Annotated in this window: 49 protein-coding genes and 1 pseudogene (1 of these 50 running past the window's edge); 30 read left to right on the forward strand and 20 right to left on the reverse strand. The window is 40.1% G+C overall.

Annotated elements, in window-relative coordinates:
- The first annotated feature begins 308 nt into the window (after positions 1-308).
- Positions 309-560 (forward strand): UPF0175 family protein, encoded by a 252-nt coding sequence (locus ASL19_RS03225; RefSeq protein ID WP_006275802.1) that lies wholly within the window; start codon positions 309-311, stop codon positions 558-560.
- A 107-nt stretch (positions 561-667) separates the two neighbouring features.
- On the opposite strand, the gene ASL19_RS03230 is transcribed toward ASL19_RS03225, so the two are convergent.
- Entirely contained in the window at positions 668-1,594 is a 927-nt protein-coding gene (locus ASL19_RS03230) for a shikimate dehydrogenase (protein WP_057177268.1), read from the reverse strand.
- Between the two features lie 139 nt (positions 1,595-1,733).
- Entirely contained in the window at positions 1,734-2,183 is a 450-nt protein-coding gene (locus ASL19_RS03235) for an Hsp20/alpha crystallin family protein (protein WP_006275800.1), read from the reverse strand.
- 443 nt (positions 2,184-2,626) lie between these two features.
- On the opposite strand from ASL19_RS03235, the gene typA reads away from it, so the two are divergent.
- Positions 2,627-4,420 (forward strand): translational GTPase TypA, encoded by a 1,794-nt coding sequence (typA, locus tag ASL19_RS03240; protein WP_057177269.1) that lies wholly within the window; start codon positions 2,627-2,629, stop codon positions 4,418-4,420.
- A gap of 19 nt (positions 4,421-4,439) precedes the next feature.
- Here the strand turns inward: typA and ASL19_RS03245 are convergent, their stop codons facing one another.
- The gene (locus ASL19_RS03245) at positions 4,440-5,906 is read right to left on the reverse strand and encodes a site-2 protease family protein (RefSeq protein WP_057177270.1); all 1,467 of its coding nucleotides are present in this window, start codon (positions 5,904-5,906) and stop codon (positions 4,440-4,442) included.
- Between the two features lie 146 nt (positions 5,907-6,052).
- Between ASL19_RS03245 and ASL19_RS03250 the strand changes: the two genes are divergently transcribed.
- Both ASL19_RS03250 and ASL19_RS03255 read left to right on the forward strand, forming a co-directional pair.
- Entirely contained in the window at positions 6,053-6,787 is a 735-nt protein-coding gene (locus tag ASL19_RS03250; protein ID WP_057177271.1) for a hypothetical protein, read from the forward strand.
- A gap of 17 nt (positions 6,788-6,804) precedes the next feature.
- A complete protein-coding gene (locus ASL19_RS03255) occupies positions 6,805-8,547 on the forward strand; it encodes a CHASE domain-containing protein (RefSeq protein WP_057177272.1) in 1,743 nt (580 codons plus the stop codon).
- A gap of 5 nt (positions 8,548-8,552) precedes the next feature.
- Here the strand turns inward: ASL19_RS03255 and ASL19_RS03260 are convergent, their stop codons facing one another.
- From ASL19_RS03260 to ASL19_RS03275, 4 genes are all read right to left on the reverse strand, one after another.
- Positions 8,553-8,933, reverse strand: coding sequence for a gamma-glutamylcyclotransferase (locus ASL19_RS03260; protein ID WP_057177273.1), 381 nt, complete (start codon positions 8,931-8,933; stop codon positions 8,553-8,555).
- Position 8,934: 1 nt separating this feature from the next.
- Positions 8,935-9,744, reverse strand: a complete 810-nt coding sequence (locus tag ASL19_RS03265) for an ABC transporter permease (protein ID WP_057177274.1) — start codon at positions 9,742-9,744, stop codon at positions 8,935-8,937.
- Positions 9,741-10,529: an ABC transporter ATP-binding protein gene (locus ASL19_RS03270; RefSeq protein WP_057177275.1), complete on the reverse strand. Its 789-nt coding sequence runs from the start codon at positions 10,527-10,529 to the stop codon at positions 9,741-9,743. The genes ASL19_RS03265 and ASL19_RS03270 overlap by 4 nt, the downstream gene beginning before the upstream one ends.
- Positions 10,530-10,590: 61 nt before the next feature.
- Positions 10,591-11,604 carry an ABC transporter substrate-binding protein gene (locus ASL19_RS03275; protein ID WP_057177276.1) on the reverse strand — a complete coding sequence of 338 codons (1,014 nt, stop codon included), beginning with the start codon at positions 11,602-11,604 and terminating at the stop codon, positions 10,591-10,593.
- Between the two features lie 396 nt (positions 11,605-12,000).
- Here ASL19_RS03275 and ASL19_RS03280 point away from each other — a divergent pair, with 396 nt between their 5' ends.
- The 3 genes from ASL19_RS03280 to ASL19_RS03290 are packed head-to-tail and all read left to right on the forward strand — an operon-like array spanning position 12,001 to position 14,757.
- Positions 12,001-12,189, forward strand: coding sequence for a hypothetical protein (locus ASL19_RS03280; protein ID WP_057177277.1), 189 nt, complete (start codon positions 12,001-12,003; stop codon positions 12,187-12,189).
- An 11-nt stretch (positions 12,190-12,200) separates the two neighbouring features.
- Entirely contained in the window at positions 12,201-14,270 is a 2,070-nt protein-coding gene (locus ASL19_RS03285) for an AAA family ATPase (RefSeq protein WP_057177278.1), read from the forward strand.
- 13 nt (positions 14,271-14,283) lie between these two features.
- Positions 14,284-14,757, forward strand: coding sequence for a DNA phosphorothioation-associated protein 4 (locus ASL19_RS03290; protein ID WP_057177279.1), 474 nt, complete (start codon positions 14,284-14,286; stop codon positions 14,755-14,757).
- 144 nt (positions 14,758-14,901) lie between these two features.
- On the opposite strand, the gene ASL19_RS03295 is transcribed toward ASL19_RS03290, so the two are convergent.
- Complete coding sequence (locus ASL19_RS03295; RefSeq protein WP_057177280.1) at positions 14,902-16,455, reverse strand: DGQHR domain-containing protein; 1,554 nt, start codon at positions 16,453-16,455, stop codon at positions 14,902-14,904.
- 234 nt (positions 16,456-16,689) lie between these two features.
- Here ASL19_RS03295 and dndC point away from each other — a divergent pair, with 234 nt between their 5' ends.
- The 8 genes from dndC to ASL19_RS03330 are packed head-to-tail and all read left to right on the forward strand — an operon-like array spanning position 16,690 to position 24,262.
- Complete coding sequence (gene dndC / locus ASL19_RS03300; RefSeq protein WP_057177281.1) at positions 16,690-18,345, forward strand: DNA phosphorothioation system sulfurtransferase DndC; 1,656 nt, start codon at positions 16,690-16,692, stop codon at positions 18,343-18,345.
- Positions 18,346-18,393: 48 nt separating this feature from the next.
- The gene (gene dndD, locus ASL19_RS03305; RefSeq protein WP_057177282.1) at positions 18,394-20,448 is read left to right on the forward strand and encodes a DNA sulfur modification protein DndD; all 2,055 of its coding nucleotides are present in this window, start codon (positions 18,394-18,396) and stop codon (positions 20,446-20,448) included.
- Positions 20,449-20,484: 36 nt separating this feature from the next.
- Positions 20,485-20,880, forward strand: coding sequence for a DNA sulfur modification protein DndE (gene dndE, locus ASL19_RS03310; protein WP_057177283.1), 396 nt, complete (start codon positions 20,485-20,487; stop codon positions 20,878-20,880).
- Positions 20,881-20,913: 33 nt separating this feature from the next.
- Positions 20,914-22,431, forward strand: coding sequence for an AmpG family muropeptide MFS transporter (locus tag ASL19_RS03315; RefSeq protein WP_200959803.1), 1,518 nt, complete (start codon positions 20,914-20,916; stop codon positions 22,429-22,431).
- On the forward strand, positions 22,413-22,811 hold the full coding sequence (locus ASL19_RS03320) for a hypothetical protein (RefSeq protein WP_057177284.1): 399 nt from the start codon (positions 22,413-22,415) through the stop codon (positions 22,809-22,811). Before ASL19_RS03315 ends, ASL19_RS03320 begins: the two co-directional genes overlap by 19 nt.
- Positions 22,812-22,834: 23 nt before the next feature.
- Positions 22,835-23,011, forward strand: a complete 177-nt coding sequence (locus ASL19_RS18125) for a hypothetical protein (protein ID WP_167317731.1) — start codon at positions 22,835-22,837, stop codon at positions 23,009-23,011.
- 14 nt (positions 23,012-23,025) lie between these two features.
- On the forward strand, positions 23,026-23,478 hold the full coding sequence (locus ASL19_RS03325; RefSeq protein WP_057177321.1) for an N-acetyltransferase: 453 nt from the start codon (positions 23,026-23,028) through the stop codon (positions 23,476-23,478).
- Between the two features lie 25 nt (positions 23,479-23,503).
- On the forward strand, positions 23,504-24,262 hold the full coding sequence (locus ASL19_RS03330) for a HEAT repeat domain-containing protein (protein WP_006275779.1): 759 nt from the start codon (positions 23,504-23,506) through the stop codon (positions 24,260-24,262).
- A gap of 35 nt (positions 24,263-24,297) precedes the next feature.
- Here ASL19_RS03330 and ndhD1 read toward each other — a convergent pair whose 3' ends face one another.
- Together ndhD1 and metH are read right to left on the reverse strand one after the other, a co-directional pair.
- Positions 24,298-25,866, reverse strand: coding sequence for a photosynthetic/respiratory NAD(P)H-quinone oxidoreductase subunit D1 (gene ndhD1, locus ASL19_RS03335; protein ID WP_177169515.1), 1,569 nt, complete (start codon positions 25,864-25,866; stop codon positions 24,298-24,300).
- 274 nt (positions 25,867-26,140) lie between these two features.
- Positions 26,141-29,668, reverse strand: coding sequence for a methionine synthase (metH, locus tag ASL19_RS03340; protein WP_057177286.1), 3,528 nt, complete (start codon positions 29,666-29,668; stop codon positions 26,141-26,143).
- A 185-nt stretch (positions 29,669-29,853) separates the two neighbouring features.
- On the opposite strand from metH, the gene ASL19_RS03345 reads away from it, so the two are divergent.
- Complete coding sequence (locus ASL19_RS03345) at positions 29,854-30,711, forward strand: N-acetylmuramoyl-L-alanine amidase (protein WP_057177322.1); 858 nt, start codon at positions 29,854-29,856, stop codon at positions 30,709-30,711.
- On the opposite strand, the gene ASL19_RS03350 is transcribed toward ASL19_RS03345, so the two are convergent.
- From ASL19_RS03350 to ASL19_RS03360, 3 genes and pseudogenes are all read right to left on the reverse strand, one after another.
- Positions 30,700-32,019 carry a glutamate-5-semialdehyde dehydrogenase gene (locus ASL19_RS03350; RefSeq protein ID WP_057177287.1) on the reverse strand — a complete coding sequence of 440 codons (1,320 nt, stop codon included), beginning with the start codon at positions 32,017-32,019 and terminating at the stop codon, positions 30,700-30,702. The two genes, ASL19_RS03345 and ASL19_RS03350, sit on opposite strands and share 12 nt — an antisense overlap.
- A 174-nt stretch (positions 32,020-32,193) precedes the next feature.
- Positions 32,194-32,524: pseudogene (locus ASL19_RS03355) on the reverse strand (transposase); the annotation flags it as partial.
- Positions 32,525-32,681: 157 nt separating this feature from the next.
- Positions 32,682-33,116, reverse strand: coding sequence for a ubiquinol-cytochrome c reductase iron-sulfur subunit (locus ASL19_RS03360; RefSeq protein ID WP_057177289.1), 435 nt, complete (start codon positions 33,114-33,116; stop codon positions 32,682-32,684).
- A 239-nt stretch (positions 33,117-33,355) separates the two neighbouring features.
- Here ASL19_RS03360 and ASL19_RS03365 point away from each other — a divergent pair, with 239 nt between their 5' ends.
- The 9 genes from ASL19_RS03365 to ASL19_RS03405 all read left to right on the forward strand — a co-directional run bounded on the left by ASL19_RS03365 (position 33,356) and on the right by ASL19_RS03405 (position 44,798).
- On the forward strand, positions 33,356-34,879 hold the full coding sequence (locus ASL19_RS03365; protein WP_057177323.1) for a ferredoxin--nitrite reductase: 1,524 nt from the start codon (positions 33,356-33,358) through the stop codon (positions 34,877-34,879).
- 59 nt (positions 34,880-34,938) lie between these two features.
- Positions 34,939-36,231, forward strand: a complete 1,293-nt coding sequence (locus ASL19_RS03370; RefSeq protein WP_057177290.1) for a CmpA/NrtA family ABC transporter substrate-binding protein — start codon at positions 34,939-34,941, stop codon at positions 36,229-36,231.
- An 87-nt stretch (positions 36,232-36,318) separates the two neighbouring features.
- On the forward strand, positions 36,319-37,170 hold the full coding sequence (ntrB, locus tag ASL19_RS03375) for a nitrate ABC transporter permease (protein ID WP_057177291.1): 852 nt from the start codon (positions 36,319-36,321) through the stop codon (positions 37,168-37,170).
- A gap of 25 nt (positions 37,171-37,195) precedes the next feature.
- Positions 37,196-39,169, forward strand: a complete 1,974-nt coding sequence (locus ASL19_RS03380) for a nitrate ABC transporter ATP-binding protein (protein ID WP_057177292.1) — start codon at positions 37,196-37,198, stop codon at positions 39,167-39,169.
- Between the two features lie 140 nt (positions 39,170-39,309).
- A complete protein-coding gene (locus ASL19_RS03385) occupies positions 39,310-40,167 on the forward strand; it encodes a nitrate ABC transporter ATP-binding protein (RefSeq protein WP_006275769.1) in 858 nt (285 codons plus the stop codon).
- A gap of 13 nt (positions 40,168-40,180) precedes the next feature.
- Entirely contained in the window at positions 40,181-42,334 is a 2,154-nt protein-coding gene (locus ASL19_RS03390) for a molybdopterin oxidoreductase family protein (RefSeq protein WP_057177293.1), read from the forward strand.
- 65 nt (positions 42,335-42,399) lie between these two features.
- Positions 42,400-42,849 carry a phosphate-starvation-inducible PsiE family protein gene (locus ASL19_RS03395; RefSeq protein WP_006275766.1) on the forward strand — a complete coding sequence of 150 codons (450 nt, stop codon included), beginning with the start codon at positions 42,400-42,402 and terminating at the stop codon, positions 42,847-42,849.
- A 72-nt stretch (positions 42,850-42,921) separates the two neighbouring features.
- A complete protein-coding gene (locus ASL19_RS03400; protein ID WP_057177294.1) occupies positions 42,922-43,404 on the forward strand; it encodes a nitrate reductase associated protein in 483 nt (160 codons plus the stop codon).
- Positions 43,405-43,439: 35 nt separating this feature from the next.
- A complete protein-coding gene (locus tag ASL19_RS03405; RefSeq protein WP_057177295.1) occupies positions 43,440-44,798 on the forward strand; it encodes a PrsW family glutamic-type intramembrane protease in 1,359 nt (452 codons plus the stop codon).
- A gap of 3 nt (positions 44,799-44,801) precedes the next feature.
- Here the strand turns inward: ASL19_RS03405 and ASL19_RS03410 are convergent, their stop codons facing one another.
- From ASL19_RS03410 to purC, 4 genes are all read right to left on the reverse strand, one after another.
- Entirely contained in the window at positions 44,802-45,428 is a 627-nt protein-coding gene (locus ASL19_RS03410; RefSeq protein WP_057177296.1) for a hypothetical protein, read from the reverse strand.
- A 93-nt stretch (positions 45,429-45,521) separates the two neighbouring features.
- Positions 45,522-47,060, reverse strand: coding sequence for a CHAT domain-containing protein (locus ASL19_RS03415; RefSeq protein ID WP_057177297.1), 1,539 nt, complete (start codon positions 47,058-47,060; stop codon positions 45,522-45,524).
- A gap of 43 nt (positions 47,061-47,103) precedes the next feature.
- A complete protein-coding gene (locus ASL19_RS03420) occupies positions 47,104-49,248 on the reverse strand; it encodes a BamA/TamA family outer membrane protein (RefSeq protein ID WP_057177298.1) in 2,145 nt (714 codons plus the stop codon).
- 63 nt (positions 49,249-49,311) lie between these two features.
- Entirely contained in the window at positions 49,312-50,046 is a 735-nt protein-coding gene (purC, locus tag ASL19_RS03425; RefSeq protein WP_057177299.1) for a phosphoribosylaminoimidazolesuccinocarboxamide synthase, read from the reverse strand.
- A 222-nt stretch (positions 50,047-50,268) separates the two neighbouring features.
- Between purC and ASL19_RS03430 the strand changes: the two genes are divergently transcribed.
- Positions 50,269-50,541: a hypothetical protein gene (locus ASL19_RS03430; RefSeq protein ID WP_040007973.1), complete on the forward strand. Its 273-nt coding sequence runs from the start codon at positions 50,269-50,271 to the stop codon at positions 50,539-50,541.
- On the opposite strand, the gene ASL19_RS03435 is transcribed toward ASL19_RS03430, so the two are convergent.
- Positions 50,538-51,650, reverse strand: coding sequence for a glycosyltransferase family 1 protein (locus ASL19_RS03435; RefSeq protein ID WP_072149077.1), 1,113 nt, complete (start codon positions 51,648-51,650; stop codon positions 50,538-50,540). The two genes, ASL19_RS03430 and ASL19_RS03435, sit on opposite strands and share 4 nt — an antisense overlap.
- Positions 51,651-51,783: 133 nt before the next feature.
- Entirely contained in the window at positions 51,784-52,938 is a 1,155-nt protein-coding gene (locus ASL19_RS03440) for an NAD-dependent epimerase/dehydratase family protein (RefSeq protein WP_006275756.1), read from the reverse strand.
- Positions 52,939-53,143: 205 nt separating this feature from the next.
- Between ASL19_RS03440 and ASL19_RS03445 the strand changes: the two genes are divergently transcribed.
- The 4 genes from ASL19_RS03445 to ASL19_RS03460 all read left to right on the forward strand — a co-directional run bounded on the left by ASL19_RS03445 (position 53,144) and on the right by ASL19_RS03460 (position 56,342).
- On the forward strand, positions 53,144-53,491 hold the full coding sequence (locus ASL19_RS03445) for a hypothetical protein (protein WP_040007933.1): 348 nt from the start codon (positions 53,144-53,146) through the stop codon (positions 53,489-53,491).
- Positions 53,492-53,595: 104 nt separating this feature from the next.
- Positions 53,596-55,107: an AAA family ATPase gene (locus ASL19_RS03450; protein WP_057177301.1), complete on the forward strand. Its 1,512-nt coding sequence runs from the start codon at positions 53,596-53,598 to the stop codon at positions 55,105-55,107.
- Positions 55,108-55,263: 156 nt separating this feature from the next.
- Positions 55,264-55,614: a DUF1257 domain-containing protein gene (locus tag ASL19_RS03455; protein ID WP_006275753.1), complete on the forward strand. Its 351-nt coding sequence runs from the start codon at positions 55,264-55,266 to the stop codon at positions 55,612-55,614.
- A 104-nt stretch (positions 55,615-55,718) separates the two neighbouring features.
- A complete protein-coding gene (locus ASL19_RS03460) occupies positions 55,719-56,342 on the forward strand; it encodes a hypothetical protein (protein WP_006275752.1) in 624 nt (207 codons plus the stop codon).
- A 4-nt stretch (positions 56,343-56,346) separates the two neighbouring features.
- On the opposite strand, the gene trpE is transcribed toward ASL19_RS03460, so the two are convergent.
- Positions 56,347-57,671 carry the 3' portion of an anthranilate synthase component I gene (gene trpE, locus ASL19_RS03465; RefSeq protein WP_057177302.1) on the reverse strand. Its footprint extends 193 nt past the window's final position, so only the last 1,325 of its 1,518 coding nucleotides appear in the window; the start codon falls outside the window, past its right edge — the gene reads right to left on this strand; the stop codon is at positions 56,347-56,349.

The following is a 57,671-nucleotide window of genomic DNA, read 5'->3' on the forward strand; positions in this document are numbered from 1 at the left end:
TAACTTGCCTCACCATATCTATACCTCCCATTGACTTTGGTACTGACTCAATCGGTTTAACTTACTATAACATGGCTTCTGTAGAAATGTGTTTCGTACCCCCACTTAAAATTAATTGAGTTGATTAAATCTAATATCTTTACTCATGCTTGAGAGCGATCGCCTCCTGAATTATGCCAAAAAAACCATCTATCTAAATATCACGCTTGACTTACTCAACAAAGTTAGATAAGTTAGGGTCATAATCATGTGCTGAGCCTTGATGGTCTTCATGATCCCAGTTCGTATAAACCAGACTCGCCCACCTAATGATTCAAATTCAACTCAACCTACCCGAGGGTGCCTTCTCTGCTCTCCGCAGCACCCCAGAGGAGTTCGCTCAAGAATTGCTTATCGCTGGCGTAGTTAAGTGGTATGAAATTGGCATGATCTCCCAATCCAAAGCTGTCGAAATTGCTGGCATCAGTCGTCAGTCTTTTCTACAGGCCCTTGAGCGATTTGGAGTTTCCCCATTTCAGACTACCTTAGAAGAACTCACGGAGGAAATTAACCGTGGTTAAGCGTTGGGTAGTCAATAGTCCGACTATCCTTGCTCATGTGATCGCTCTGGCAAAAGAGTAGTAATAAGCTGTCGTGCAGCTAGAACGTATAAAATGAGCGTTAAAATTTAACTTGCAGTTTGGACCCCGAGTGTGAGAACCTGCTGCATTTTGACAATGGGGATCTCCACATTGACATTTTCTTGTTGTAGCCAAAGTTTTAAAGCTGCTGCACCTTGTTGCACCAGCATTTCCAATCCATCCAGTGCGATCGCACCCTGTGCTTGTGCTAATTGTAAAAATCGGGTTGGTTTGGGAGTGTAGATTAGGTCATAGGCGATCGCATGGCTAGGTAATTTATGCAGTTGGTCTTCAGTCACAGGTGACTCATCTATATTTGGGTACATACCAATGGGTGTGGTATTGACTAATAAGTTACTTTGAGGGATAAGCTGTGGTAATTGCTCCCAAGTATGGGTCTTTAGTTTATTAGTAAATTCATGAGCCAAGGGAGAATCTATCCAACTTTGCTCAAGTTGTTTTAATTTTTCTATATTTCTACCTACTAGGTGAATTTCTGCCATTCCCAGTTGAATACAACCAGCAACCACTGCTCTTGCTGCACCACCGTTGCCTATAACTACCGCTTTCTTTTCATGCCAGTTTTGATTGTATGTAGTTTGTAGTGGTGCTATAAATCCTGCCACATCCGTATTTGTTCCTATCCACCTCTCCCCTACACGAATTACCGTATTAACTGCACCTATAGCTTGAGCAACAGGAGATATTTCATGTAATAAAGGTATAATTGCCTGTTTATGGGGAATTGTGACATTAAAACCAACCACACCAATGGAAGCAAAACCAGCGATCGCTTGTTGTAAATTATCCGGTGCAATGGGAAAAGGCAAATACACGTAGTCTAATCCTAAGTGGTGCAAAGCTGCATTGTGCATCAAGGGTGATAGGGAATGCTCCACAGGATAGCCAATCACTCCCATGATTTTAGTTTTTCCGGTAATTCTCGGACAATGATCATATTCTTGGTTATTCATACAATTAGGAAGCTGACATTTTTAAAAACTTGGGGTAATTATACTAGTTTAGAAGACAAGTAGGAAAAATACAAAGTAAGATCCCCCCAGCTTCCATCAGAACCTGGGAGGATTTTAACCAAGAACTAGGAATTGAGAACTAGGAATTGCTGCCCAAATTAACTTTCACCACTTTGCTTTTTTCTTCTACCAATTTGGGCAAGGTCAGGTGCAAAATACCATCTTTGTAATCAGCAGTAACATTGGTATTTTGAACAGGTACGGGAAGGGAAATAACTCGGTGGAACTGACCATAATAAAACTCTGTCTTGGTTTTGTTTTTTCCTTCAACAGTAGTTTGAGACTTCCTTTCTCCGGTAATAGAAACTGAATCCTCTGTAACTTGAATATCTAGGTCTTTAGCCTCCATGCCAGGAATCTCTAGCTTGAGAACAATTGTGTCCTCAGTTTCAGTCATTTCCGCTGCTGGCACCCTAGCCACAGTATTTAAATCCTTTAAGCTAGTAGGTACAAAATCACCCAACAATTGGTTCAAATTACGTTCTAGGGTTTCTATTTCTTTCCAAGGACTGTAACGAATTAGTGCCATAACCGATTCCTCTGTCAATTTATTAGTAGTTTGTTTAGTGATTGCAAGAGTTTTATCAACCCTTTGACTATTATGTTATTCCTAGTTAAAAAAGATGTAAATTCGGCTCTCTCACTTATTTAATGATGATTACCGTACTTATAGTTTCCTAATATAAACGTATTCAAGTAAAAATGATTTTTGATACTGAACGGGATCACTATCAACTAGTATATGTTGGATAGTCAGCATTTATTATTGCTCTTCAAAACCCTCCTATTAGTGCTTATGCAAAAAAGCATTGATATTTCCAATAAATTTCCGATCGCAAAAACAATATTCGTGACAATTGAGTTAGAATTATTAAAGGTTTGTTACAGAGCTGGCAAAAGACCCCCATTTCTGATATGCAAGCCCTATCTAGTTCTCAAATATAAAAACTCAAAAACTCACAAAGGCTCTCTATGACGCTCCCAATTCGTAACGTCGCCATTATCGCCCACGTTGACCACGGCAAAACTACCCTGGTTGATGCTCTCCTGAAACAGTCCGGCATTTTCCGCGAAGGCGAAGACGTTCCGGATTGTGTCATGGACTCCAATGATCTAGAGAGAGAGCGAGGCATTACTATTCTTTCCAAGAACACTGCGGTTAAGTATAAAGATACCCTAATCAATATTGTGGATACTCCCGGTCACGCTGACTTTGGTGGAGAGGTGGAACGGGTTCTGGGCATGGTTGATGGCTGTATACTAATTGTTGATGCCAATGAAGGACCAATGCCTCAAACCAGGTTTGTGTTGAAAAAGGCTTTGGAAAAGGGCTTACGTCCCATTGTGGTAATTAACAAAATCGACCGCGCTAAGGCTGATCCCCATGTGGCTGTTGATAAGGTTTTAGACCTGTTCCTGGAATTGGGTGCAGATGATGATCAGTGTGATTTTCCCTATCTATTCGCATCGGGAATGGCTGGTTATGCTAAAGAAACCCTGGAAGCAGAATCCGTAGACATGAAACCCTTGTTTGAGGGAATCTTACGCCACGTTCCTGCACCGGTGGGTGACCCCCTCAAACCACTTCAACTACAAGTTACCACCCTGGACTATTCGGAATATCTGGGACGGATTGTAATTGGTAGAATCCATAATGGTACTATTCGCGCTGGACAACAGGCAGCTTTAGTAACAGAAACTGGCAATATTGTCAAGTCCAAAATTTCTAAACTGATGGGATTTGAAGGCTTAAAGCGAGTAGAACTAGAAGAAGCTTCTGCTGGCTATATTGTGGCAGTAGCTGGTTTCGCAGATGCTTATATTGGAGAAACTATTACAGACCCCAATGAACCCCAGGCATTACCACTCATTAAAGTGGATGAACCAACCTTACAGATGACCTTCTGGGTAAATGATTCACCCTTTGCTGGACAGGAAGGTAAACTGGTAACATCTCGTCAAGTGCGCGATCGCCTGTTCCGGGAACTAGAAACCAACGTAGCTTTAAGGGTGGAAGAAACTGATTCTCCCGATAAGTTCCATGTATCTGGTCGAGGTGAACTGCATTTGGGGATCTTAATCGAAACCATGCGTCGAGAAGGATATGAGTTCCAGGTTTCCCAACCTCAAGTAATCTACCGAGAAGTTAACGGTCAACCTCGTGAACCCTACGAACTGTTAGTATTAGACGTTCCCGCTGATGCTGTTGGTAGCTGTATAGAACGTCTGGGCCAACGTCGAGGAGAAATGCAAGATATGCAACCAGGAGCAGGCGATCGCACCCAATTAGAATTTGTGATTCCTGCTCGTGGTTTAATTGGGTTCCGGGGGGAATTTATGCGCATGACCCGTGGTGAAGGTATTATGAACCACAGTTTCCTGGACTATCGCCCCCTTTCTGGAGAAATTGAAGCCCGCAACAAAGGTGTGTTAATTGCCTTTGAAGAAGGTGTTTCCACATTTTACGCCATGAAAAACGCGGAAGACCGTGGTGTATTCTTTATTCATCCTGGAACCAAAGTCTACAAGGGTATGATTGTAGGTGAGCATAATCGTCCTCAAGACTTAGAACTGAATGTTTGTAAAACTAAGCAGTTAACTAACCACCGGGCATCGGGTGGGGATGAACTTGTGCAGTTACAAACACCAGTAGAAATGAGTTTAGAAAGGGCGTTAGAGTACATTGCTTCAGATGAGCTAGTAGAAGTAACACCCCAGTCCATACGTTTACGTAAGATGGTGAAGAAACTGGCAAAACAAAGGTAAAATAATTGTGCCTCCCTACCTAAATCTGTAAAATACGGGCAAAGAAGTCAGGAATGGGGAGGACAATTATTAATAATAAAGCTATTGCCATCAACCCTAAAAAATCTCTTTTGTTGTCTAATTCTGTAATATCATTTAGAGCTGGTTCATCAACTAGAGGAATAAACAATAACATAATTGCCCAGAATAAAAACTCTTGTCTAATAAAAGAAAGAATCAATAGAAAAAACCGAGAAAGTTGCCCGATTAACATGGCAGTTCTTTGACCAAACATGGCATGAACAATATGACCACCATCCAATTGACCCACAGGCATTAAATTTAAAGCTGTGACTATTAAACCTAAAAGTCCCGCCACGGCTATAGGGTGTAAATCTAAGGCTGATGTGGCTGTTAATTGGCTACCCAATGCCAATTTAGACAACAAGGCCAATAATATTGAATAGCGAGGATTTAGAGCATCAGGATTTAAAATTTCTGTTTGTTGACTAATAGTCACGATTTCTGAATTGGCTAAACCCCACAATAGTAAGGGTAAAGTTGCCAAAAAACCAGCCAATGGACCTGCTATACCCACGTCAAATAGAGCTTTTCGGTTGGGGATGGGACTTTTAATTTGAATAAATGCTCCAAATGTCCCCAAGAAAAAAGGTACGGGAATAAAATAGGGGAGGGTGGAATTGATTCTATACAATTTAGCAGTAAAGTAGTGACCCAATTCATGAATACCTAAAATGGTCATTAACCCCAAAGCGTAGGGTAAACCATGAATCATCAAAGACCAGTCAGCTTGTAATCTTCCTGCTTGAATTCCGGCAATTTGTACACCTATCCCAGTGGTGGTCATTAGGGTGAGTATTAATAGTGTTAATGCTGTGAACCCTTGACGTAAATTGTCTTTTTCTCTCTCTTGTCTATTCCCCTGTTTATTAGGAATTAGAACAAAGAATGGTTTGCCATCTGCTCCTTCCTGAAAAATGACCAAAAAGCGATCCGCAAATTCTCTTTCAATATTGGTCTTAATCTGCTGATAGGTTTCCTGGGGATTACCTCGTAACTGTCCACGACATATTACTGCTTGAGGTCTATACTCAATACTATGAATATAATATAAGGACCAAGGAAAACAATTTCTCAGATTTGTCTCTTCTCCTATTTCAATTGGTCTCACTGGTGACTGCTGTGGTTCGCTATTACTTATTGATGTTGATTCCCTATTCTCAGTTTCTCTATTTCTTTGTCCTCTGTTTCCAGAAATAAACAAAATCCAACATAAGAACACACTTAAAAATACACACGCAACAATGAATACTAATGGCGGTGATTGGGTTGAACCATAGATAATTGTCCAAAGTTCCCAAATAATTGCTGGGGCCATTAATATCAACCATAATAACCAGACAGGAACGCGGGTTATATGGGAAAGGACGTTTCTCACTATAACATAGGTAAACAGTCCTAATAACACTAGAAACCAAGATGTCATATTTTTTCAGATTTTTTCAGAGTTTGGGAAGTTGGGGATTTATCAGAAATATTGGATCCCAAATGATCTATATTTGAAATTGATTAATGAACACGATTAATCCAGTATAATTATTCTTAATTATTTTTAAAATCGTTATTCAACTTATGTCTTTAGCACCTCCAACATCTAGTAATACAATAAAACCTCCACAAATTATACTATCTCAAGACCTGGAGGAGGAAGCAACAGTATCACCGGATACAAAATTTACCAATCCCCAAAAGTCGACGAAAATTTTAGCCTTTCCCCCAAATCGGGAAACTTTGGGTGGAACCTCCTATTTGATTGTCAGGAATGGGGGTAATATCCTCATTGACTGTCCCGCTTGGGAACAAATAGCTGCGAACCAGACTTACCTGCGTGCGGTACGTTGGTTGTTTATTAGTCATCGCGGTGCTATTGCTAAGGTTGCCCAAATTCAACAAGCTCTTGACTGTGAAATTCTCATCCAAGAGCAGGAAGCTTACTTATTACCAGGTTTAACTCTCACCACCTTTAGTCAAGAACTATCTCTTGACGACACCACACAATTAATCTGGACTCCAGGTCATTCCCCAGGATCCTCTTGTCTATACTATCGCGAATTTGGAGGAATTTTATTTTCCGGAAGACATTTAGTCCCTAATCCCCAAGCTCAACTAGCACCATTTCGTACTGCAACAACTTTCCATTGGCCTAGACAACTCAAAAGTCTTACCAAATTATGCGATCGCTTTTCTCCTGACACACTACAATACATATGTCCAGGTGCTCATATTGGCTTTCTCCGGGGAAGATCTATTCTGGACCAAGGATATGAGCTATTGATGAATGGATACCTTAATGCGCATCAAATATAGCTTGTATTCTATAATCGATGGTTAATAATAGATTACTAATTATTGTGTCAGTTGTAGGTGTGACCTTATCGGGATTAGCCACACTTATGATCAGTCATTGGGAAAAATCCAATCAGCAATTACGGTTCCAGCGACAAACTGAAAATCTAACCACAGCCTTACAACGTAGTTTAAATCGCTACATTGATATTATAGGATTTTTAGGAGACTATTACACCACAGATTATATACAAAAAGACAAAAAGCCAATTGATCGTTCATCCTTCAATAAATTTACCCATCGTTCAATCCAAATCTATTCTGGGATACAAGCTTTAGAATGGGCACCTCTGATTAGCCACAAAGAGCGTTTTTCCTATGAAAAACAAATACAACTTGAAGGATACACAAATTTTCGCATTAGGGAATTAAACCGGCAAAATCAACTGGTAGTAGCTCAAAAACGTCCCTATTATTTTCCCGTAACTTATGTAGCGCCCTTCCAAGGTAATGAGTCTGCTTTCGGGTATGATCTTAATTCCCATCCTACTCGTAAAATAGCTATTAGTCAAGCTATTAAAACCAAACAGATAACCACTACTGGGAGAATTCGTTTGGTACAAGAAAGACGGGATCAATTTGGATTTTTAGTTTTTTTACCAGTGGATGATCCACAGTCTAAAGAGAAGATGACATTGCCAATTAGGGGAGTTTTAATAGGTGTGTTTCGGTTGTCAGACGTAGTTGAAGAGTCCCTGAAAAACTTGCGATATAGTATTAACTTTCTCATCCAAGATCAGGATGCAAACTCAGGAGAAAGATTTCTGGGTCAGTATGATGCTACCCGTAAAGCAGTTGTCACCCAATCTATACCAGTCAGCAGAAATATCTATCACTATTTTTTATGTTCCGATCCTCAAGTGTGTCAGAAAACTCTCAAAATGGGGCAACGAAAATGGAGGATTGAATTTTATCCATCACCAGATTATCCTGTAGAACAACCCTACACCACTTTTGCCACTCTTATTATAGGATGTTTAATAACCAGTAGCCTGGTATTTTTCTTATATATTTTAAATCGAGATTTAGAAAAAACTATAACTTTAAGTGAATTGAGATTTCGTTTTTTTTCCATGGCTTCCCATGAATTAAGAACTCCCTTGAGCACCATTTTATTATCTAGTGAAAGCCTGCAAATTAACTATGATCACCTGACAGAAACACAAAAACAATTTAATATTCAGCGTATTAACCTAACTGCTCGACAAATGAGCAGGCAAGTTAATGATTTATTACTTTTAAACAGATCCGAATTTCAAGAGTTAGAATTTCAACCTGAGATATTTAATTTAAAAGATTTTTGTCAGAAAATCATAGCAGAAATCCAGTTAACTACCGATCACCCTATTGAGTTAGAATTTTCTCCTAAATTAACCCAAGTATTCTTAGATAAAAAATTGCTTCGTTCTATTCTAATTAATCTTCTAGATAATGCCATTAAATATTCCCCAAGTGCAATTCCAGTACAACTGAGAATTACCCGAGAGGAAAAAAAAATTATTTGGCAAATTCAAGACTCTGGTATTGGCATTTCTCCCGATGATAAACCTCATATCTATAACCCATTTTATCGAGGTAGTAATGTGGGAGAAATTGGGGGTACTGGATTGGGTCTAGCTATTGTCAGAGCTTGTATACAAAGACATAAGGGTGAATGGAAAATTGAAAGCGAACTAGGTCAAGGAACAGTGGTTATAGTGAAATTACCAATTTTTGAGTAGATCACTTATTGATGACATAACTGATCATACTTTCGCCATCCACCATAAATAGTAATTTCTTTTTGTCCTGCTACTAAAAAAGGCTCTGCTAAGACTCCCAAAACTACTTTTTTATCATGCAACTCAATTTTACCCACACACAACCCTGGTGGTTCTTGTATTAAAATATCAGCAATTCCCCCTAAAGGAACTTGCCAAATCTCCACACTAATGGATTTACCTCCTTCCACATCACGAAGCATTCCCGGATATTGATCCTTAATTGACCATAGACGATAGCAGGGTGCTGTGGAAGATTCTCGGTCAAAAACCGCACCCACGTTCAGTAAATTATTATTTAATTTTAGTCCCCTCATTAGAGTGCCATTTACAGCAAATTCAATCATATTACTTACCACTCCAGTGTATCAGACGCTTTTCCAGTCCTAAAAATAGCATGTTCAGCAGGTAACCTAAACTCCCTGTAATTAAAATTGATGCGTACATGTCCCGAACATTTAAAATCTGTTGAGCATCAATAATACGCTTTCCTAATCCTTGTTGACTACCAATAAACATCTCTGAAACAATTACAATCACAAGAGCAATACTAATTCCACTGCGCAGGCCAATAAAAGTTTGTGGTAAGCTCTCTAATAATAATACATCCTTAAAAATTTGCCAGCGATTTGCTCCCATGACCCTAGCAGCTAAAATCCGAGACTGTTTGGCATGAATTACTCCGTAAGCACTATTGAAAACAATTAATAAGAAAGCACTAAAGCTAGCAATTACCACCTTGGAAAAATCACTAATACCAAAAAAGAGAATAAATAAGGGAATCAATGCACTAGCAGGGGTAGACCTAAAGAACTCAATGAGAAACTCCACACTACGATAGATTTTTTCAGAACTTCCCAATCCCACACCTAGGGGGATGCCAAATAAGGTAGCTAGAAAAAAGGCGCTAAATGTTCGTAAAACTGTGGTAGCTAAATCAGAGAACATGGAACCACCAAACAATCCGTCAATCAAGGTTTGGACTGTTGCTAAAGGAGTTGGTAGCAAAACAGGATTAACAAATCCTGATACAGCAATAAACCACCACAATCCAAAAAACAATAGAACACCAGTTAAAGGTAAACAACGGTTCAGGATGAAATCTAGGTTTAAACCTTGGTTTGAATTTTTGTTCTTGATGGAAAATGGGAAATTCATTTTTGCATTTCCTGGCGAAAAATATCTAAACAATAACGACTGACTTCTACAAATTTATGAGAAGTTAGAGTTTCAGGTGTGCGAGGTCGAGGAGCATCAAAGGTCACCATTTCAACTACCCGGGTTGGACGTTTACTTAGTAATAAAATCTTATCAGCTAAAAATATCGCCTCCTCTAGGTTATGTACAACCATCAACATAGGAATGGTGGTGGCCATAAAAATCTCTTGCAATTTATCCCGTACAAATAACGTAGTTTCAAAGTCTAAAGCTGAAAAGGGTTCATCTAAAAATAGCACCTCCGGTTGAGCAACTAACGCTCTGAGAATTGAAACTAACTGCTGCTGTCCACCAGAAAAACTATAGGGATATCGTTTTAGATCTAAGCAAATATTGAAAGTCTCAATTAAATGCTCTACAGAATGACGACACTCCCGTTCAGAAATACCTTTAACACGAAGTGGATAGGCAATATTATCGTAAGCACTCATCCAGGGAAAAAGAGAGTCTCGGTAATTTTGAAATACATAGCCAATCCGAGTCCGCTGAATGGGTTTACCATGGATTTTGATTTCACCTTGATCCACCGGAATTAAACCACTCATCATATTGATTAAAGTAGATTTACCACACCCATTAGGACCAAAAATCGAGACTAATTGATGATTGGCTAGGTTGAGATCAAAGTTTTTGTATACAGGTTGCCCAGCAAAGGACTTACACAACCCTTTGACCGTGATAAATTCTTCCGATTTTGCTGTCTTTGTCTGTAGAAGTGAATCCATGATTATCTTCAATTATTGCTGAATAATGGCTTTAGCCAGAATGGGTTGATGGCGTGAATCCTTACGAATTTTTATATAACAGATTACTCACATCTACTTTTTTGGAAAAGACTTTTTTATCAGTCATAAAATCGAAGAATTTTTGGAAGTAGTTAATATCCTCAGCGGTAAATTCATCATACATGGTGTAGGTAATTAGTGGCACTTTTTGTACTAAGTCCCCAGAGATGGCTGTATATCCAACTAAGTATTGTCGCACTGCATCCGGTTGGTTTTTAATATCCGCAATAGCTCGACGATAAGCTTGTATATAAGATTGGGTAGACTTGGGATAGGTTTGCAAAAATTGAGTGCTTAAAACCGCCGCACCACCAAACCAGGGTGCTTTAGGATCTCCTAGGATATATTTCGACACCACACCATTTTCTAAAATTCTGGTGATACCTTTCATATCCCCAACCGTACCTGTAGGTTCTAAAGTATAAGCAGCATCTATTTGTCCTGATTCAATTGCTGCTACGTGTTGGCGTATCTCTAACTGTTGGATTTCTGGTTTTTCAACCCCTGCTGCGGCTAAAATAGCTTGAGCAATGGCTAGATTTTGCGCTCCCGGTCCTGTGGCAAACTTTTTATTTTTTAAATCGGCAACAGATTTAATAGGGCTGTTTTTACCAACCACAACTTGGTCTAGTTTATAATCCACATTACTGGGATTAGCTGCAATAATTTTAAACAGACCCGGTGAGGTAATTTCAGACAGGCCCAATACACCACTGGCCACTCCATTACCCGTACCCTGTAATCTACCAGCAATTAAAGCCTCAGCTACTTGATTGGGAGAAGCAAATTGAGCTACTTCCACGTTGAGACCTGCTTCTTTAAAGTAGCCTTTTTTATCCGCTACAAATAAGGGTAACCCAGAAGCTACAGGCCAAAACCCAATGGTGATTTTACCAGGATTCTCACTAGTATCCGGGGTGTTGGAGGTGGATTTGGAATTCCCTTGGGTACAACCATGGGTCGCAAGTGCTAAGGTAGCACCACCACCCAGATAAAGTAAGTGTCTTCTGCGCATTGCTTTTGATTTCTATGATGTGTTGATGAAGTCAATATTACAAGGTTAGGGTAAATATTTAGGGGAGATTTGGTGGAGAAATCGGGGAAAATGTCATCTTTTGCTGACTGAAATAGTTTATTTATTCCGTATTATTATTTATTCTAAACATTTGGCACTCCTCCAAGATTTCCCATAAGCCAAAGGCGAGATAAAGGATACTTTTGGTTGAGTTGAAGTCCTCATCCCTTTATTTTAATTCTAGATGACCAATCAGTTTTACACGATAAAAGACAAGACCAAATAAATAAAATTACAAGCGCGATTAATTTATCAACTTGTATAGACTAATAATATATACTACATACAATACATAATATTGTGGTATGATGGGGGGTAAAACCTGGGGGGAATGTCATGAACAGAGAACTAGAAGCTCAAGAGTCAAAAATTCAGGATGTGCAAGCACCAATTACTGCTGCATCACCGGAAGTAAAACAGATAATAGAAAAAGTGTGTAGATTAGAAAAATCGCGACTGGCCAGAAAAAGCAAGGGTGCAGTTAATGAAGACATTTTAGCAATAATTAAAGAAGCGGTAAAATAAGTAGTGTAGCAATGAAACTAACTTCGATTAAATTTTGTAATTTTCGTTCCTTTTATGGACAAACACCAGAAATTGCCATAGCAGGTGGAGAGTTTCAGAATACCACCATAATTCATGGTAATAATGGTGCGGGAAAAACCAGTTTATTAAATGGATTTACCTGGGTGCTATATGAAAAATTTACAGCTGCTTTCGCGGTGACAGAGCAGCTGGTTAATAAACGTGCGATTTCAGAAGTAGGGGAGGATCAAGCTGTAGAATGTTGGGTAGAAGTAGGTTGGGAACATGAAGGAGTTCGCTACCGGGCAAAACGTAACTGTCGGGTTTATAAAAATCCCACCACTATTGATGCTACCAAAACTAAATTAACAATTCAAATTGTGGGGGATGATGGTAAGTGGTATTTTCCCATTGAACAACCGGAGGAAATAATCAATAATATATTGCCTGTAAGTTTACATCAATACTTCTTTTTTGATGGAGAAAGAATAGAAGAAATTGTCCGCTCTGATAAAAAGGCTGAAATTGCTGAAGCCACGGAAATATTTTTAGGTGTTAAGGTAATTGATCTGGCGACAAAACATTTAAAGGAGGCTAAAAAAACTTTAGATAGTGAATTGGCAGCTATTGGAGATGCGGAAACTAAACAATTATTAAAACAGCAAAGTAAACTAGAAAAAGAAATTAGTAAAATTTCCCAAAGACAAACGGAAATAGCTGAAGATTTAGAAAGTCAACAAGTTTTTAAAAAAGATATCAGCGCCAGATTGGTAGAATTAAGTTCAGTTAGGGATTTACAAGAAAGAAGGGAAAGTTTAGAAAATCAAAAACGCAACAATTATGATGAATTAAAAAAAACGAAAGAGAGTTTGAAAAAAGCTATTTCCAAACAGGCATACACATTATTATTAAGTGAGACAACAGTTAAATTCAGACAGATTATTGTTGCTTTTAAACAGCGCGGGCAATTAAAATCTGGTATTTCCAGAGAATTTGTCAGCGAACTGATGAAAAGTGGTAGGTGTATTTGTGGCGCGGAATTAAAAGAAGGAGGCAATGGACATTTTCACGTTAAATCATTGTTGAGAAAAACTGGATCTTCTTCCGTGGAAGAAACTGCAATTAGAATGGGAGCGCAAATAGACGATCTAGAAAAACAAGCTCAATTATTTTTAGAGATGATCAATCGAGAACAACAAAGAATCTATCAGTTAAAGACATCACTTTCTGACATAGAGATGAATTTAGATAGCATTGAGGAGATTTTGAGGAAAGACCCAAATGAAGACATTAGCGGTTTACAAAAGAGACTGGATGAAATAGAAGCAAGAATTGATGATTTAAATCGGGAGCAAGGATCAAACGAAAAAGAAATTTCTCACCTCAATACAGAAATTGATCTTGTAGTCAAACAAATTGCCAAGCAAAAACAAAATGAAGGAAGACAGATTTTGGCACAGCGTCGAATTATTGCTACCCAAGATGCTATTGATATATTAACTGAAGTGAAAAATAGACAAGAAAAACAATTTAGATTGCAATTAGAAAAAAGAGTGCAAGAAATATTCTCAGAAATTTCTGTTACACCATATATTCCCAAAATTAGCGAAAAATATGAACTGACCTTAGTAGAGAACACAACCGGAATAGAAGCTGCTGTTGCAGCATCCACCGGGGAAAATCAAATTCTGAGTTTGTCATTTATCGCCAGCATTATTGATAAAGTAAGGGAATGGAGTGAAAAAAAGAAAATCATGATGGTTCCCGATAGTAGTACCTTCCCCATAGTAATGGACTCACCCTTTGGTAGTTTAGATGCTAACTCTCGTCGTCATATTGCACAAACCATTCCCAAGCTGGCAAATCAGTTAGTAGTGCTGGTGACCAAGACCCAATGGAGAGAGGAAGTTGAGTCCGAGATTATGGAGCGAATTGGTAAGGAATATGTCTTGACCTATTATTCTTCTAAAACCAACTGTGAAGAGGACTTTTTGCAAATAGGTAGGGAGAAGTATTACCTAACTCGTCAAAGTCCTAATGGTTTCGAGTACAGTGAAATTGTAGAAGTAGAAAGGAGTTAATTTTTTTCTGGTTATGGCTGAAACTAGTAGAATTAGAATTGCTGGGGATAAAGCCGATTTTGTCAAGGCTTTGGTTGCTAATGATGGGGCCCAGGGTCCCTTTCAGACCTTTGCTGATGTGATTGCTTTTGCTGCTGCTTTAGGTATTAAATATCAGAAGCGTATTCCATTTGAAGAAATCTCTAAAAGGGATCCTTCTCCCATCAGATTAGATGTTTTTGCAACATCAGGATATGATGTGTTGATCAAATTACTGGCAATTGTAGAAACGGAGAACATTCAACTTTTATCACCTAATAATGACGAAGAAGAAAAACAACGTAATCAAATTTTTGAAGAATATGCTAATGGAGGGTTAGAGATTTTAGAGACTCAAATCAGAGGATCCGTCGATTATACGGAGAGAATTCTATTGTTTTTACAGCGTGAACATCAAACAATTGATGGGGAAGATGGAGAATTTGATCTCTCTAGATTTTTATCCTAGTCTCCCCCATTTGTAATCTAAGTGGGTGATTGGAATTAAATATAAGATGAACGTAGAACGTAGGTTGGGTTGAAGTATGAAACCCAACACCCCCATGGGTTACCCTACCGCTAACCCATCCTACAAATAATTACGCCTCCCTACTTATATGGATGGAAGTCCTACCTCTTGAGCACTAACCCAGTTCCCATCAAAGTCAATAGCACGATCTTCTGTGGTTCTAGCACTTGCTATTGCTTTGCGTAGTTCTGCAATTTCCATCTGGTCTTTGATTTCTCCCAATAGATAAATTAATAATTTTACTGCCAATTCTTTTTTAGACACTTGAACCCGCTTTTTATTCGGATCATATAAAACTCCATACCATAGAGAATTAGGAAACTCCATTTGACTAAAACCACCCTGAAGATCAAATTTTTGCAACTTTTTAAAAATGTTTTCTAATAAGAGACCATTTTTAAAAACTAAAATTCCTAAAGCTTCTGCTAAGGCAACTTGTGCCACAGGACGAAATAAAATATTGCCCTCACCACCAACTTTTTCAAAACTGAATCGCCGTAAAACAGTTGTATCTTCATGATCTAAAATCTTATAACTAGGGAGGGTGGCTAAATGGTCAAATAGCTGTTGAAATTCCCTAATTCCTTCTGCTAACTGGTCAGGGTCTGGACGCATGGGAATCAATCCCTTAATTTGGGTTTGCCAATGGGGAAATTTGTATCCTAAATATTTAGTTGACATATCTTGTAAGGCTTGTAATGTGGTCAATACGGTGGAATTAGCTGCTACTGTGGCGCTGTTCCAGTTAATCCGAGGTTTCCGATTCTCTCTGTGCGCTAACAGGGGATGACTTACTGCTATTTTTCTGGCTACAATTGCAAAACCATTATCTTCATTTAATTGGATCAGTTGACCTTTAGTCAAGGGGGTAGCCATTAAATTCACATGCACAAAAATTGATCTGACTCTCTGTTTGGCTTCTGAGTAGGTTTCTCCACTATTGACTGCACAAATAAATTCAATTCCAATTTTTTCCTGGGGTAATTGTTTGAGATAGTCAATATCAATCCTATATTGGTCTACCAACTCTGACAGATCTATATAACTATCAGTGGGGATTTTATCTCGGTTATATTTTGTTATTCTTCCATTTTCTAACAGTTCTAATAAACCCTGAACTCCCATTAATCTATGTTGACCGTCTAAAGCATAGATATTTACATCTTTTTCTGCTACATTCAATAGACCAATATGACCATTTGCATCTAAAGGGGTAAAATCAGTAGTTGCTTTTTTGGCGCGTCCCTCCCCACCCCATAATTCTGATTTTGCATCATTCGCCCAGGGTTGATTGATTACAACTAGTACTGGTGGAAACTTATGATTTCTATGTATAGTTAGATATTGTAATAATGAAGCTTGACGTGACCAATCTAAAGAACGCTGTTGAATCTGCTCAATACTATCCGCGTCAATTTCAATGTTGTCTGTAACCGGATTATATTTATTTTGCAATATCGGTAGAGTAGAAGCGAACTCAACCTTTTTTGCAAACCATTCCAAAGTAACTGAGCCTAAATAAGCGGTAATATCACCCATTTTCGTTTGTTGAACTATAATTTGAGATGGAAGTTGAGGGGGTTGACCTACTGGGTACTGAGGAAAAATGCTACGGTTATCTTGAGGTATTTTTGCCATGAAGTTAATTTTTTAAAAACTTAATTGGAGATTAGGTTGTCTATTTTGCCAAAATATTACATACTAGTACGAAACTATAGTTGTCAATACTTTCTAGAAATTTCCCTTGTAAAGGTCTGATTTACATTCCCGACCTTGAATTCCCACAGAATTCATCGGTGAATTGATAAGATCATCAGCAATTGTCTTCCCAATTATCCCTCCTAATTACAACAATTATCCCCAATTACAACCATGGTGACATCAGAAAGTAAAACCCCGCCGAATCGAACTGTAGCTGAGCTGGTGGAGAATATTCTAGTTCTTACGAAAGAAATTCAGCAATTATACTGTTTGGACGACATACCCTGGGTGGTTGGTTATTCTGGAGGAAAAGACAGTACGGCAATCTTACAACTGATTTGGAATGCTATTTCTGATTTACCACCAGAAAAAAGAACTAAGACCATTCACGTCATTACCACAGACACAGGCGTAGAGAATCCTTATGTTTCCGCTTGGGTACGTGCTTCTCATGAAAATATCAAAAAAGCTGCCCAAGAACAGCAAGTTCCCATGCAAGCTCACCTTTTACAACCAGAAACAAAGGAGACATATTGGGTGGGTCTAATTGGTAAGGGATATCCTGCTCCCCGTCAAAAATTTCGCTGGTGTACTGAACGCCTAAAAATCAGCCCATCTAACCGTTTTATTCGTGATATGGTTAGGGAAAGTGGAGAAACAATCCTGGTTCTGGGTATTCGCAAGACCGAAAGTAAAAATCGTGCTGCTACCATGAAAAAAATGGAGGCTAAAAGACTGCGCGATCGCCTGAGTCCCAATGGCAATTTACCCAATTCCCTAGTTTACAGTCCCATAGAAGATTGGCGGACTGATGAAGTTTGGCTATATTTGATGCAGTGGAATAATCCTTGGGGACACAGTAACAAGGATTTATTTGTAATGTATAGGCAATCAACGGAAGATAATGAATGTCCATTGGTTGTTGACACATCTACTCCTAGTTGTGGCAGTTCTCGTTTTGGTTGTTGGGTTTGTACCCTAGTTGATCGTGATGTATCCCTGAGTGCAATGATTCAAAATGATCAAGAAAAAGAGTGGATGCAACCAATAGTTGAGTTTAGGAAGGAATTAGATATTGAAAATGACAGAGAAAAAAGGGATTTTCGTCGTATTTGGGGGGAAGTTCAATTATTTGAACGGAACAGAAATGGGGAAATGTCGGTTGAACCCATACCTGGGCCATATACAAAATATTGGCGAGAATACTGGTTAAGAAAATTATTAACAGCACAAAAACAGATGAGAGAGAATGCACCAGAAAATATGGCCAATATCACCCTAATCTCAATGGAGGAACTGAGTGAAATTCGCCGTATTTGGCTGGAAGAAAAACACGAATTTGATGACAGTTTACCCCAAATATATGAACAAGTGACAGGAGAAAAATTTAAAGATTCTCGACCTGGCGCAGATTATAGTCTATTAGGTGGGGATGAGTGGGAGGTTTTAGAACAAATCTGTGCAGGTAACTCTATGGAATTAGAGCTGATGGCAAAGTTACTAGACACAGAAAGACAATTCAAGAAAAAAACCCGCCGAGTAGGAATTTTTGAAACTTTAGAAAAGTGCTTTCAAACCAGTTCCCGTTCCCAACAAGAAGCTATTGACTATGCTCATTTTAAAAGAGATCTACGTCTAGCAGCTAGTGAAGGCAATGTAGCGACAATTCGTCAGGCATTTAAACAATTAGATATACCACGGGTGCAAGAGCAAAATAACACTGAGTATAACACTGAAAATAAGACCGAAGATAAAAAACCCCTAGAGCAACCACTGAGTTTTGCGAGCATGAAATATAGAAAGTATGAATATAAGCAAGAAGAATAGATTCTTAGATTATTAGTTTGCCATCTTGATTTTTGAACTGCTGGAATTATGATTTTTTTAGAACTTGTACTGCAAAACTTTGGTCCTTATGCTGGTAAGCAAGTGATTAATTTGGATACCAGAATCGATCAGAATAACATTCGTCCAATTATTCTTTTGGGGGGGATGAACGGAGGAGGAAAAACCACCCTGATGGATGCTATTCGCTTGGCATTATATGGAGCAAGGGCCCAATGTTCCACCAGGGGAAATTTAAGTTATGGTGACTTTCTCACCCAGTGTGTGAATAACAAAGCTGACCCGATTAATAAAACCAGAATCGAGTTGGTTTTTGAACACATTGAAGATGATAAACCCGTGAGGTATCGGGTAGTGAGAACTTGGGAAAAAAACCCCAGGGATGGTAAAGATTCCCTGGGAATTTTGGGGGATGACGAAACCTGGCCCCAGTCTTTAGCCAATATCTGGGACGAATACATAGAAAATATATTGCCCTTGGGTATTTCTAATTTATTTTTATTTGATGGTGAGCAGGTCAAGGAACTAGCAGAACAGGAAGTTCCTCCTCCCATAGTAGTGGATGCAATTAATGGACTCTTGGGATTGGAGTTAGTAGATAAATTGTCCTTAGATTTGGAAATATTAGTCAATCGCAAAAAAAAGGAAAATGCTGATGATCAGGATTTGGCTAAGTTGGAAGAATTGGAAACCCGTTTGCATAAACAAATGGAGCAAAAAAATTCTCAAAAATCTCAGTTGCAAGACCTAGAGGAGCAGGTAAAAAATTTAAAAGTTAAATATGAGGAAGCCCTAAATAAGTATATATCAGAAGGTGGCAAAATTGCCGGGGAACGCAGTCAACTGGATAGGGAGAGGGAAACTCAGGTTGGCAAGGTGGAAAATCTGCGGAAAACTTTATGCGAATTGGCTGAGGGTGTGTTACCTTTACAGTTAATTAGTAATTTATTATCTCAAGTCCAGATCCAGGGTGAAAAAGAATTAAGACTTCAACAAATACAGTTACAAAATCAAGTGGCTAGAGATATTTTAATTACTAGAGATAAAAGATTGGTTTCCTTCCTCCATCAATTGAATCTAAAACTGGAAACAATCACCAGTATTGAAAATTTCCTGCTTCAGGATATTGATAGTTTATATATGGATTTATCTACTAAATTGTATGATAGTAAAACAGTTAAAGCAAATGTGAAAGCCAATAATGCCAATAATTATGAAGGGTCTTTCTTACATGCAGACGAAGAAACTTTAAGTTCTTTAGATCGTCTGATCTATGGCTTGCCAACAGTCCAAAATAACGCCAAAAACCACCTGCTCGAACTGCGCAATTGTCTAGAATTAATTGTCAGCCTAGATAGGCAAATTCTAGCTGCTGCTCCACCAGAAGCATACATCAAACTACAAAAAATCCGAGAACTGGCTGAAAAAGAATGGAGTCGAGCAAATACCAATTTGGAAATACTCAATCGTCAGTTCATCAATTTAACTACCACCATTGATAAAACCAAACGAGAGTTGAATAGTTATACCGACAAAAATCTTAAATATCAAAGTAATCAACATTTGATTGCTTCAGTCCATAGAGTACAAGAAAATTTGAAGTTGTTTAAAGAAAAACTAACTTTAAGGAAATTAAATAAATTAGAAGAAGAAGTAAAAAACTGTTTTTTGTATTTACTACATAAATCAGATTTGGTCTATAGAGTGGGAATTGATGCTAAAAGTTTCCAACTCTCATTGTATGATCTCCACGGTAAATTAGTCCCTAAACATAGACTATCCGCAGGAGAAAAACAACTCTTGGCGATCGCCTTTTTATGGGGTTTAGCAAAAGTGTCTGGAAAACAACTACCGGTGGCAATTGACACCCCCCTAGGAAGACTAGATTCATCTCATAGAAATAACCTACTGGAAAGATATTTCCCCACAGCAAGCCATCAAGTAATTTTACTATCCACAGATACAGAAATAGCCAGGAAAGAAATAGCAATACTCAGAGAACATCAGGCGATCGCACGAGAATATATTTTAGAGTATGATTCAGGAAAAAGAGAAACAACCATCAAAGAGGGATATTTTTGGTAATTAGGTAAGAGAGTTAATATCATATCAGGTATAAAAATGGAATCACCCATAGAAAGAATTAAACTATCGCAGACGGCCAAGGATCAACTGTTGAAATTAAAACGTGTCACCCGTATAGAACAATGGAATATACTATGTCGGTGGGCGTTTTGTCGTTCTCTAGCTGAAACCAGTCCCCCATCACCCATACCCATACCCCAAGACAGTAATGTAGAGCTGACGTGGAAAGTATTTGGGGGAGAAATAGCAGATATTTTGCTGTTAGCACTAAAACAACGGTGTAATAACGACGGTTTAGGAACAGACTCAGAAACCCTAATCACCCAATTTCGCTTGCACCTACATAGAGGTATAGGATATTTAGCAGGGGATCCAAATATTAAGAGTATTGAAGATTTCATAGATCTGACTAGCAAGAATGTGAAAAGCTAGTAATAATCTAGTTGATCAACCATAACACCAGAGATGATTCAAGAAATCCAAGCACTAAAACAGGCATTTTATAGTCGCAAGATGGGGAGTTTGCTGTTGCTCGGTTTTGCTTCCGGGTTACCACTGTTTCTCACCACTCGCACCCTGCAACTATGGATGAAAGATGCTGATGTAGAGGTTGCCAAAATCACATTATTTAGCCTAGTCAGTCTACCATACTCCTTAAAATTTATTTGGTCTCCCCTAATTGATAGATTTTCTCCATCCTTTTTAGGGGGGAGGAGAGGTTGGTTGTTCCTTACTCAATTGGGGTTAGTGCTAGCAATAGTAATCATGGCATTACAGCAACCAACCCAAAACACCCAAGTGCTAATCACCCTAGCCATTATATCATTTATTATTGCCTTTTTTAGTGCCACCCAAGATATTGCTGGGGATGCCTATAGAACGGAAATTTTAAAGCCCCTAGAATTGGAAACAGGAGCATCTGTATGGGTTTTAGGTTATCGGGTAGCTCTATTTATTGCCTTTTCTTTAGCAGCATGGTTAGCAGGATTTCTGTCATGGAATATGGTATACCTACTCATGGCAGGATTTATGACCGTGGGACTCATTACCACTCTTTTGGCTCCACCAGAAACCCAAGAGAAAAACAACTCACCCAAGACCAACAATAGGTTTTTAAAAACTAAGGATCTTATATTTCTCCTGCTGATTATCACCATAACTGCTGCTTTAGTGGGGGGTGTAATTTCCCAGGTAATCCCCCTGCAAGTCTTTTATTGGATATTAGGTGGACTACTAATAACTTGGGTTCTGGCCTCAATTATCTTGCCCAAACCCCAACTAAATGAACACTCCCAAGACCTGACACCACACACCCTACAAGAAGCAGTCATCTTACCACTACAAATCTTCCTAGAAAAATATGGCATTAGTAAAGCACTAATTATCCTCATCTTCATTATACTCTATAAACTGGGTGATTCCCTCGTAGGAATCACAGCCAACCTATTTGCCAAAGAAATTAACTTTAATAACCAGGAACTAGCAACAGTTTACATTATTGGACTAATAGCCACCACCACAGGGGTCATCCTCGGTGGAATAATAATGTCTAAAATTGGCATCAACCGCGCCCTTTGGATATTTGGCATCCTCCAACTACTCAGCAACCTAGGTTATTATACACTAGCTATTGTTGGCAAAGACTACCCTCTCCTGGCGATCGCTATTATGATCGAAAACAGCAGTGCTGGACTAGTCACCGTAGCTACAGTGGCTTACCTAATGAGCTTATGTAGTCATAACTTTACCACCACACAATTTGCTCTATTTTCTAGCCTTATGGCATTAAGTCGAGACATACTTTCAGCACCTGCAGGGGACTGGGCAAAAGCTACTGGTTGGCCAAATTTCTTTCTGTTATCTATATTAGCAGCTTTACCTGGATTAATACTGTTACCTATAGCCGCCCCTTGGAATAATAAATCGTTAACAGTAAACAGACCAGGACTTGAAAAGGAGGATTTATGGAACCACAAGCAGTAATTATTCTTGGTACAATCGTATTAATAATTACAGGGTTGTTATTGGGTTATGTAGTTTCACAATTAGTTTTAGGATATTTGGGGTTTAGCCTTCTTACCCTGCTAGGAACAGTCAGCCTGGTGTTGATTTTTGGTGCCCTCTACTACGTAATATTTTGGCAATTGCGACGACAGTTACAACCAGCAAATTTTGGTTCTGTCAAACAAGTAGATGAGGAAATAACAGGAAGTTACCTGAAAAACAGACTCATTACCAGACTATCTGGTGATGTAGCTGCTGCGGAAAGATTAATTGAACAGGCCCAACAAAACTATCCAGGAATGCCAGAAAATTGGTACTGTGAAAAAGTCCTTGATGATTTAGATCGGGATCAACATTAAAACCACTCAGATTATTACAGATCATGTCTATTTTTCGTCAGTACATCGCTCCCTTGCTCGTTGTTTTAGTATTTTTAGTTGCCTTGGCTGCTGTCAGTGCGAGGATTTTTCTACCCGCCGATATGGCTGCACCCGCTCCAGTTGGCACAATCGTTCATCATTTATCAGTTTACACCCTAAGTTACAATTTTAACATTTGACTTTGGAATTTCCTTTGCCGGACTATTCTCTTCGTCGAGGTTCTATCCTAGACAAGGCCCTCTTGGTCAAGTTTATCCAGCGTACTTACCAAGAAATTTTTCCCTCCCGAGATTTTTCCCACCTGTCCCGTACTGTGGAGAACTATCTTTCCAATGATACGCCTTTGTGGTGGGTATATAAAAATCAGCAACCGTCTCCAATAGCTTGTTTGTGGGCTGGTAATGCCATAGATCAAGTAACAGGTAGTCGTCATACCCACATATTTCTACTTTATGTAGAACCTACCCACCGTAGACAGGGTATTGCCAAAACCCTCATGCAACACGTGGAAAACTGGGCTAAACAGAAGGGAGACCCACAAATTGGACTCCAGGTGTTCACCACTAATACCCCTGCTCTAGAGCTTTATAAACAGCTAGGTTATCAAACCCAATCCCTCTGGATGATAAAATCACTTGAGGGCTGATTTTTAACTAACTGATAAAGATATTATGTATGACAAAGAGAATGTTAGTCTGCTCGATGATGAAGTAGATCTACAAAGTCCACTAGATAATATAGAACCAATTACCTCGGAATCGGAAATAGTGAAACCCGATCCTGATGTCATGCTAGAACTCTTGCAAGCATCCGATTCTAAACAAAGAATGTTGGCTGCTCGTGCTTTTTGTGATATTTCCGATCCACGATCCATCCCCTACCTAATTAAACTGTTATCTGATTATTGTCCTTTAGTTCGAGTTAGTGCGGCATACGCCCTAGGTCGTAATACTGCTATGGAAGCGGTTGACCCCCTAATTAATCAGCTAAATCTTGATTTAAATGGTTATGTGAGAAAGGGTGTAGTTTGGGCACTAGGTAATTGCCATGATCATCGTTGTTTAAACCCCCTCACGGATGCTTTAAAAACAGATATTCCCGCAGTGCGTTTATGGGCAGCCAGTGCCTTAGCGCAAATGGCAAATATAGGTTATGAGGCTATAATTCGTGCTATACCACCTTTAATAGAAGCCTTAGTTCAAGACCCTACTCCAGGAGTGCGCAGTAACTGCGCCTGGGCCATTGGTCAACTCTGTAAAGAGTTACCTTCTAATATTATTTACGCTACAGCTATAGACGCCTTAATTCAAGCCTTTGCTGAAGACCAGGATTTAGGAGTTAAAGAAGATGCCAAAGCTTCACTATTAGGAGTGGGAGATCCTCGTGGGTTACAACTCATTGAAACCCTAGAACAGGAAGGTTGGTTTTAGAGATTCCCCACCCTGAGGTGGGGATGAATCCAGAACTATTGGGCAATTACAGGGGTATTTACGGAAACATGTTGTATTTCTTTTTCCGCAGTTAAGGTGGGGACTGAGTCCCGCAATCTTTGAGTTAATTGTACTGTGGTTGCATCATAAATTTGGGTGAGCAACTTAGGGTAAAAACCAATACCAATAATGGGGACTAACAAACAGGCAATAATGAATACTTCCCTTGGTTCAGCATCAATTAATGCTTGGTGAGAAACTAACTCGTCGTTTTCTTGACCATAGAATATTTCCCGCAGCATTGACAGCAAATAAATGGGCGTTAAAATCACACCGACTGCCATCAATAATACTACAATCACCTTAAAAGTGGGGTTATAAGCATCGCTAGTAGCAAAGCCCACAAACACCATTAATTCCGCTACAAAGCCACTCATTCCCGGTAAAGCTAAAGAAGCCATAGAACAGGTGGTAAACATAGCGAAAATTTTCTTCATCCGCTTACCAACCCCACCCATTTCATCCAGCATCAGGGTGTGAGTCCGGTCATAAGTAGCACCCACTAAGAAAAACAAACTCGCACCGATTAAACCATGAGAGACCATTTGTAAAACCGCACCACTTAAACCCAGATCAGTAAACGAGGCAATACCTATAGTGACAAAACCCATGTGGGATATGGAAGAATAGGCGATTTTCCGTTTCAGGTTGCGCTGAGCAAAAGAGGTTAAAGCCGCATAAATGATGTTTACCACACCCAAAATGACTAATACAGGAGCAAAATAGGCATGGGCATCAGGTAACATTTGGGCATTCATGCGAATTAGAGCATACCCGCCCATTTTGAGCAAAATACCTGCCAACAACATGTGTACTGGTGCGGTAGCTTCTCCGTGAGCATCTGGTAACCAGGTATGGAGGGGAATGATAGGCAATTTAACCGCATAGGCAATTAAAAAGCCGGCATATAGTAGCAGTTGTAAGTTGAGAGCATAGTCTTTTAAGGCTAGGGATGACATATCAAAAGTAATATTATCACCATAGAACGCCATAGTTAGAGATCCCAGCAGAATAAACAGGGAAGCACCAGCAGTATACAAAATAAACTTAGTTGCTGCGTAATGGCGTTTTTTACCACCCCAGATAGCCAGTAAAAGGTAGACAGGAATCAATTCCAACTCCCACACCAGGAAAAACAACAACATGTCCTGAACTGCAAATACGGCAATTTGGCCACCGTACATAGCTAAAAGTAAAAAGTAAAATAGCCTTGGTTTAAAGGTTACAGGCCATGCAGCTAAAGCAGCCAAAGTTGTAATAAAACCCGTCAAAATAATTAGAGGCATGGATAAGCCATCCACACCCACAGACCACCTCAAATCTATTTGTGGGATCCAGGAATAACTTTCTACCAATTGAAGGTCGGGATTGGAGAAATCATAACCAGTGTAGAAAGCAGCGACAATCAAGGCAAAATCAATCAGACCCACAATTAAGGCAAACCAACGGACTGTTTTACCCTCCTTATCGGGGATGATAGGAATGAGTAGTGACGCAGCTATTGGAAAAAGAATAATCGTCGTCAACCAGGGAAAATTAGGCATATTCATGACAATTTATCTGTAATTAACATGAAGTTGGTACGGGAGCCCCTAATTAGTGACCTTATCCACTCCACGACATTTATATTTTCAGCTTTTAATTCTCTAATAAATGCTCAAAATTATCTTAAAGTTGCCTTAATGGACAATTGGAAACATTTAAAGAGAACAAAAGAAGTGAGGAATTTAGACCAACACCCACATTATTATCATCCATTCCCCCATAAGGACAGGATTTGGATAACAAAGATATAAGATTTTCCTCACTTTTTCCTAATTAAGCCGTAAAATACTTAGCTGTCGGATGATAAGCAATAATTGCAGTTGTAGACTGTTCAGGATACAACTGTTCACTTTCATCCATATACATACCCATCCTATTAGCATCTAATAATTGTAGCTGCTTGTGTTGATCGGAAATGTTGGGACAAGCTGGGTAGCCAAAACTATATCGAGAACCCTGGTAACGTTGAGCTAAAATATCCCGAATATTATCCGGTTCAACATCGCCAAATCCCAGCTCCTGGCGTATTTTAGCGTGAATCCATTCCGCTAATGCCTCAGCAACCTGTACTGCTATCCCGTGAAAGTAGAGATAGTCAGTGTATTTATTCTCAGCAAATAAATTTTGGGCAAACTTTGTTGCTACCTCTCCCACAGTTACCGCTTGCATGGGGAATACATCAATCAATCCTGACTCTTTGGGAGCAAAGAAATCAGCAATACAATATCTTCTCCCGGAGCGTTGGCGAGGAAATTCAAAAGTTGTGGTAATTACAGGATTTTTACTATTAATGTGGGTAGTTTCGTAAATCAATAAACTATTACCTACTGCTTGACAGGGGAAATATCCATAAATTACCTGGGGATGCAATAATTTCTCCTGGATTACACGTTGCTTCCAGTTTTCTAAAAGGGGGTAGACCGTATCAATTAAAAACTCCTGGTGTTCCGCTTGAGACTTTTCTTTGGGTTTGCGAAATTGCCATTGTCCCACTATCAAAGCCTGTAAATCTAAATAGTACAATACTTCCTCTAGAGGAATATCCTGGGGTTGTAAAAATCTACTTCCCCAAAAAGGTGGTTGAGGACGTTCAATATTGGCATTCACGGCTTCAGAACGTCGGGTATCTACTTCCGTGGGTTGCTGTTTTACTTCCTCCTTAATCCGCTCTTGGGGATTAATCTCTGGAAGATCTCCCTTAACCTCATCCAAAAACCCTTGTAAATCATCCCATTTACCCGCTGCTTTTGCTGGCATTAATTTATCCATAAAATTCAAGTCATCAAAAGCATCTTTACCATAGATCACCTTGCCGTGATAAGTGTTTTGACAATCCTGGTTGACAAACTTAGGAGTTAATGCTGCACCTCCCAAAATTACAGGAACCGTAATGCCTTTTTCATTAAAAACCTCTAAATTCTCCTTCATAAATGCGGTGGATTTAACTAATAAACCACTCATGGCAATACAATCAGGTTGGTGCTTTTCATAAGCCTGAATGATATTTTCCACCGGTTGCTTAATCCCCAAATTAATCACCTTATAACCATTATTGGATAAGATGATATCTACCAGATTTTTACCAATATCATGAACATCGCCCTTGACCGTGGCAATCACAAAAATCCCTTTCCCATTACTACCAGCTCCCGACTTTTCCATATATGGTTCCAAATAGGCCACCGCTGCTTTCATGGTTTCTGCTGATTGCAAAACAAAGGGTAGCTGCATTTGGCCAGCACCAAATAATTCACCTACAACCTTCATCCCATCCAACAAGAAAGTGTTGATAATATCTAAGGGGGGATACTGCTCCAAGGCCTTGGCTAATTGCGCCTCCAAACCTATTCTCTCACCATCAATAATATGTAGTTTCAACCGCTCTTCAATGGGCAAACTTTCATCAATTCCCCGATTCTGTTTAGCCTTAACTCCCGCAAATAATCTCGTTAACTCAGCTAAGGGATCATATACACATACATCCCCATTAAACCTGCGCTGATCATATATTAGTTGTTTACACACTTCCTGATGTTGTGGGTCAATTTTCGCCAAGGGCAAAATTTTGCTTGCACTAACAATAGCTGCATCCATCCCAGCTTCCATTGCCTCATGTAAAAACATAGAGTTTAATACAATCCGCGCTGCTGGATTTAAACCAAAGGATATATTAGACACACCCAAAATTACATGACACTCGGGCAATTCTTCCCTGATCCGGCGAATAGACTCTATGGTCGCACTGCCATTTTTCCGATCCTCTTCTATGCCAGTAGAAATCGGTAAAGCTAAAGTGTCAAAAAATATTTCTGATGCAGGTATGCCATACTCAACCGCTTGACGATAAGCGCGCTGGGCAATTTCAAACTTCTTCTGTGCTGTTCTGGCCATTCCCTCCTCATCAATAGTACCAATCACCACACCAGCACCATACTTTTTCCCTAATTCCAACACCTTTAAAAAACGTGGTTCTCCATCTTCATAGTTAGTGGAGTTGAGTAAACACTTACCCCCAGCCACTTTTAAACCCGCTTCCATTTTTTCCCATTCGGTGGAATCCAGCATTAGGGGGAGAGTTACATTATTCACAACCCGGGAAACTAACTCGTGCATATCATGCACCCCGTCTCTCCCCACATAATCAACATTCACATCTAAAATGTGAGCCCCCTCCTTAACTTGACTGCGAGCTATGGAAACTAAACCATCCCAGTCCTCAGCATTGAGCAAATCGCGGCATTTTTTGGAACCACTAGCATTGAGACGCTCACCAACTATTAAAAACGAATTATCCTGTGTGTAATTTTGTGTGGAATAAATTGATGCAGCAGCAGGTTCCAAACTTGGCTGTCTCACCTTTGGTTTTAAATCCTTAGCAATTTCCGCCAATTGTTGAATGTGATCTGGTCGTGTCCCACAGCAACCCCCAATCACTTGGACACCAAGATCTTCAACAAAATGCATCAACGCCATGCGCAGTTCTAAGGGAGTCAGTTTATAGTGAGCTTGACCACCTATATTTTCCGGTAACCCCGCATTGGGAATGCAAGATACAACAAAAGGTGAATGTTCTGATAAATACTTAATGTGTGGTTTCATTAAGTCCGGACCAGTGGCACAGTTTAAACCTAGAATATCAATGGAATATGGTGCTAAAATGGTTAAAACGGCGGCAATTTCTGTGCCAACCAGCATGGTGCCCATACTTTCCATGGTGACGGAAACCATAACCGGTCTTCTTTCACCTTTTTGGCTGAAAACTTCCTCTATGCCATTTAATGCAGCTTTAATCTGTAATACATCTTGGCAAGTTTCTACAATAAATAGGTCTACCCCACCATCAAATAGAGCTGTTACCTGTTCAGCAAAAGCTGATTTCATGGTGTCAAAGTCTATGTGTCCTAAAGTTGGCAGCTTGGTGGTTGGACCTATGGAACCAGCAACAAATCTGGGTTTTTCTGGAGTGGAAAACTCCGCAGCTACACGTTTAGCCAGCTCGGCGGCGGTCTTACTTAGATAATAAGCTTGATCCGCTAAGTCATACTCTGCTAAAACTATGGAGGTGCCACCAAAGGTATCAGTTTCAATTACATCTGCGCCAGCTAGTAAAAAGTCCCGGTGAACTTTGGCCACCGCCTCTGGTTTGGTGTGTATTAGGTATTCATTACACCCCTCGTATTCGGGACCTCCAAAATCCTCAGCGTTTAGGTTCTGAATTTGTAGGTTTGTCCCCATTGCACCATCAAACACTATAACTGGATGTTCAGGACTATGTAAACGTTCAAGAAAGGAATGGGTCATATTTTTAAACGCAGCTCAAGATTTATAGGTTAACTTTTAGTAACATTTTAGTAACATTGGCTTGGAATATGAAGTGGAAATATTTTAGTTCACTTGTTAGTTCATTTGTGCAAAGGTTAATTTGCCACGAACTGATAGTTAGAGGAGCAAAGGATTGGACAACAAGAGTGGGCATTATTTTTTTGATGTTGACAACCCTTATTATAGTAATTTTTACCGGTGTAGCAAGGGAACAGTATAAACAAAACGCCTTGACCAGTTCTGACACATCTCCAGTAATAGTTGTGAATCCATACCCAAAACAATTATTACAAGCAAAAGCAAAAACAACAAAACCACAATCAATACAAATACAAAATTTTTCTCAGTCACTTATCGAAAAAATTAAACAAAAAAAGGTTGTGAAAAAATACGTCACAACTGATAAATTTAGTAAGTACCAACCTAAGTTAGCAGCAGCACAAGTACATCCTAGTAACTATGGAGAAAGATTCAGTCGGGATACCAAGGGTATGGCAGTTAGTAACCAACCAATTATTGTTTTACATGAAACAACATATTCTGCTAGGAGTGCAATCAATTACTTTCAGAACCATAATGTGGATGAAGATATTCAAGCTAGTTATCATGCCATCATTGCCCGGGATGGAACCGTAATTTATTTAGTCCCACCCGATAAAAGAGCATTTGGCGCTGGCAATTCAGTTTTTAAAAATACAGATGGCACAATAGAGACAGTTCAAACTAATCCTAAATTAGCTCCTTCCGTTAATAATTTTGCCTATCATGTTTCTTTAGAAACACCTCCTGACGGTTGGGGAAAAAGAGATATTAGAGAACATAGTGGTTATACACAGGAGCAATACAATTCCCTAGCTTGGTTGATTGCCCAAAGCCAAGTTCCCGATGACAGAATCACTACTCATCGAGCTGTAGATGTGGCTAATGGTAAAGTTGACCCTTTGAGCTTTGATTTTGACAGATTCTTTAAAAAATTGCATTCTTTTCGAAAACTTCACAGTATTGCCCAATCACACTCCTAAATCTTTATGGGTAAACCCTTTCCTGCGATCGCCTGTATAGGTCTTCACAACGTGTCCATCTCCGATTAGGTGATATTTATAGGTTACCAACCCTTCTAAACCCACAGGTCCCCGAGGTGGCATTTGCTGGGTACTAATTCCCACTTCTGCACCAAAACCATAACGAAAACCATCAGCAAATCTAGTGGAACAATTGTGATATACTCCTGCTGCATTGACTAATGCTTGAAAGGTATTAGCTGCTATCAAGTCTTCCGTAACGATCGCCTCGGTGTGCCGTGAACCATATTCACTGATGTGAGCGATAGCCTCTTCTAAAGAATCAACTATTTTAATGGACAAAATCAAATCACTATATTCTGTTTGCCAATCTTTTTCCGTAGCCAATTCAATTTTTGGTAATATATCCAAGGTTCGGTTATCTCCCCTTAGTTCTACATTTTCAGATTCTAAAGCTGATGCAACTTGGGGCAAAAATTCCTGGGCAATACTACTGTGTATTAGTAAGGTTTCAATAGCATTACATGCAGCTGTATATTGGGTTTTGGCATCTACAGTAATATCAATTGCCTTATGAATATCTGCTGCTTTATCCACATACAGATGACAAATTCCATCCGCGTGACCCAATACTGGAATTCGAGTATTTTCTTGCACAAATCTCACAAAAGAATTTGAACCCCTAGGAATGATTAAATCCACATATTTATCTAAATTTAAAAGTTCTAATATTTCTTCTCGGGTGGTTAATAATTGCACCACATCTGGGTTAACATCAGTCTTAGATAAACCTTGTTTAATCGCACTCACTATAGCTTCACAAGAACCTATTGCTTCTTTCCCTCCTTTAAGAATCACCCCATTCCCCGATTTAATTGCCAGGGAAACAATTTGAATAGCAGCTTCTGGTCTAGCTTCAAAAATAACCCCCAGCACACCCAAGGGACAGGTTATACGCTTGAGAATTAATCCCCTGTCAATTTCTCGATGGATTTGAACTTGACCCACTGGATCCTTTAGTTTGACTAGATCTCTTACACCAGCGATCGCTTCTTGTAGTTTATTAGAATCTAAATACAATCGTTTATATAATGATTTACTGATACCCTGAGACATTGCAGTTTGACAGTCAGCTATATTTGCCTGAAGTATTTCTTCTTGAGCAGACTCTAAAGCTAAAGCAATTGTATCAAGAGCATAATCTTTCTGGTTACTGTTTAATAGGGACAAATTAAGAGCAGCTAAGCGGGTTTTTTGGGCAATCTCTTTTAGGGTAGAGGTATGTTGCAAACTAATTTCTAAACTCATAATCACAAAAACCAACTGGTGGTAGTAACTAATAATTTTGGGAGGAGATACATATTGTATACATTTGGGACATGCTTCCAACAACGGATATACAAAAACCTGAGGAGGACGGTTCAATGGTGACATACTCCACACACTCCCTTACAGGTGAGAGTGGGCTTCTCAACGACTCTTCTTCAAGCCAGCATTCTCGGCTTTGTTTGAAAGTATGGTGATGAACTGTCCCCCCATCGTTAATACTTTTAGCCAATCTTGTTTTAGCAAGTCCTTTTATATTTAATTTTTCAACAGCTACTACGTCATACTTTTTGAGTAGATTATTAGCTGTTTTGAATTGGAAATCTTTTCTAGTATCAACAACTTTCTTGTGTAGAATACCCAGTTTTTTAATCGCTTTTTTACGGCGATTAGAACCTCTCTTCCGACGAGAGACACGACGTTGCGCAGATTTTAACTTGCGTTCAGCTTGGCGTAGAAACTTAGGTGCGGCAATTCTTTCATCTTCATGGATGTGACCAGTTAGTACAAGAGTAAGATGGTACTTTTTGCAACTCTTTTTTATCATCAAGCAGTTGGTGGTAATGTAATTGAATTACCACCCATGTAATAGAGAACTAGTAACTAAGATTGACGTACCATTAGGGTGATTTGCAGTTGGAAAATCAGACCGATTTAACAAAAACAGAACCAGCTTCGATTTTAGCCAAATAGGTTCTCAAAGGTTTTTCAGCTGGACCGTTATTTACCTTACCTTTATCACTAAATCTTGCTCCATGACAAGGACAAGCAAATTGATTACTTTTCCATTCCACGGTACAACCTTGATGAGTACAGTTAGGTCTAACTGCTATTAAGTTCTTTGGTTTTTTAGATGTTCCCACCACTAAAACCGCCCCTATAGGGGAATTCTCTACTAGTAGTTGGCCATTTTTATCCAATTGGGCAACACTTCCGATTTTCTGCCAGTCTTTAGCCGCTTTGTTTGGTGCTGGTGATGCTAAGGTATCATCATCTGATGTCAAAGCGGCAAATGCTATAGGTAAAGAACTAGCTAATAAACTTAAACCCACCCACTGGAAAAACTCGCGTCTTTTCATAAATCATCTCCTATGTAACAAATGCCGATAATCAATGCAAAATTTGCACAACAGCCGAGAATTTCTGAGAATTCCGTAACTGAGTATACGAATCCTTCCCGAAATTTGCCCTAGGTTATCAATATCGAAATTGTTACAACCCCTACCAGAGAACTACGATCAGTTGTTTTTCGGTGGGTAGTTGGCACGATTTAAGAACACGGATCCATAATCAACCACATCCTGTTCCCCAAAAACCTATGACAGAAACAGGTAGCGAAAAGCTCAATAAGTTCGAGAAATTAAAAGCTGAAAAGGACGGACTACTAGTCAAACAAGAAATCAGCGAATTTGCTCGTCAGGGTTGGGAAGCCATGGAAGAAAACGACCTCAACCACCGCCTAAAATGGTTGGGTGTGTTTTTTCGTCCAGTGACTCCCGGTAAGTTTATGATGCGAATGCGGATACCTAATGGTATTCTCACTAGCACTCAAATGTGTGTTTTAGCCGAAGTGATACGGCGTTACGATAGGGAAGGTAGCGCGGACATCACTACTAGACAAAATATACAACTTCGTGGCATAGATTTCTCAGATATTCCTGATATCTTTAACAAATTTCACAAAGTTGGGCTGACCAGTATTCAGTCTGGTATGGATAATGTACGTAATATTACTGGTGATCCCCTGGCGGGTTTAGATGCCAACGAGTTGTATGACACCAGAGAATTGGTACAGCAAATACAGGACCTGCTAACTAATGGGGGGGAAGGTAATCCAGAGTTTACCAATCTTCCTCGTAAGTTTAATATTGCAGTGACTGGAGGAAAAGATAATTCCATTCATGCAGAAATCAACGATTTGGCATTTGTACCAGCATTTAAAGAAGGATTTGGTTTTAACGTTTTAGTTGGTGGATTTTTCTCGGGTAAACGCTGTGAAGCTGCTATTCCCTTAAATGTTTGGGTAAAACCAGAAGAAGTAGTTAGCCTATCTAAAGCCATAGTAGAGATATTTCGAGATCACGGGTTACGTTTGAACCGGCAAAAAGCTCGATTAATGTGGTTAATTGATGAATGGGGGTTAGAAAAATTCCGGGACGAAGTGGAAAAACAATGGGGAAAAAGCTTGCAAACCGCAGCGCCCAAAGATGAAATAGATTGGGAAAAACGAGATCACATTGGCGTTTACCCCCAAAAACAACTGGGGTTAAATTATGTGGGATTAAACATTCCCGTGGGGAGACTAAGTGCGGATGACATGTTTGAACTGGCCAGACTAGCAGAAGTTTATGGTAGTGGAGAAATAAGGTTTACGGTTGAGCAGAATGCCATCATTCCCAATATTCACGATTCCGCATTAAACACACTTCTGACCGAACCCATATTGAAAAAATTCAGTGTCAGTCCTGGTTTATTAATGCGATCGGTTGTCTCCTGCACAGGGGCCCAGTTTTGTAATTTTGCCCTCATAGAAACTAAGAAACGAGCCATAGCCATGACAGAGGCTTTGGAAGAGGAATTAATCCTATCAAAGCCCGTACGTATTCACTGGACTGGGTGTCCAAACTCCTGTGGACAACCTCAAGTGGCGGATATTGGACTAATGGGAACCAAAGTGCGAAAAAATGGGCAAACATTGGAAGGTGTTGACATCTACATGGGTGGAAAAGTTGGTAAGGATGCTAGGTTAGGAACCTGTATTCAGAAAAGTGTTGCTTGTGAAGACCTGCAACCGATATTAAAAGATATCCTGCTAAAACAGTTTGGGGCAAAAGTGCGCTAACAAACATCAGCTCAAATCAGACCACAGTCACAAGTAGCAAAGAATTAAAGAGAGTTAAAATGAGCAATATTTCCCGCAGAAAATTTCTGATCACATCTAGTGTAACAGCAGCGACAGCAATAGTAGCACATGGTTGTTCATCTGACAACTCCGGGTCAGGAACAAACTCGTCAACCCAAATTAGTAATACAGCTAAAGTAGAAACCACTAAGGCCAAATTGGGATTTATCGCTCTAACGGATTCAGCTCCCCTAATTATTGGTAAGGAAAAGGGTTTTTTTGCCAAATATGGCATGACAGATGTGGAGGTTAGCAAGCAAAAATCTTGGCCAGTGACTCGTGACAACCTGAAAATTGGTTCATCAGGGGGTGGCATTGACGGTGCACACATTCTCAGTCCTATGCCATACTTGATCACCATTAATGATAAAATACCAATGTACATATTGGCGAGGCTAAATACTAATGGTCAGGCCATTTCTGTGGCTGAAAAATTCAAACAGATAAAACTTGGCTTAGACAACAAAGTCCTTAAGGAAGCAGCAAATCAAGCAAAATCTGCACAAAAACCCATCAAACTTGCCATTACCTTCCCTGGGGGTACCCACGATTTATGGATGCGATATTGGTTAGCTGCTGGTGGGATTAATCCTGACCAAGATGTCATATTAGAACCAGTTCCACCACCACAAATGGTAGCTAATATGAAAGTGGGTACGGTGGATGCTTTTTGTGTGGGTGAACCGTGGAATGCGCAATTGGTCAGTCAAAAATTGGGTTACTCAGCTTTAGTAACCGGAGAATTGTGGAAGGATCATCCAGAAAAAGCCTTCACCATGAGGAAAGATTGGGTTGATCAAAATCCCAATGCAGCACAAGCATTATTAATGGGCGTTTTGGAAGCACAACAATGGTGTGAAAAAGATGAAAATAAAGCAGAAATGTGTGAAATATGTGCTGATAGAAAATACTTTAATGTTGCAGTTGGTGATATTTTAGAACGGTCTAAGGGAAATATTGACTATGGAGACGGTCGCAAGGTAGAAAATTTTCCCTATCGAATGAAATTCTGGGCTGATAATGCTTCCTACCCCTATAAGAGCCATGATATTTGGTTTTTGACCGAGGATATTCGTTGGGGTTATTTACCCCGGGATATGGATGTTAAAGCCATTGTTGACCAGGTAAATCGAGAAGATTTATGGAAAAAAGCGGCCACAGCTTTAGGAGTTCCTGCAGCGGAAATTCCTACCAGTTCATCACGAGGGGTAGAAACATTTTTTGATGGGGTGAAGTTTGACCCAGAAAAACCAGAAGAATATTTAAACAGTTTACCCATTAAAAAGGTCTAGTCCGCGAGCAATTCTCATATGGGGTGCGGGAGTTATGGGAGACACAAAATCACAAGACCAATTTCCACAATAAGGAGCAAGAAGAAGATGGCCGTGGGGGTAACAAATCAGAAAATTAGCACTAAACGACAAAAAGCAATTAAAACAATTAACAAATTTTTAGTGCATAAGGTATTACCACCACTATGTGGATTGGTTATATTTTTGATGTTGTGGCAATTACTCTGTTCCATTCCCGGATTTCAATTACCAGGTCCTTTAGAAACTTTTGTTGAAACCTGGGATCCCTTTATCATTCAGCCATTTTTTGACAATGGTGATAGCGATAAGGGCTTAGGTTGGCAGATTTTGACCAGTTTAGGGAGAGTAGGATTGGGGTTTTCTCTCGCTACCATTGTGGGTGTTTTCCTGGGCATATTAATTGGTGCCAATAGATTTTTATATAATGCGGTAGACCCTATTTTCCAGGTATTAAGAACTATTCCGCCCCTAGCTTGGTTACCTATTTCCTTAGCAGCTTTTCAACAAGCCAATCCTTCGGCGATCTTTGTGATTTTTATCACTTCAATTTGGCCAATTTTAATCAATACAACCGTGGGAGTACAAAATATTCCCCAAGACTATGTCAATGTGGCTCGTGTTTTGCGGTTACGTCAGGCCAAATATTTTTTAAAAATAGTTTTCCCAGCCACGGTTCCCTATATTTTTACCGGACTGAGAATTGGTATTGGGTTATCTTGGTTGGCTATTGTAGCTGCAGAAATGTTGGTAGGTGGTGTGGGTATAGGTTCATTTATTTGGGATGCCTATAATACTACCACGGATACCAATTTGAGCGAAATTATTATTGCCCTAATCTATGTGGGAATAGTGGGACTGATGTTAGATAGAACAGTGGCTTTTATAGCTGAGAAGATTGTACAAAAAGAACAAAAATAACTTTTACCATAATCACCAGGAGACTATGAATACCTTTGTAGAAATTGACCATGTAGATAAAATATTTAACCTCCCTTATGGTGGTAAATATATTGCTTTGAAAAATATTGAGTTAAAGGTTAGTCAAGGAGAATTTATTTCTCTCATCGGTCATTCTGGCTGTGGTAAATCCACTCTATTGAATATTATTGCTGGTCTAGATCAAGCCACTATTGGTGGAGTGACCTTAGAAGGTCGAGAAGTGAGAGAACCTGGTCCAGATAGAATGGTAATTTTTCAAAATTACTCCTTACTTCCCTGGTTAACAGTTGAGGGAAATATTGCTTTAGCAGTAGATGAGGTCCATCAGGATCTATCTCTAGGAGAACGCCAGAAAATCATTGCAGAACATATTGACTTAGTAGGGTTACGTCGTGCTGCTAAAAAACTTCCCGGTCAATTATCTGGGGGGATGAAACAACGAGTGGCCATTGCTCGTGCTTTAGCTACCAGACCAAAATTGTTATTGTTGGATGAACCTTTTGGTGCTTTGGATGCTCTAACCAGGGGTAATTTGCAAGAGCAATTAATGAAAATTTGTAATGAACATAAAATTACCTGTGTGATGGTAACCCATGATGTGGATGAAGCACTATTATTAAGTGACCGAATAGTCATGTTAACCAATGGACCAGAAGCACACATTGGACAAATTTTAGAAGTATCTATTCCCCGTCCTCGCCAAAGATTAGAGGTTGTTGAACATCCCAGTTATTACAATCTGCGGAATCAAATGATCTACTTCCTCAACCAACAAAAACTGGCAAAACAGCGTCAAAAGCAAACCATATCACCAGTTCTTATTTCCACCAATCAACCAGAAAAAGTTCACTTACAAATTGGTTATCTTCCTATCACCCAAGCTGCACCTTTAATCATTGCCCAAGAAAAAGGTTTCTTCGCGGAATGTGGTTTGCAGGTGAACCTAATACCTGAAAAAAATTGGCAAGATATTGCCCAAAGTGTAGCTAGTGGTAAGCTGGATGCTGCTCAAATGGTTGCTGGTATGCCATTAGCTATGACTCTAGGTGCTATGGGAAAAACACCAACCCCTATGGTAACAGCAATGACTCTGTCCCGCAACGGTAGTGCCATTACTTTAAGTGAAGAATTATGGGCAAATGGTGTAAGAAATGCTGCAGATCTAGAAAAAACAGTCAACACTGATCTTGACAAAACTTACACTTTGGGAGTTGTTCATCCAGCATCAATGCAAAATTTGTTATTGCGTTATTGGTTAGCAGCAAGTGGTATTGAACCAGATAAGGATGTCAAATTAATAGTAATTCCACCGGATGAAATGGTTGATTTTATCCAGGAAAGAAAAGTAGATGGTTATTGTGTTAGTGAACCCTGGAATACCTGTGCTGTTGAGCAAAATCTGGGGTTTATTATGTTGCCCACTTCAGATATTTGGCAGGGACATGTAGATAAAATACTAGGAGTTACAGAAGATTGGTCTCAAGAATATCCTCAAACACATTTAGCCTTAGTTAAATCCCTCCTAGCAGCTTGTGAATATTGCGATGATATTCGTAATGAGTCAGAAATTGTCAGTCTAATTTCCCAACCTCAATATATAGGTGATCATCATGTAAATTTACGCTCTGAATTATTAGAAAGTTATCAAAGTAACTATCATCGACATTCCCAAACTTCCCATCAGTTTTATCTGCACCAAGCCAACTATCCCAACCGTCATGAAATGCTCTGGATCCTTACCCAATTAGCTCGGTGGGGTTTTATTGCTTTCCCTAAAAACTGGGTAGAAATAATTGACCGAGTTTGTCGTCCAGATATTTTTGGTGTAGCTGCAAGAGAAGTGGGCATTTTGGATATTGGTAGGGAAGAATCCATTCAGTTATTTGATGGTAAAACATTTAATCCCTCTCAACCCCTAGAATATCTCACAGGTTTAGCCATTAAATCTCGGGTGCGAGTTGAAGAAGCTCTGGTTTAAATAGGGAGGCACAATTATTTATAGGTACCCGTGCGGGCGTTGGGTTTCATACTTCAACCCAACCTACGTTCATCTTATATTTAACTCCACCCACCCACTTAAGACTGAATTAACTAAATTAAAATTAAAGGATGAAAGTCATGACCACATTGAATCTCCCCAAAAATACTCAGCTTCAAGCTTTAGGTAATCCACAGTCTCACCAAAAATCACGGGATTTCCTATTCATTGACGGTGTAAACAAAATTTACCCCACCTCCGAGGGACCATATACTGTTTTAGACAACATTAGTCTCAAAGTCCAAGAGGGAGAATTTATTTGTTTCATTGGACATTCGGGTTGTGGTAAATCCACACTGTTAAATATGATTTCTGGATTCAATCAACCTACCAATGGTGTGGTCTGGTTGCAAGGTCAACCTATTACTGAACCAGGACCAGACCGGATGATGGTTTTTCAAAACTATTGTCTACTTCCCTGGCTAAGTGTTTTTGAAAATGTTTATCTTGCTGTTGATTCTGTATTTCCTAATAAAACCCAGGCTGAAAAACGGTTTATAGTTAGAGAACATTTAGGTATGGTAGGACTCACGGAAGCTGCTCAAAAGAAACCCCATCAAATATCAGGAGGTATGAAACAAAGGGTGGCTATTGCTCGTGCTTTGGCTATTCGTCCTCAGGTTCTGATTTTGGATGAACCTTTTGGCGCTTTGGATGCAATTACTAAGGAAGAATTACAAGAGGAACTACTGCAAATTTGGTCCGATCATCAAGTTACTGTGTTAATGATTACTCATGATATTGACGAAGCTCTTTTTCTAGCTGATAAATTGGTCATGATGACAAATGGACCTGCTGCTAATATTGGTGAAATATTAGATATTCCTTTTTCTCGTCCCCGTCAGCGTCGTCAGATTATGGAAAGTACAGAATATTATCATTTGAGGAACTACGCTCTGGATTTTCTTTATCGTCGTTGTGCTCATATTGAAGAGTAGTTTATCCACCAATATGACCGAATTTATCAAAACACTTTGTCCCTATTGTGGTGTGGGTTGTGGACTAGAAGTCTCTTCCCCTACCCAACATCCAAGTTTCACTACGGATAATACGGGTGATCAAGAAACTGTTAATTGGCGTGTTCGTGGAGATAAATCTCATCCCTCTAGTCAAGGAATGGTATGTGTTAAAGGTGCAACTGTTGCAGAAGCAATATATAAAAATAGATTGCAATATCCCATGTTTCGAGAATCTTTAACACAAGATTTTCGCTTGATTTCCTGGGAGGAGTCCTTCACTATCATTACAAATCATATTCAACAAACTTTAGTTACTCACGGTCCAGAATCTATCTGTATGTATGGTTCTGGACAGTTTCAAACTGAAGATTATTACATTGCCCAAAAATTACTTAAAGGTTGTTTAGGAACTAATAACTTCGATGCTAATTCCCGTCTTTGTATGTCTAGTGCGGTATCTGGATATCTCCAAAGTTTTGGTGCTGATGGCCCTCCTTGCTGTTATGACGATTTGGAATTAACTGACTGCGTTTTTTTAATAGGTACTAATACTGCAGAATGCCACCCCATTATTTTTAACCGGTTATCTAAATATCATAAGAAAAATCCTCACGTGAAAATGGTGGTGGTTGACCCCCGTTCCACCCCCACTGCTAAAACAGCTGATTTACATTTAGCCATTGTTCCAGGTACTGATATTGATTTGTTGAATGGTATTGCCCATCTATTGGTGAAATGGAATTCTTGGGATGTAAATTTTGTGGATAATTATACTAGCAATTTTGCAGATTATATCCAAGTCATTAATTATTATTCTCCGGATCTTGTTACCAGTCGATGTGGTATTTCTTTGGCAGATTTAGAAACCGCTGCTAAATATTGGGGTCAAGCCCAATCTGTGCTTTCTTTATGGTCAATGGGGGTGAACCAATCTTCTGAAGGGACTGCTAAGGTAAGGAGTATTATTGATTTACATCTCCTCACAGGACAGGTGGGAAAACCAGGTGCAGGTCCTTTTTCTTTAACGGGTCAACCTAATGCTATGGGTGGTAGGGAAGCGGGTGGTTTAGCACATTTATTACCCGGATACAGATTAATTAAAAATCCACAACATCGGTTAGAAGTGGAGGAATTTTGGGGTTTAAAACCAGGTACAATTTCACCTATTCCTGGGTTAAATGTGTGGGAAATGATTATGGCTTTAGAGTCTGGTAATGTGCAGCTATTATGGATAGCAGCAACTAATCCAGCTGTAAGTATGCCAGATTTAGAAAGAACTAAAAAAGCATTGTTACAATCCCCTTTTACTATTTATCAGGATGCCTATTATCCCACGGAAACTGCTAACTATGCTCATCTTTTATTACCCGCTGCTCAATGGGGTGAAAAAACTGGGGTGATGACTAATTCGGAACGTCGAATTACCCTATCTTCTGCTTTTAAAAATCCTCCACAATTGGCTAAGTCTGATTGGGAAATCTTCGCTGAAGTTGGTAGGAGGTTGGGTTTTTCACATCAGTTTAATTTTCAGGATTCTAGTGAGGTTTATCGGGAATTTGTCCAATTAACTCGTCATCGTCCCTGTGATATGTCGGGTTTAAGTTATGAGTTTCTAACTGCTAATGGTCCAACTCATTGGCCTTTTTCTCAAGATAATTATCAGGAAGTTAAACGATTATATACAGATTTACGTTTTTATACTCATGATGGCAAGGCTCAGTTTGCAGCATGTTTTTCTCGGGGTTTAGCTGAACCTCCAGACCCTGAATATCCCTTTATTCTCACTTCAGGAAGATTATATGGCCATTGGCATACCCAAACACGCACAGGTAGAATTGATAAGATTTGTCAAATGCACCCTGAGCCTTTTTTGGAAATTCATCCCCGTGATGCGCTCAAGCTACAGCTTGCTGATCATCAGTTGGTGATGGTTCGTTCCCGTCGTGGTGCAGCGGAATTTCCTGCTAAAATCACTTTGACTATCTCCCCTGGTACTGTTTTTGTCCCTATGCATTGGGGTAAACTATGGTCAGAAAATTCTGAAGCTAATGCCCTTACTCATTCTTCGTCTTGTCCAGATTCTTTTCAGCCAGAATTGAAAGCCTGTGCTGTACAGTTAATTCCCATAATTCCCATTCAATCTTAGAGAAAGTGCTATCCAGTGGTAAAATACTGGGTGATTTGTTGACTTGATGGGGTATCGTAAATCCAATGAAAAGGTTTTTTAGGCAACTTAAAACTTTCACCAGTGATGATAATTTCATGCACTTGATTGAAAATATTGTGGTGATAGTTTCTAAGGTTCTTTCTATTTTAATGGTGGTGGTAATCCTTGTGGCCATTGCGGACTTAACAGTTTTTCTGCTTAAAGAGTTATTTGATGCTCCCTATGGCAAGTTTAATACTATTTTGTTTAAGATATTTGGTTTGTTTTTAAATATTCTCATTGCTTTAGAAATTTTAGAAAATATTACGGCCTACCTACAAAAGCATGTTTTTCAAGTAGAATTAGTGATTATTACTTCTTTAATTGCTGTTGCTAGAAAAATCATTATCTTAGACTTGGAAAAAGTGACAGGAATTGATATCATTGGGTTGGGAATTGCCATACTAGCTCTATCTATTAGCTATCTAATTATCCAAAGTCGTCGTAAAAGTTAGTTGAATAACAAGACCTTACCAACTTTTTCGCTCCCTTTACCCCAGAATCTAGTAGGACCCTAATTTGCTGTTATGTCTACCGAGTTTTTTCACTTTGAAGCTGATTTTCTAGCCACCCTTCGTTGTATACCCATGGTAGTCCGTTATAAGCTGGATACATGTGGAATTAAACTAAAATTGGCTCATTGGCATCAGATTAGTCTCTCAGAACGTGATAATCTAGTTACATTACCCTGCTTCACACCAGGGGAAATAGAAAACTACCAAAACTATTTAAGGGAATTAGTTTTTAAATACACAGGAACCTATCCCTCTTTGCTTCCCACGGATCCCCATCCCCCATGGCTAGATTCTACCACTCTACCTAAACAACTTATTGAAAAATTAGAGACCATAGGTGCTACGATCACCCTGGAGCAGTGGCAAGATTTAACTCCGTTACAAAGGTTTGTACTGGTCAAGTTAAGTCTACCCAGTCATGAAAATAAAAATTTTCCTAGAGCAATGGCGGAATTTCATTTGGATCCGCCCACAGGTTCGCTGATAACTAAATGAATAAGCCAACAACCTTCTCATCAACCGCTAAGTAAATGATAGGCAAAAACCCAAGACAGAATGCATTTTTGAGACTGGTGTCTAGTGAGGCGGTTTCTAGTCCAGAATCCCGCTACCCACTGCTTTCCCATCAGGAAATGGTCATGGGACGTGACCCCGGTTGTCAGGTTGTCTTGGACGCTATAACCTATAGAATGGTCTCCCGTCGTCATGCGGTTGTTCGTCCCCTCTCTCCAGAAAGTAAGTTCACCTGGACTCTTTGTGATTTAAACAGCGCTAATGGCACTTTTCTCAATGGACAACTACTGCGGGGACCTCAAGAGCTACAACATGGCGATCGCATTTCTTTGGGTTATGATGGTCCTCAATTTGTCTTTGAATGTGAAACCATACCTGTTTCTAGAAATGTGCCAGTTAACCCAGCTACAGTTATAGTACCAGGAAAGACAACTCAACAACAATCAAAGCATGATGGAGTTAGTTTCACCCAGTTATTTCCTATAATTTCCACAGGTAAGGACTTAACCCGCAAAGCATATCTTATACCAGGAATACTAACAGTTATTTTTGTCGTGTTAATGTTTGCTACTGTAGGTTATCCCCAAGCTAATCAAGTAATTGTCGGTTCTTATATTGGCTCAGCTGCTTATTATTTCGTTTATCAACTTTGTGGCAAACAAAAACCATGGTGGATACTTATGGCCATGGCGCTCAGTACCATGTTGATTTTAGTCAGTCCACTATTAGATTTATTTATATTTGTTTTTCGAGAAATTCTCCCTGGTAGTATATCACCCTCCGGTAGTGACACATTCACAGAATTATTGATCAGAATGTTTTTCGGAGCTGGGTTAATGGAGGAACTACTCAAGGCCCTACCGGTAATAGGCGCCTATTTTTTAGGCAAATCCCTACCATCCCCCTGGAGGGAAAGGATTGGGGTTGGGGAACCACTAGATGGCATTCTCCTGGGGACTGCATCAGCAGTAGGGTTTACTTTATTAGAAACCCTTGGCCAATATGTTCCAGTAATCACCCAAAACATTAGCCAGCAGTCGGGAGTAGGTACTGGTCAACTGATCGGTTTACAGTTACTTATCCCCCGGATTTTGGGTTCCGTAGCTGGACACATGGCCTATAGTGGATATTTGGGCTACTTCATCGGTTTGGCCACCCTCAAACCCCGCATGAGTTGGCAAATACTGGGTGTTGGTTATTTCACCGCCTCCGCTCTCCACGCTCTCTGGAATGCTACCGGTTCCATTAATGCCCTACTATTAGTAATTGTAGGTGTTTTGTCCTATGCTTTTTTGATGGCTGCTATCCTCAAAGCTCGAGCATTATCACCTACGCGATCGCATAATTTTGCCACCCGGTTTCTGGATCTCAAATAAATACTACTCCCCATTTTCTGCTGCTTGGGTAGAAACTGCTTTTAAGGCATAGTCAGCCACTACTAAACAAATCTTTGCCCGTTCTATCTCTGATAATTCAGTCCAATTGCGATTTGATAAGTTGTGGTCTGATTTCTCCTGTGAATCACTTCTCATGGAGTAAGCAATAGGACGTGCCAAAACTAATAGGTCTTCCATATCCCAATTAGGTAACAAAGATTGAACACAACCCACAATCTTCTCACTGGTAGAATGTTCCATATCATAGAAAGTTTTCTTTGCTGCTTCCATAATCTGATCAAGCCAGTGGGAGGGAACAAACGTACCAAAAATATCATTTAGGGTAGTGCGTGGTCTTTCATCACGGTCAGCTTTAGAGTTATAAACCTGAGTCCAGATCTGGTCAAGAGAATTATAGAAATTTTCCCCTTGCTGGTCGAGACTTTCCATCAACAGTGGGTCACAGTGGAGTGGTGCTGCTAGTTTTTGAAAATAATCATCTGCTTGATCAGTTGCGAGATTCCAAGGATAAGTTTCATCTTCCGGTTCTAATATTGCTGTCAACAATTCCCAATCCACGGAGGGAAGGAAAGGTTTCCGATTATCTAAATCACCTGTATTATCAGTCATATTGGGCCTCAAACTTCATCCGCATAATTGGTATTACAGGGAGCTACAGTTAGCAGCTAGGAATTTCCGTAAAAACAACAAAAACAATCTCCCCTAATCATCAAAAATCAGAAACTCCCATGTTTCCCCCTTCGCACTGCCAAACTTTAACTTCATTCCCGATGTTAACACCACCTCCTCCCGTAAAACCCGTTGCCAACCATAATCATTTAAATACCAAGTTGTTCCGTAGGTAGAGCAATCTTGTAAATAGTAAGTAACAACTGGTTGAGAACCATCCAGTACGGTTCTACAAAGTATTTCTGCATGGTGCTTAGAAACATAACCTTGAGGAATCACAAGATCATTATCCTTAGTGCGACCAATGCGAGTCACATCAGAACGCATAGAGCAACTTTGACCCTGGGGGGAAAGTGAGCGCAAAACAGCACTAGACTGGGGAACATTTATTCCAGTACTTAGATCTGGCAATTCTGTAATTCCCTCATCAACACTTTTAATCAACTGACCTGAAAAATCTGGGTGTAGATAGAGAACCGGTAAAGTCCATGCTGGCTGATTAAACTTGTAAATAGCTAATAACTTTTGTCTAGCCACTGCTACAGCTGCATCAATCGCTTCACCCATGCGCAATGCCTGAGTAAAACCCTGAATAAAACTACGACTTTCCTCATCAGCAATTTGGTCACGCATGGCTAAAACTGCGGGCACACCATGACAAATTAAAACTTCTGCCAAACTACTAGTAGGTATTGCTTTATCACGAACTGCTGGTTGGGCACCCCAACAGGCATTGAATACTGCTAGTTTAACTTTACTACGAGCTAACACTTGACCCAGTTCTATGCCATTAAGGGACTGTTCCTCTGTCAAATACAACAACCCGCCATCAGGATTGGGCAAACCATGTCCTGCATAAAAAATCACATTATATGCCTTAGTTTCCAGTTCTTGTATCAACTGCTTTGGTGTGGGTTGTAATAGCTTTTTGACCAAACAGTTTGATATGTAATACCCACCAAGAGAACTGGATTCTAGGAGGATTTTCTCCAGAATGGTAGCCTCTTTTTCCAATTCCAAATTGCCATTGTACCCCAAAACCAACAACACGTTTAAAGAGGAATCTGCTGATAAATTTGCTATTGGTTCAACCTGATTGATAGTCCGACTAAACAAAACCTCTTGGTTGAGGGAAACTGCTGAATGACCCGCTTCCGGTTGCATAATTTCCCATGGTAAACCAATCAAATCAGGTTCACGAACTTCCAATTGCAACCGCAATCTCTTATTGCTCCCCATAGCTAGACCACGACTGCGCTCTAGACTGCTCAGAATTTCTCCATCAAATAGCCAACGCCATAAACTGATCCCTAAAGATTGCATTAACCGATTACTATAGGAACCAGTGGTTTGTCCCATCCCAGACCCAACCAATCCCTTCCCCAGGTGATGGGTGTCTACAAAACCACCAAACATTTGCTGCCATTCTATCCAAATTTCAGCAAGTTGAGGTGGAAAAACACAGTCACGCAAAACGTAACCGCTGGGATAGGGAGCTTTCACTACCCAAACGGCAAAGTTATTCGGTCCACTATTAACTAAACGGGCGATAGATACACTCAGGCAAGACATCGATTTGTTTAATCTCAACGCAACTAGTTATAGATTTCTGCCATTAGAACCTTTCCCCTATACCAAAGTTGATGCGGCTATCACCTCCATCACTTATACCATAGTCAATGCGAATAGGACCCAGTGGTGACTGAATACGCAATCCCAAGCCATAACCATAACCGCTCCCATTCTTATTGAGGATTTCAGCTGCTCTGGTAGCACTGCCCAGATCAGTACCACAATCAAAAAATAGAGACCCACCAACCACCGAGAATATGGGGAAACGATATTCTGCTGACGCTTGGACATAAGTACGTCCCGCTGCTAACTTACCCTCATCGTAACCCCTCACGGAATTACTTCCCCCCAGGCTAAAGGCTTCATAAGGTGGTAAATCACCTAATATTGTACCCCCTTGCAGGTTAAAAGCAAGGGTTTCTGGATTTTTAGATCCCAGAAGTTTTATGGGTACGTATTGACTGTAGTTGGCCTTTACCCTAGACATTAGTATACTACCTTGCCCTATAGGTACAGATTGATCCAGTCCTACACGCAGGTAAGAACCCTTGGTTGGTTGCACTGCATTGTTCCGGCGATCGCTTTGGGCGCTGAGTTGTAATAAGAACAAATCATCTTCACCGGTGGGGGACTGGGTGAGAGGAATGGTTGGGCTGAGTCGATTGCCACTGTCATCAAAAATTGCCCCTTGGGGTCTAATATTACCATTGCCATCGCGACTAGAAATCCTTTGATATTGCAACCCTAGGGAGGCAAACCATTCTGGATTCTCGTATAAATTGGTAGAAAGGGGACGACCAAAAGAAACTCCGCCGCCCAAGCGGGCAATGCGGGGGGTTGCCTGACTATTTACATCAGTAGTATTATCAAGGTTAAAGGTTTTTATGTTGCTGTCTTTACCTTCAAACACCAAAGAAATGGAACGACGGCGGAAAACATTGGTTGTGTAGGAAGTACGATAGGGATCGCCGTCAATCCAAGGATCGCTAAATCGCAAGTCAAATAAGAGTTCTCGTTGTCCAATTTGCAGTTCCGATCCCAGCTTTTGGTTTCTACCTGATAGATTTTGTTCTTGGTAGCTAATGGTACCAAATAATCCACTGGCAGAACTAATACCTCCGCCTACGGCAATGGAACCACTATTGCGCTCAGTCACATTTACTACAACAACAACTTTACTAGGGTCTGTTCCCGGGTTAAGGGAGACATTAATATCATCAAATAAACCGAGTCCAAAAACCCTTTGTAGGTCTTTTTGGACGATATTGCGGTTGAACACTTGACCGGGTTTTAATTGCATTTCCCGCTTGATAATATAGTCTTTTGTTCTTCCCCGAATGGGTCGACCTTTCTCGTCCACATCTTGGCCTTCCTTATTACGAAAAGCAACCTGGACATTTTCTACTATTCCCTCAGCTACTTGTAAGGTGATCACTCCTGTTTCAGAAACTTTGGGAGCTGCTATTAAGTTGGCCAGTACGTAACCTTTGTCTTGATACTCTTTGGTTAATTGCGCGATCCCAGCTCGCAAATCACGTAGGTTAATTACTTTACCATATTGCTGACTAAAGATTTTATCCACGGTATCAGCAGGTATAACAGAAGCCACTCCAGCGCCGGGATTGGCATCTAATTCTACTTTGCTAAGTACGGGATTAAGACTAACTACAAAAGTTATTCTAACACCTGATGGCGTATCTTCTGGAACTGCTTGTACATTAGTAAAAAACCCAATGGCAAAGATTCCGTTAATATCCTCTTGTAATTGTGACCGGGTTGTAGGTTGTCCAGCTTTAGTACGAATAACCTGATAAACTTGGGTTTCTATTTCCGATGGGAGTTGTCCAACCGCTGACTTGACCACCACTTCTGAAATTAATACTCTAGGTTCTGCTGTTTCTGTTGGTTGTTCTGTATTATTAGGATTAGTTGGTTGACCATCAGGTTGATTATTATCTACTGCATTCCCATTGCTATTAGGATCTACTGGTGCTGTTTGGCCAATGAAAGTCTCACCTTTAACACTATATAGATTGCTAGATAATAACTGGCTTGCTTTAGTATTGACTCCATCTAGTAACTGTTGAGATTGACTAGGCGTTTGTCCACTAGCACTCAAGGAACTTTCCAAGCTGGCAGCTATAGCTACCGTTACCAAAAACACAGGAGATAAATGTTTTTTACTCATCTTTTAACCACCACACACAATTTAATTTAGTCATTACTAGCTCTTGTTAAGTTCTGGGTTAACCTAAGGTATAACTTTTAGCAGTCTGGTCAAAACTTCTTGGTAGGCATCTTCCACCTTACCCAAGTCTCGACGAAATCTGTCTTTATCTAGGACGCGATGAATAGGATCTACTTCTGACATATCCCATAAACGACAGGTATCAGGACTAATTTCGTCCGCTAACAACAGTTTATGTTGCTGGTCTAAACCAAATTCGAGTTTGAAGTCCACTAAAGTGATACTACACTGTTGCCATAAATCCTGGAGAAAAGTGTTGATTTGTAATGCTAGATGGATAATTTGCCCTACTTGTTCCTCCGTGGCTAATTTCAGCAACGAAAGGCGCTCCCTGGTCAGCAGGGGATCCCCTAGTTTGTCGTCTTTATAGTAAAATTCCACTAGAGGTCTTTCCAATACTGTGCCTAACTCTATTCCCGTCTGTTGACAAAGACTCCCAGCTGCAATATTTCTCACTACTACTTCCAAGGGCAAAATTTTCAAGGCTTTTACCCTCATTTTTCCAGCACCTGGACTGTCAATAAAATGGTTTTCTATACCCTCCTGTGCCATGCGGAGAAACAATTTACTGGAAATGGTGCAGTTTATACTGCCTTTCCCCTGGATACTACCTCGTTTTTTCGCATTAAATGCGGTTGCATCGTCTTTAAATTCAGCCAATAAAACCTGTGGGTCTTCTGTGGTGTAGATGATTTTGGCTTTACCTTCGTATAGCTTGTTATTAGTGTTAACAGACATGGTGGTAGATTATTTTCCCAGAGCTATGTTTTTGAGCTTAACTATTTTATGATCTGATTTGGTTATACGCCAAATTAACTAAACTAATTAGCCAATCTAACCAATAACTAAAAAAATTTGTCATAATCCTAGTTTAACGTTTAGCATTTTCTTACGAAAAAAATACGCATAAGAGCCTTTGTCCGTCATTTTGTTTGAGAAAGCATGGGATTAATTAAGTATATGGAGAAAAAAATAGTGGACAAAAAAGATGACTTCCTCTATCCCCGTGGTCGCTACTATGGTCATGTACAACCTGAAAATCTGGTTTTTAATGCCAATCTCCAGGAGTTTGCTCAGAGAGTTAGTTATATTTGTAACTTAGAAACCGGTGGTAAACTTCCCCCTGAGGATGCTTATGAACAAATCAAGTCTCTATGGAAACAATTAAAACGCTCTAAGAAACAACTCAGAATAGGTAAAAGTTTCCCACCGGAAAGTGAATCTGATGCTTAATTTAATGTTCTCTGATAGTACTCTTGTAGTTGTCTTACAGCAGCAGACCAACCCATTTGCTCTGCCTTCTTACGGGCATTACTACGCATAGCGGCAATCTCCTGTTTTTCTCTTAACAACTTAATTGTGAGGTCAATAGCTTGTTGAATAGGGGCATTGGGGTCAAAAAGATAACCATCGACACCGTCAGTGACGATGTCGGGAATCCCCCCAGAACGAGCAGCGATTACTGGACAACCCGCAGCCATGGCTTCTAATAATACTAATCCCAGGGTTTCCGTACGGGAGGGAAAAACAAACACATCGGCACTAGCAAAGGCTGAGGCCAATTGTTGACCTTTGAGGTAACCCACAAAATGGGTATTAGTGTGGGCAAAGTGATTTTGTAAATTTTGTCGATGGGGTCCATCCCCCACCAGGGCTAAACGTCCATGGGGAATGGCTTCTAAAATGGGTTTAATTTGTTCGATCTCTTTCTCTGCTGAAAGGCGACCTACATACAATAGCAGAGTACTGTTTGGATGACCTTGGGATAGGTAGGAGCGCATTTCCTGACTGGCTAAATCAGGATGGAAGAGTTCTGTATCTACCCCCGGTTGCCACAAATCCAGCCTTTCTATTCCATGGGCCGCCAACTCCTCAATCATGGCTGTGGAGGTGCACAGATTTAAAGCTGCTTGATTGTGAGTAATCTTGAGTAACTCCCACAGTAGCCCTTCTAGTACGCTTAGTCCATAATGTTGTAAATACTGAGGCAGATGTGTATGATAGGAGGCTACCAAAGGGATTTTGTGCAATTTACTGTGCAAAATACCTGATAGCCCTAAAACTGCTGGATTTACCACATGAATTAGATCGGGAGCAAACTGTTGTAATACATGACCAATAGCAGGACGAGGCAGTGCTAATTTTAACTCTGGATAAAGGGGTAAGGGAAAACCACTAACTCCATACACTTTTGCTCCTTTATATTCTTTAATACCTCCTTCCGGACAAAACACCATAACCTGATGTCCATCTCGTTGCAGATGGTCAACTGTGTGAGATAGACGGGTGACAATGCCATCAACCTTGGGTAAAAAAGTTTCGGTGAATAGGGCAATTTTCATAAAATAGGTGGGGGATACTGTCAGTATTCTCAACATTTATATCTTAATATCATGTATTATAGAATTTTTGGACTCTACCCCCAACCTTGTCCATCCTAGCTTTGTTTTTTTGTGCCTAGTGGCAAGGTGTCAGTTATTTCCTGTGCCAAGAGACCTTGGGCAAAATTTGTTTGTTATCAACTCGCCCTTTATATTTAACAGCAAAGTTTAACAAAGAATCCAGTAGGGAATCTGATAGATAGTGGGGTTGTAAGCCCAAGTCTAATAATTTGGTGTTTTTGGCATTGAAGTAATGTTCTTCCTTCTCAATTCTGGGATTGTCAATGTGATCAATTTCTACGTTTAGTCCCATGGCATAACTGGCTTTTTTCACCATTAAGGCCAAATCACCAACGCTAAACAATTCTGTGAATTGGTTAAACACACGAAATTCCCCAGGTTGGGCGGGATTGACAATGGCCAATTCAATACATCGCACTGTGTCGCGAATGTCTAAAAAGCCCCGAGTTTGTCCACCTTTACCATAAACCGTCAGGGGATGACCCACAGCAGCTTGAATACAAAAGCGATTCAGTGCTGTGCCAAATACCCCATCATAATCAAGGCGGTTAATTAACAGCTCATCTAATCCGGTTTCCTCGGTAATCACACCGTAGACAATGCCCTGATTTAGGTCCGTTGCACGCAAACCCCAAATTCGGCAAGCAAAGTGAATGTTGTGACTGTCATGAACCTTACTTAAATGATACATGGAACCGGGTTGCTTGGGATAGGGTAAGGTGTCTTTACGCCCATTATGTTCAATGGTAATATAGCCTTCCTCAATATCAATATTGGGTGTTCCATATTCACCCATGGTTCCTAATTTCACTAGATGGCAATCGGGAAAGTCTTCTCTCATGATATAGAGCAGATTCAATGTGCCAACTACGTTGTTGACCTGGGTGAGCACAGCATGTTCACGGTCAATCATGGAAAATGGTGCTGAACGCTGTTCACCAAAATGTACTATTGCTTCTGGCTCAAATTCATGCAACGCCTTGTGCAAAAAACCATAGTCGGTAATATCGCCAATAAACAAGTCGATGGATTTACCCGTCAAATCTTGCCACCGCTGGAGACGCTGTTGAATTGGTGCAATTGGGGTTAGAGTCTCAACACCAAGCGTATTATCCCAGTGCCGACGCACCAAACTGTCTAAAATTCCAACTTCATGACCTCTATTAGAAAGGTACAGAGCTGTTGCCCAACCGCAATATCCATCGCCACCAATAACCAGGACTTTCATCTTTACCAGTTTTTACTCGCTGATAGCTAAATCTATCAGATTTTTGTATCCTGCGCTATGAATTCCCCACCCCATTAATTTCCCCAAAATGAACATTGTTAAGAAATGTAACAAAATAGGCGTTAAACTGGTTTGATGGCTTGACAAGAAAAAAAATAAGAGATAAGGTAGTTTACATACCCGGGTAGGACAGTTGAATAGTAATATGCACACAAAGCAGGAAACAAAACAAAAAGTAACGTTGCACTTATCGCCCGAATTACACAGAAAGCTCAAGATTCGCTCAGTTATGGACTCAGAAACGATGTCAGGGTTAGCAGAGCGAGCAATCAGTTTCTATCTAGCTCATTCAGAGGTGATAGCTGAACTGGAAGAGTCAATTTACGGAGGAACCCACAGAGTTTATCCCTGTCCCAGTTGTCTAAGTTCACTAGTTTTAAAGGATGGGGAATTAATAGCCTTGGGTCGCCAACCGGGAATTATTGGACAAGATGACCTGTGTATTGAAAGTCAAACCCATCCCAGGACTGAGGAAGAATTAGTACCTTGCTAGTTAAAAATTATGAATGGATGAGTGGAAACTTTTAACCCTTTCCGTTGTTGTTCTGATAACTATAACTGTAGTGTTTCTATAAGGTCTCAAGTAGGTCGATAGATATGAAAGAAGAGCTAAACATACTTATTCAAGCTCAATACCCTTTAATCTACCTTGTGACCTCCGAGGAAGAACGGGCAGAGCAGGCAATTTATACGATGGCCCAGTCGTTAAAATCCCAACGTCGGGTTTACGTATGGACTGTAACCCATGGTATTGTGGAATACGGACAGGCTAGGAGTACAAACCAGCACAACACCGTGTCACCAGAGGCGGCTATTGAGTGGGCAATTAGACAGAAAGAACCTGGTATATTTATTTTTAAAGATTTACATCCTTTTATTGATGCTCCGGCAACAACTAGATCCCTGCGGGATGCGATCGCCAGTTTTAAAGGTATGCAAAAGAACATTATTTTAATGTCTCCGATGCAACAAGTACCGATAGAGTTGGAGAAAGAGGTTGTTGTTATTGACTTCCAACTGCCAGACATGACCGAGTTAAGTAAAGTTCTCACTGCCCACCAGGAGCAGAATAGGGGGCGGCGTTTAACAACCGAAGCTAGGGAGAAACTACTGAGAGCGGCCTTAGGACTGACCAAGGACGAAGCCGAGAAAGTATATCGAAAGGCCCAGGTAACGAGTGGGAGGCTGACGGAAGATGAAGTTGATATAGTTTTATCAGAAAAGAAACAGCTAATTCGCCGTAATGGCATTTTAGAATACATTGAAGAAGATGAAACTATCGAAGCGGTAGGTGGGTTAGAGGAATTAAAGAAGTGGCTAAAACAGAGGTCCAACGCCTTTACAGAGAGGGCGAGGGAGTATGGATTACCACAACCGAAAGGGATGTTAATTTTAGGAGTTCCTGGCTGCGGGAAGTCACTGATAGCCAAAACCACCTCCAGGTTATGGGGATTGCCAATTTTAAGATTGGACATGGGGAGGGTTTATGATGGCTCCATGGTGGGTCGAAGCGAGGCGAACTTGCGTAATGCTTTAAAAACAGCAGAATCTATTTCCCCAACTATTTTATTCATAGACGAACTGGATAAATCCTTTGCAGGTAGTACGGGGTCTAGCGATTCTGATGGAGGGACATCAAGTAGAATTTTTGGTTCCTTCTTGACCTGGATGCAGGAGAAAAAATCTCCAGTATTTGTTATGGCAACAGCTAACCGAGTAGAAAGGTTGCCAGGAGAGTTTTTAAGAAAAGGTCGCTTTGATGAAATTTTCTTTGTGGACTTACCCACACCGGAAGAACGTCAGGATATCTTTAGGATTCACCTAACCAAAAGAAGAGAGGAAATTGCTAGATTTGACCTAGAGCAACTAGCCAAGATGTCCGATGGTTTTTCCGGTGCTGAAATAGAGCAGGCAATAATTGCAGCCATGTATGAGGCCTTTGCTCAGGATCGGGAGTTCACCCAATTAGATATTATTGCTGCATTGAAGTCTACATTGCCGTTGTCAAGAACGATGCAAGAACAGGTCACAGCCTTAAGGGACTGGGCCAGACAGCGTGCTAGACCAGCAGCATCCTCCGTAGCTGAGTATCAGCGATTGGAGTTTTAAAAGCTTTCCTCTGTAAACCAGAGGGGAAAGGTTAGTCCACGGGCTAACGGGTTACGAGTTAAGCCGCTTCCCAATTAATCCCAGATTAATGCGGCTTTGGTGAAAAAGAAACCGTTGTCGTTTTTCTCATCAATCTTCTTATTGGAGGAAACCCAAATGTCTCATTTTAGCACTCTGCGTACTAAGATTACTGATGCCGAAATTCTCAAAGCTTCCCTAAGCGACCTAGGTATTACTGTAAAAACTGAGGCTGATGTACGTGGTTATAATGGTCAGCGTGTACGTTCGGACATTGTTGCGGTATTAGAAGGCGAGTACGATTTAGGTTGGTCTCGTAATAGCGATGGTTCTTTCGACCTCATTGCTGATTTATGGGGCGTTGCTAAGAAGCACAACCAGACTGAGCTGATTAACTCTATTAACCAAAAATACGCGGTTAACAAAACCCTAGCCGAAGTAAAACAGCGTGGTTTGCAGAATGCTAATGTTAAGTTAGTGTTGCAATAATTAATCAATAATTAATTATCTGCGCGTTCCCAAAGTATAAACGGGTTAACCACAAACTGGTTAGCCCGCTTTCTTACCACTTTTGTGAGTTAATTGAGTTAAATATGGCTGGTAGAAAAATTCTGCAAGAGAATCAATCCTACACCTTTAGGTCTTATTTTGAAATGTGCTATGAAGCTGATGAGATTCTAGCCGAATTAGGATATAACCTGTTAAGGAGACATATTAACTTACCTAAAAGTAATCGTTGTTTAGAAAGACTACAAGAGTTAAAACAAAGGATTGAGGAATATTTAACCTTAGCAAGTTTAAGTAGTGAAACAGCACGGCGAGAAGTTTTAGTAGCTCCTACATTGTTAGAAGTGGCCCGTTATTGTCAGTGTCAGGTCAGAATTGAATACCCACTATTCGTGAATAACTGGTTAAAAGGCAATTTAGATTATTTTCTCAAGGGAAATCTTGGTTTACTCGTGGTTGAGGCTAAAAATGACGATTTGACCAGAGGTTTTACCCAGTTGGCGGTGGAATTAATTGCCATTTCTCAGGTGGAACCAGGCGATGTTTTTTATGGTTGTGTAACCATTGGTGATGCTTGGCGTTTTGGTCGGTTAGAGAAAATGCAGCAACAAATTTTCCAGGATATCTCGTTGTATCGTATTCCAGATGATTTAGAGAGTTTAATGGGGGTCTTGCTGGGAATTGTAGAGTCAAGACCCGTGCTGAACTAGGTAACTAGGTAATCTCTTTCAAGCATCTAATTGCTTCTAATAAACCCCTAGCCTTATTTAAAGTTTCCTCATATTCTTTCTCTGGTTGGGAGTCCGCAACTAGTCCTGCACCCGCTTGAACGCTAACAGTCCCATCCTTTAGTACCATAGTTCTAATAGATATAGCAGTATTTAATTGTCCTTCAAAGTCATAATAGCCATATACTCCTGAATAGACTCCCCTGCGAGTTGGTTCTAACTGGTTAATGATTTGCATAGCCCGAATTTTTGGTGCTCCACTAACTGTCCCTGCGGGGAAACAGGCTTTTAATAAATCCCAAGCGGTTTTATCTTCCGCCAATTTACCTACCACATTACTAACTATGTGCATCACATGGGAATAACGTTCAACAATCATTAGTTCATCCACCTTAACCGTGCCATTTTGGCAAACCCTTCCTAAATCATTACGTCCCAGATCCACCAACATAATGTGTTCAGCAACTTCCTTGGGATCTGCTAATAAATCCGCTGCTAATTCCCCATCCTCCTTGGTGGTTTTACCCCTGGGTCTTGTTCCAGCAAGTGGTCTCACCGTGGCGATTATCCCCCCTTCCTCATCATCTCTGTCTGCTTTGACCATCACCTCTGGACTAGAACCAATGATCTGCCAATCGTCAAAGTTAAAAAATGCCATGTAAGGTGAAGGGTTAATTTGACGTAGGGAACGATATAACTCAAAGGGATTCCCCCGATATTCTGTCCCTAATCTTTGGGAAATTACTACTTGGAAGATATCCCCAGCTCTAATATGCTCCTTTGCTTTTTCCACACTGGCACAAAATTGCTCCCGGGTAAAATTGCTGCTGTACTCTTTAATATCCACCTTGGGTCTATTCTGTGGTGATTTCCAGGTTAATTGGGTGTTTTCCTTCGTTAAGGGTAAAGATAATTTCTCTACCATTTGTTTAATACAATTGCATGCTTTTTGGTAACTCTCTTCCACACCTTCCCTGACATCAGCGTAGGCGATCGCCCAAATTTTGCGTTTTACCTGGTCAAATATTAACAAATGGTCTACTTGCATCCACAGTCCATCAGGAATATAGCGATCATCCTGACTATGTATAGGTACTGTTGGTTCAATCCAATTAATAAGTTCATAACCCCAAAACCCGAATAAACCGCCAATTCCCGAAGGCAACTCCGGTAATTTCACTGGATGATAGGGTGCCAAACAGTCAGCCAAAACCCTAAAGGGGTCGCCCTGAAAAACCTGTCGTCTTCCATCTCGATAGATTTGAGTAGTTTGGTTTCCCCTTGCTTCCAAAATCCAAAGAGGGTCACAAC

Origin of the sequence: Cylindrospermopsis sp. CR12 (assembly GCF_001432185.1) — a bacterium.
Classification (GTDB): Bacteria; Cyanobacteriota; Cyanobacteriia; order Cyanobacteriales; family Nostocaceae; genus Raphidiopsis; species Raphidiopsis raciborskii.

Bases quoted from the DNA above. Each gene is read 5' to 3' on its own strand.
- ASL19_RS03225 (WP_006275802.1), top strand. From the start codon at position 309: ATGATTCAAATTCAACTCAACCTACCCGAGGGTGCCTTCTCTGCTCTC.
- ASL19_RS03230 (WP_057177268.1), bottom strand. From the start codon at position 1,594: ATGAATAACCAAGAATATGATCATTGTCCGAGAATTACCGGAAAAACT.
- ASL19_RS03235 (WP_006275800.1), bottom strand. From the start codon at position 2,183: ATGGCACTAATTCGTTACAGTCCTTGGAAAGAAATAGAAACCCTAGAA.
- typA (WP_057177269.1), top strand. From the start codon at position 2,627: ATGACGCTCCCAATTCGTAACGTCGCCATTATCGCCCACGTTGACCAC.
- ASL19_RS03245 (WP_057177270.1), bottom strand. From the start codon at position 5,906: ATGACATCTTGGTTTCTAGTGTTATTAGGACTGTTTACCTATGTTATA.
- ASL19_RS03250 (WP_057177271.1), top strand. From the start codon at position 6,053: ATGTCTTTAGCACCTCCAACATCTAGTAATACAATAAAACCTCCACAA.
- ASL19_RS03255 (WP_057177272.1), top strand. From the start codon at position 6,805: ATGGTTAATAATAGATTACTAATTATTGTGTCAGTTGTAGGTGTGACC.
- ASL19_RS03260 (WP_057177273.1), bottom strand. From the start codon at position 8,933: ATGATTGAATTTGCTGTAAATGGCACTCTAATGAGGGGACTAAAATTA.
- ASL19_RS03265 (WP_057177274.1), bottom strand. From the start codon at position 9,744: ATGAATTTCCCATTTTCCATCAAGAACAAAAATTCAAACCAAGGTTTA.
- ASL19_RS03270 (WP_057177275.1), bottom strand. From the start codon at position 10,529: ATGGATTCACTTCTACAGACAAAGACAGCAAAATCGGAAGAATTTATC.
- ASL19_RS03275 (WP_057177276.1), bottom strand. From the start codon at position 11,604: ATGCGCAGAAGACACTTACTTTATCTGGGTGGTGGTGCTACCTTAGCA.
- ASL19_RS03280 (WP_057177277.1), top strand. From the start codon at position 12,001: ATGAACAGAGAACTAGAAGCTCAAGAGTCAAAAATTCAGGATGTGCAA.
- ASL19_RS03285 (WP_057177278.1), top strand. From the start codon at position 12,201: ATGAAACTAACTTCGATTAAATTTTGTAATTTTCGTTCCTTTTATGGA.
- ASL19_RS03290 (WP_057177279.1), top strand. From the start codon at position 14,284: ATGGCTGAAACTAGTAGAATTAGAATTGCTGGGGATAAAGCCGATTTT.
- ASL19_RS03295 (WP_057177280.1), bottom strand. From the start codon at position 16,455: ATGGCAAAAATACCTCAAGATAACCGTAGCATTTTTCCTCAGTACCCA.
- dndC (WP_057177281.1), top strand. From the start codon at position 16,690: ATGGTGACATCAGAAAGTAAAACCCCGCCGAATCGAACTGTAGCTGAG.
- dndD (WP_057177282.1), top strand. From the start codon at position 18,394: ATGATTTTTTTAGAACTTGTACTGCAAAACTTTGGTCCTTATGCTGGT.
- dndE (WP_057177283.1), top strand. From the start codon at position 20,485: ATGGAATCACCCATAGAAAGAATTAAACTATCGCAGACGGCCAAGGAT.
- ASL19_RS03315 (WP_200959803.1), top strand. From the start codon at position 20,914: ATGATTCAAGAAATCCAAGCACTAAAACAGGCATTTTATAGTCGCAAG.
- ASL19_RS03320 (WP_057177284.1), top strand. From the start codon at position 22,413: ATGGAACCACAAGCAGTAATTATTCTTGGTACAATCGTATTAATAATT.
- ASL19_RS18125 (WP_167317731.1), top strand. From the start codon at position 22,835: ATGTCTATTTTTCGTCAGTACATCGCTCCCTTGCTCGTTGTTTTAGTA.
- ASL19_RS03330 (WP_006275779.1), top strand. From the start codon at position 23,504: ATGTATGACAAAGAGAATGTTAGTCTGCTCGATGATGAAGTAGATCTA.
- ndhD1 (WP_177169515.1), bottom strand. From the start codon at position 25,866: ATGCCTAATTTTCCCTGGTTGACGACGATTATTCTTTTTCCAATAGCT.
- metH (WP_057177286.1), bottom strand. From the start codon at position 29,668: ATGACCCATTCCTTTCTTGAACGTTTACATAGTCCTGAACATCCAGTT.
- ASL19_RS03345 (WP_057177322.1), top strand. From the start codon at position 29,854: ATGTTGACAACCCTTATTATAGTAATTTTTACCGGTGTAGCAAGGGAA.
- ASL19_RS03350 (WP_057177287.1), bottom strand. From the start codon at position 32,019: ATGAGTTTAGAAATTAGTTTGCAACATACCTCTACCCTAAAAGAGATT.
- ASL19_RS03360 (WP_057177289.1), bottom strand. From the start codon at position 33,116: ATGAAAAGACGCGAGTTTTTCCAGTGGGTGGGTTTAAGTTTATTAGCT.
- ASL19_RS03365 (WP_057177323.1), top strand. From the start codon at position 33,356: ATGACAGAAACAGGTAGCGAAAAGCTCAATAAGTTCGAGAAATTAAAA.
- ASL19_RS03370 (WP_057177290.1), top strand. From the start codon at position 34,939: ATGAGCAATATTTCCCGCAGAAAATTTCTGATCACATCTAGTGTAACA.
- ntrB (WP_057177291.1), top strand. From the start codon at position 36,319: ATGGCCGTGGGGGTAACAAATCAGAAAATTAGCACTAAACGACAAAAA.
- ASL19_RS03380 (WP_057177292.1), top strand. From the start codon at position 37,196: ATGAATACCTTTGTAGAAATTGACCATGTAGATAAAATATTTAACCTC.
- ASL19_RS03385 (WP_006275769.1), top strand. From the start codon at position 39,310: ATGACCACATTGAATCTCCCCAAAAATACTCAGCTTCAAGCTTTAGGT.
- ASL19_RS03390 (WP_057177293.1), top strand. From the start codon at position 40,181: ATGACCGAATTTATCAAAACACTTTGTCCCTATTGTGGTGTGGGTTGT.
- ASL19_RS03395 (WP_006275766.1), top strand. From the start codon at position 42,400: ATGAAAAGGTTTTTTAGGCAACTTAAAACTTTCACCAGTGATGATAAT.
- ASL19_RS03400 (WP_057177294.1), top strand. From the start codon at position 42,922: ATGTCTACCGAGTTTTTTCACTTTGAAGCTGATTTTCTAGCCACCCTT.
- ASL19_RS03405 (WP_057177295.1), top strand. From the start codon at position 43,440: ATGATAGGCAAAAACCCAAGACAGAATGCATTTTTGAGACTGGTGTCT.
- ASL19_RS03410 (WP_057177296.1), bottom strand. From the start codon at position 45,428: ATGACTGATAATACAGGTGATTTAGATAATCGGAAACCTTTCCTTCCC.
- ASL19_RS03415 (WP_057177297.1), bottom strand. From the start codon at position 47,060: ATGTCTTGCCTGAGTGTATCTATCGCCCGTTTAGTTAATAGTGGACCG.
- ASL19_RS03420 (WP_057177298.1), bottom strand. From the start codon at position 49,248: ATGAGTAAAAAACATTTATCTCCTGTGTTTTTGGTAACGGTAGCTATA.
- purC (WP_057177299.1), bottom strand. From the start codon at position 50,046: ATGTCTGTTAACACTAATAACAAGCTATACGAAGGTAAAGCCAAAATC.
- ASL19_RS03430 (WP_040007973.1), top strand. From the start codon at position 50,269: ATGGAGAAAAAAATAGTGGACAAAAAAGATGACTTCCTCTATCCCCGT.
- ASL19_RS03435 (WP_072149077.1), bottom strand. From the start codon at position 51,650: ATGAAAATTGCCCTATTCACCGAAACTTTTTTACCCAAGGTTGATGGC.
- ASL19_RS03440 (WP_006275756.1), bottom strand. From the start codon at position 52,938: ATGAAAGTCCTGGTTATTGGTGGCGATGGATATTGCGGTTGGGCAACA.
- ASL19_RS03445 (WP_040007933.1), top strand. From the start codon at position 53,144: ATGCACACAAAGCAGGAAACAAAACAAAAAGTAACGTTGCACTTATCG.
- ASL19_RS03450 (WP_057177301.1), top strand. From the start codon at position 53,596: ATGAAAGAAGAGCTAAACATACTTATTCAAGCTCAATACCCTTTAATC.
- ASL19_RS03455 (WP_006275753.1), top strand. From the start codon at position 55,264: ATGTCTCATTTTAGCACTCTGCGTACTAAGATTACTGATGCCGAAATT.
- ASL19_RS03460 (WP_006275752.1), top strand. From the start codon at position 55,719: ATGGCTGGTAGAAAAATTCTGCAAGAGAATCAATCCTACACCTTTAGG.